Source organism: Bacillus sp. ISL-35 (assembly GCF_018613355.1).
Classification (GTDB): domain Bacteria; phylum Bacillota; class Bacilli; order Bacillales; family Cytobacillaceae; genus Mesobacillus.
In genome coordinates this window covers 422,982-480,652 of the sequence record NZ_JAGGQK010000001.1, presented here as the reverse complement: position 1 = coordinate 480,652, position 57,671 = coordinate 422,982, and the positions used below count along the sequence as shown (strand labels likewise).

54 protein-coding genes and 1 pseudogene (2 of these 55 cut by a window edge) are annotated in these 57,671 nt (G+C 43.6%); 7 read left to right on the top strand and 48 right to left on the bottom strand.

Annotated features, from left to right (window positions below; translation table 11 throughout):
* The 12 genes from kamA to J7E38_RS24410 all read right to left on the bottom strand — a co-directional run.
* A protein-coding gene (kamA, locus tag J7E38_RS02485; RefSeq protein WP_214708102.1) for a lysine 2,3-aminomutase crosses the window boundary here: on the bottom strand, positions 1–1,416 show its 5' portion. It extends 21 nt beyond the left edge of the window; only the first 1,416 of its 1,437 coding nucleotides appear in the window; its start codon is at positions 1,414–1,416; its stop codon lies off the left edge, out of view.
* Positions 1,417–1,586: 170 nt separating this feature from the next.
* Positions 1,587–2,978 carry a sigma 54-interacting transcriptional regulator gene (locus J7E38_RS02480; protein WP_214708103.1) on the bottom strand — a complete coding sequence of 464 codons (1,392 nt, stop codon included), beginning with the start codon at positions 2,976–2,978 and terminating at the stop codon, positions 1,587–1,589.
* Positions 2,979–3,024: 46 nt separating this feature from the next.
* Positions 3,025–3,891, bottom strand: coding sequence for a putative beta-lysine N-acetyltransferase (gene ablB, locus J7E38_RS02475; RefSeq protein ID WP_214708105.1), 867 nt, complete (start codon positions 3,889–3,891; stop codon positions 3,025–3,027).
* Between the two features lie 66 nt (positions 3,892–3,957).
* Positions 3,958–5,379: an aldehyde dehydrogenase family protein gene (locus J7E38_RS02470; RefSeq protein WP_214708107.1), complete on the bottom strand. Its 1,422-nt coding sequence runs from the start codon at positions 5,377–5,379 to the stop codon at positions 3,958–3,960.
* A 1-nt stretch (position 5,380) separates the two neighbouring features.
* Positions 5,381–6,718, bottom strand: a complete 1,338-nt coding sequence (gabT, locus tag J7E38_RS02465) for a 4-aminobutyrate--2-oxoglutarate transaminase (protein WP_215038088.1) — start codon at positions 6,716–6,718, stop codon at positions 5,381–5,383.
* Between the two features lie 135 nt (positions 6,719–6,853).
* Complete coding sequence (locus J7E38_RS02460) at positions 6,854–8,122, bottom strand: peptidase (RefSeq protein ID WP_214708109.1); 1,269 nt, start codon at positions 8,120–8,122, stop codon at positions 6,854–6,856.
* A 13-nt stretch (positions 8,123–8,135) separates the two neighbouring features.
* The gene (locus J7E38_RS02455; protein ID WP_214708111.1) at positions 8,136–8,801 is read right to left on the bottom strand and encodes a 3-oxoacid CoA-transferase subunit B; all 666 of its coding nucleotides are present in this window, start codon (positions 8,799–8,801) and stop codon (positions 8,136–8,138) included.
* On the bottom strand, positions 8,786–9,478 hold the full coding sequence (locus tag J7E38_RS02450) for a CoA transferase subunit A (RefSeq protein WP_214708113.1): 693 nt from the start codon (positions 9,476–9,478) through the stop codon (positions 8,786–8,788). The genes J7E38_RS02455 and J7E38_RS02450 overlap by 16 nt, the downstream gene beginning before the upstream one ends.
* Positions 9,479–10,840 carry an aspartate aminotransferase family protein gene (locus tag J7E38_RS02445; protein WP_214708116.1) on the bottom strand — a complete coding sequence of 454 codons (1,362 nt, stop codon included), beginning with the start codon at positions 10,838–10,840 and terminating at the stop codon, positions 9,479–9,481.
* A 971-nt stretch (positions 10,841–11,811) separates the two neighbouring features.
* The gene (locus J7E38_RS02440) at positions 11,812–12,792 is read right to left on the bottom strand and encodes a S66 family peptidase (RefSeq protein WP_214708118.1); all 981 of its coding nucleotides are present in this window, start codon (positions 12,790–12,792) and stop codon (positions 11,812–11,814) included.
* A gap of 110 nt (positions 12,793–12,902) precedes the next feature.
* The gene (locus J7E38_RS02435) at positions 12,903–14,369 is read right to left on the bottom strand and encodes an NAD(P)/FAD-dependent oxidoreductase (RefSeq protein WP_214708120.1); all 1,467 of its coding nucleotides are present in this window, start codon (positions 14,367–14,369) and stop codon (positions 12,903–12,905) included.
* Between the two features lie 200 nt (positions 14,370–14,569).
* Positions 14,570–14,674 carry a YjcZ family sporulation protein gene (locus tag J7E38_RS24410; protein WP_483297155.1) on the bottom strand — a complete coding sequence of 35 codons (105 nt, stop codon included), beginning with the start codon at positions 14,672–14,674 and terminating at the stop codon, positions 14,570–14,572.
* Between the two features lie 293 nt (positions 14,675–14,967).
* On the opposite strand from J7E38_RS24410, the gene J7E38_RS02425 reads away from it, so the two are divergent.
* Together J7E38_RS02425 and J7E38_RS02420 are read left to right on the top strand one after the other, a co-directional pair.
* The gene (locus J7E38_RS02425; protein ID WP_214708122.1) at positions 14,968–16,062 is read left to right on the top strand and encodes an SGNH/GDSL hydrolase family protein; all 1,095 of its coding nucleotides are present in this window, start codon (positions 14,968–14,970) and stop codon (positions 16,060–16,062) included.
* 140 nt (positions 16,063–16,202) lie between these two features.
* Positions 16,203–16,808: a DUF502 domain-containing protein gene (locus J7E38_RS02420; protein ID WP_214708124.1), complete on the top strand. Its 606-nt coding sequence runs from the start codon at positions 16,203–16,205 to the stop codon at positions 16,806–16,808.
* A 20-nt stretch (positions 16,809–16,828) separates the two neighbouring features.
* Here J7E38_RS02420 and J7E38_RS02415 read toward each other — a convergent pair whose 3' ends face one another.
* The 4 genes from J7E38_RS02415 to rsgA form a co-directional block, all read right to left on the bottom strand.
* Positions 16,829–17,329 carry a PTS sugar transporter subunit IIA gene (locus tag J7E38_RS02415; protein WP_214708234.1) on the bottom strand — a complete coding sequence of 167 codons (501 nt, stop codon included), beginning with the start codon at positions 17,327–17,329 and terminating at the stop codon, positions 16,829–16,831.
* A 32-nt stretch (positions 17,330–17,361) separates the two neighbouring features.
* Positions 17,362–17,796 (bottom strand): peptide-methionine (R)-S-oxide reductase MsrB, encoded by a 435-nt coding sequence (gene msrB / locus J7E38_RS02410; RefSeq protein WP_214708126.1) that lies wholly within the window; start codon positions 17,794–17,796, stop codon positions 17,362–17,364.
* Positions 17,793–18,332: a peptide-methionine (S)-S-oxide reductase MsrA gene (msrA, locus tag J7E38_RS02405; protein WP_214708128.1), complete on the bottom strand. Its 540-nt coding sequence runs from the start codon at positions 18,330–18,332 to the stop codon at positions 17,793–17,795. The genes msrB and msrA overlap by 4 nt, the downstream gene beginning before the upstream one ends.
* Before the next feature lie 134 nt (positions 18,333–18,466).
* Entirely contained in the window at positions 18,467–19,534 is a 1,068-nt protein-coding gene (rsgA, locus tag J7E38_RS02400; protein ID WP_214708130.1) for a ribosome small subunit-dependent GTPase A, read from the bottom strand.
* A 330-nt stretch (positions 19,535–19,864) separates the two neighbouring features.
* Here rsgA and J7E38_RS02395 point away from each other — a divergent pair, with 330 nt between their 5' ends.
* A complete protein-coding gene (locus J7E38_RS02395; protein ID WP_214708132.1) occupies positions 19,865–20,626 on the top strand; it encodes a DUF4397 domain-containing protein in 762 nt (253 codons plus the stop codon).
* A 92-nt stretch (positions 20,627–20,718) separates the two neighbouring features.
* Here J7E38_RS02395 and J7E38_RS02390 read toward each other — a convergent pair whose 3' ends face one another.
* The 10 genes from J7E38_RS02390 to ilvA form a co-directional block, all read right to left on the bottom strand.
* Positions 20,719–21,303: a YpmS family protein gene (locus tag J7E38_RS02390; RefSeq protein ID WP_214708134.1), complete on the bottom strand. Its 585-nt coding sequence runs from the start codon at positions 21,301–21,303 to the stop codon at positions 20,719–20,721.
* 27 nt (positions 21,304–21,330) lie between these two features.
* A complete protein-coding gene (locus J7E38_RS02385) occupies positions 21,331–22,137 on the bottom strand; it encodes an SGNH/GDSL hydrolase family protein (protein WP_214708136.1) in 807 nt (268 codons plus the stop codon).
* Between the two features lie 160 nt (positions 22,138–22,297).
* Positions 22,298–22,882, bottom strand: coding sequence for an SCO family protein (locus tag J7E38_RS02380; protein WP_215038086.1), 585 nt, complete (start codon positions 22,880–22,882; stop codon positions 22,298–22,300).
* 94 nt (positions 22,883–22,976) lie between these two features.
* Positions 22,977–23,951, bottom strand: coding sequence for a nucleoside hydrolase (locus J7E38_RS02375; RefSeq protein WP_214708138.1), 975 nt, complete (start codon positions 23,949–23,951; stop codon positions 22,977–22,979).
* A 73-nt stretch (positions 23,952–24,024) separates the two neighbouring features.
* A complete protein-coding gene (locus J7E38_RS02370) occupies positions 24,025–25,593 on the bottom strand; it encodes a sensor histidine kinase (protein ID WP_214708140.1) in 1,569 nt (522 codons plus the stop codon).
* 300 nt (positions 25,594–25,893) lie between these two features.
* A complete protein-coding gene (locus tag J7E38_RS02365) occupies positions 25,894–26,736 on the bottom strand; it encodes a DegV family protein (protein ID WP_214708142.1) in 843 nt (280 codons plus the stop codon).
* Between the two features lie 200 nt (positions 26,737–26,936).
* Positions 26,937–27,188: a DUF2535 family protein gene (locus J7E38_RS02360; protein WP_144479905.1), complete on the bottom strand. Its 252-nt coding sequence runs from the start codon at positions 27,186–27,188 to the stop codon at positions 26,937–26,939.
* Between the two features lie 289 nt (positions 27,189–27,477).
* The gene (gene tatC, locus J7E38_RS02355; protein ID WP_214708144.1) at positions 27,478–28,242 is read right to left on the bottom strand and encodes a twin-arginine translocase subunit TatC; all 765 of its coding nucleotides are present in this window, start codon (positions 28,240–28,242) and stop codon (positions 27,478–27,480) included.
* A gap of 104 nt (positions 28,243–28,346) precedes the next feature.
* On the bottom strand, positions 28,347–28,550 hold the full coding sequence (locus J7E38_RS02350) for a twin-arginine translocase TatA/TatE family subunit (protein ID WP_079509461.1): 204 nt from the start codon (positions 28,548–28,550) through the stop codon (positions 28,347–28,349).
* A gap of 172 nt (positions 28,551–28,722) precedes the next feature.
* A complete protein-coding gene (gene ilvA, locus J7E38_RS02345; protein WP_214708146.1) occupies positions 28,723–29,991 on the bottom strand; it encodes a threonine ammonia-lyase IlvA in 1,269 nt (422 codons plus the stop codon).
* A gap of 164 nt (positions 29,992–30,155) precedes the next feature.
* On the opposite strand from ilvA, the gene J7E38_RS02340 reads away from it, so the two are divergent.
* On the top strand, positions 30,156–30,377 hold the full coding sequence (locus tag J7E38_RS02340; RefSeq protein ID WP_214708148.1) for a hypothetical protein: 222 nt from the start codon (positions 30,156–30,158) through the stop codon (positions 30,375–30,377).
* Between the two features lie 90 nt (positions 30,378–30,467).
* Here the strand turns inward: J7E38_RS02340 and J7E38_RS02335 are convergent, their stop codons facing one another.
* From J7E38_RS02335 to J7E38_RS24250, 7 genes are all read right to left on the bottom strand, one after another.
* Entirely contained in the window at positions 30,468–31,199 is a 732-nt protein-coding gene (locus tag J7E38_RS02335; RefSeq protein ID WP_214708150.1) for a lysophospholipid acyltransferase family protein, read from the bottom strand.
* Between the two features lie 227 nt (positions 31,200–31,426).
* Positions 31,427–31,912: a dihydrofolate reductase gene (locus J7E38_RS02330; protein WP_214708152.1), complete on the bottom strand. Its 486-nt coding sequence runs from the start codon at positions 31,910–31,912 to the stop codon at positions 31,427–31,429.
* Entirely contained in the window at positions 31,909–32,703 is a 795-nt protein-coding gene (locus J7E38_RS02325) for a thymidylate synthase (RefSeq protein WP_214708154.1), read from the bottom strand. Before J7E38_RS02325 ends, J7E38_RS02330 begins: the two co-directional genes overlap by 4 nt.
* 144 nt (positions 32,704–32,847) lie before the next feature.
* A complete protein-coding gene (locus tag J7E38_RS02320; protein ID WP_214708156.1) occupies positions 32,848–33,549 on the bottom strand; it encodes an anthrax toxin lethal factor-related metalloendopeptidase in 702 nt (233 codons plus the stop codon).
* Positions 33,550–33,875: 326 nt separating this feature from the next.
* Positions 33,876–34,973, bottom strand: a complete 1,098-nt coding sequence (locus J7E38_RS02315) for a toxic anion resistance protein (protein WP_215038154.1) — start codon at positions 34,971–34,973, stop codon at positions 33,876–33,878.
* Positions 34,974–34,977: 4 nt separating this feature from the next.
* Positions 34,978–35,625, bottom strand: a complete 648-nt coding sequence (locus tag J7E38_RS24255; RefSeq protein ID WP_214708160.1) for a YceG family protein — start codon at positions 35,623–35,625, stop codon at positions 34,978–34,980.
* On the bottom strand, positions 35,549–36,547 hold the full coding sequence (locus tag J7E38_RS24250) for a YceG family protein (protein ID WP_353049931.1): 999 nt from the start codon (positions 36,545–36,547) through the stop codon (positions 35,549–35,551). The genes J7E38_RS24255 and J7E38_RS24250 overlap by 77 nt, the downstream gene beginning before the upstream one ends.
* A gap of 272 nt (positions 36,548–36,819) precedes the next feature.
* Here J7E38_RS24250 and J7E38_RS02305 point away from each other — a divergent pair, with 272 nt between their 5' ends.
* Positions 36,820–37,080: a hypothetical protein gene (locus J7E38_RS02305; RefSeq protein ID WP_214708164.1), complete on the top strand. Its 261-nt coding sequence runs from the start codon at positions 36,820–36,822 to the stop codon at positions 37,078–37,080.
* 110 nt (positions 37,081–37,190) lie between these two features.
* Here the strand turns inward: J7E38_RS02305 and J7E38_RS02300 are convergent, their stop codons facing one another.
* The 12 genes from J7E38_RS02300 to J7E38_RS02245 form a co-directional block, all read right to left on the bottom strand.
* Positions 37,191–37,979 (bottom strand): TerC family protein, encoded by a 789-nt coding sequence (locus tag J7E38_RS02300; RefSeq protein WP_214708166.1) that lies wholly within the window; start codon positions 37,977–37,979, stop codon positions 37,191–37,193.
* A 162-nt stretch (positions 37,980–38,141) separates the two neighbouring features.
* Positions 38,142–38,723 carry a YpjP family protein gene (locus tag J7E38_RS02295; protein WP_214708168.1) on the bottom strand — a complete coding sequence of 194 codons (582 nt, stop codon included), beginning with the start codon at positions 38,721–38,723 and terminating at the stop codon, positions 38,142–38,144.
* 358 nt (positions 38,724–39,081) lie between these two features.
* Complete coding sequence (locus J7E38_RS02290; RefSeq protein WP_214708170.1) at positions 39,082–39,888, bottom strand: class I SAM-dependent methyltransferase; 807 nt, start codon at positions 39,886–39,888, stop codon at positions 39,082–39,084.
* Between the two features lie 159 nt (positions 39,889–40,047).
* A complete protein-coding gene (locus tag J7E38_RS02285) occupies positions 40,048–40,482 on the bottom strand; it encodes a BrxA/BrxB family bacilliredoxin (RefSeq protein ID WP_214708172.1) in 435 nt (144 codons plus the stop codon).
* Positions 40,483–40,563: 81 nt separating this feature from the next.
* Positions 40,564–42,276, bottom strand: coding sequence for a dihydroxy-acid dehydratase (ilvD, locus tag J7E38_RS02280; RefSeq protein WP_214708174.1), 1,713 nt, complete (start codon positions 42,274–42,276; stop codon positions 40,564–40,566).
* A gap of 162 nt (positions 42,277–42,438) precedes the next feature.
* Positions 42,439–43,569 carry a conserved virulence factor C family protein gene (locus J7E38_RS02275; protein WP_214708175.1) on the bottom strand — a complete coding sequence of 377 codons (1,131 nt, stop codon included), beginning with the start codon at positions 43,567–43,569 and terminating at the stop codon, positions 42,439–42,441.
* A gap of 161 nt (positions 43,570–43,730) precedes the next feature.
* Positions 43,731–46,487, bottom strand: coding sequence for a tetratricopeptide repeat protein (locus J7E38_RS02270; protein WP_214708177.1), 2,757 nt, complete (start codon positions 46,485–46,487; stop codon positions 43,731–43,733).
* A gap of 150 nt (positions 46,488–46,637) precedes the next feature.
* Entirely contained in the window at positions 46,638–48,521 is a 1,884-nt protein-coding gene (locus J7E38_RS02265; protein ID WP_214708179.1) for an ABC-F family ATP-binding cassette domain-containing protein, read from the bottom strand.
* Positions 48,518–49,162: an HD domain-containing protein gene (locus J7E38_RS02260; protein WP_215038081.1), complete on the bottom strand. Its 645-nt coding sequence runs from the start codon at positions 49,160–49,162 to the stop codon at positions 48,518–48,520. The genes J7E38_RS02265 and J7E38_RS02260 overlap by 4 nt, the downstream gene beginning before the upstream one ends.
* Before the next feature lie 528 nt (positions 49,163–49,690).
* Positions 49,691–50,539: a DegV family protein gene (locus J7E38_RS02255; protein ID WP_214708181.1), complete on the bottom strand. Its 849-nt coding sequence runs from the start codon at positions 50,537–50,539 to the stop codon at positions 49,691–49,693.
* Positions 50,540–50,702: 163 nt separating this feature from the next.
* Positions 50,703–51,236, bottom strand: coding sequence for a hypothetical protein (locus J7E38_RS02250; RefSeq protein ID WP_214708183.1), 534 nt, complete (start codon positions 51,234–51,236; stop codon positions 50,703–50,705).
* 95 nt (positions 51,237–51,331) lie between these two features.
* Positions 51,332–53,020: a formate--tetrahydrofolate ligase gene (locus J7E38_RS02245; protein ID WP_214708185.1), complete on the bottom strand. Its 1,689-nt coding sequence runs from the start codon at positions 53,018–53,020 to the stop codon at positions 51,332–51,334.
* 181 nt (positions 53,021–53,201) lie between these two features.
* Here J7E38_RS02245 and metA point away from each other — a divergent pair, with 181 nt between their 5' ends.
* A complete protein-coding gene (gene metA / locus J7E38_RS02240) occupies positions 53,202–54,110 on the top strand; it encodes a homoserine O-acetyltransferase MetA (RefSeq protein WP_214708188.1) in 909 nt (302 codons plus the stop codon).
* A gap of 41 nt (positions 54,111–54,151) precedes the next feature.
* On the opposite strand, the pseudogene J7E38_RS02235 reads toward metA, so the two are convergent.
* Positions 54,152–54,787, bottom strand: a pseudogene (locus tag J7E38_RS02235) (class I SAM-dependent methyltransferase).
* A 165-nt stretch (positions 54,788–54,952) separates the two neighbouring features.
* Here J7E38_RS02235 and J7E38_RS02230 point away from each other — a divergent pair.
* Positions 54,953–55,171: a DUF3892 domain-containing protein gene (locus J7E38_RS02230; protein WP_214708192.1), complete on the top strand. Its 219-nt coding sequence runs from the start codon at positions 54,953–54,955 to the stop codon at positions 55,169–55,171.
* A gap of 39 nt (positions 55,172–55,210) precedes the next feature.
* Here J7E38_RS02230 and mntR read toward each other — a convergent pair whose 3' ends face one another.
* Both mntR and J7E38_RS02220 read right to left on the bottom strand, forming a co-directional pair.
* Complete coding sequence (gene mntR / locus J7E38_RS02225) at positions 55,211–55,633, bottom strand: transcriptional regulator MntR (RefSeq protein ID WP_214708194.1); 423 nt, start codon at positions 55,631–55,633, stop codon at positions 55,211–55,213.
* 70 nt (positions 55,634–55,703) lie between these two features.
* Positions 55,704–57,671 carry the 3' portion of a DNA topoisomerase III gene (locus tag J7E38_RS02220; protein WP_214708196.1) on the bottom strand. The gene runs 210 nt beyond the window's last position, so 1,968 of the gene's 2,178 nt are visible here — the last part of the coding sequence; the start codon falls outside the window, past its right edge; the stop codon is at positions 55,704–55,706.

The following is a 57,671-nucleotide window of genomic DNA, read 5'->3' as shown; positions in this document are numbered from 1 at the left end:
CGGGAACGTCTCCTGAGGATCAGGGGCGTGAGTTGTTTTATTCTGTTGTGCCATGAATTTCTTTTCTTTCAGTTCATCGCGCTTTTCCCGCTTATCCTTGAGTGATGCATGTGTTGGATCTTCCTCGTACTTTTCACGGCGGTCAATCCTGCCTAGTCCTTCCGGGATTAAGTTGAATTCACTGTCATTCATGATGGCTGCAATTCCGGTATTGGATTTTTTCTTTTCGTAATCAGGATAAACCTGTTTGAAGTATCCTTCCGCTCTGCCTGGCACATAATTTTCAGGTTCTGGATAAGAGGTGATGACACCTTCGAAATTCCTGAGCACGACTTTCTCAGGACTTTGCGAAATCAGGTAGTTTGGCTGCAAGGAGATTTTTCCTCCTCCACCAGGTGCGTCAACCACAAAGGTCGGAACAGCATAGCCGGATGTATGCCCTCTCAAGCCCTCGATGATTTCAAGGCCCTTCGTCACAGGGGCGCGGAAATGGCCAATGCCTTCTGACAGGTCGCACTGGTAGATATAGTAAGGGCGAACCCGGATTTTTACAAGGTCATGCATCAGCTTTTTCATGATGGCGACACTGTCATTAATGCCAGCAAGGATGACCGATTGATTTCCAACCGGGACACCTGCATTGGCAAGCATTTCACAGGCCCGCTTTGAATCCTCGGTAATTTCAATCGATGTATTGAAGTGTGTATTCAGCCAGATTGGATGGTATTTTTTGAGGATGTTACATAGATTCTCTGTAATCCGCTGCGGAAATACAACAGGTGCACGGGTACCGATACGGATGATTTCAACATGGTCAATTTCACGCAGGTTTTTCAAAATATACTCAAGGATGTTGTCATTGATCAGCAGCCCATCCCCTCCAGAAATCAGCACATCGCGTACTTCAGGAGTATTCTTGATATAGTTGATCGCCGCATCCAGCTGTTTTTTGGCAACCCCCATGCCGATTTGTCCGGAAAATCTGCGGCGGGTACAATAACGGCAGTACATAGAACATTGATTGGTAACAAGGAACAGCACCCTGTCAGGATATCGATGGGTCAAGCCTGGCACAGGCGAATCCTCATCTTCGTGCAATGGATCTTCAAGATCGTATTTTGTTTTGTGGATTTCCTTTGAGATTGGGACAGACTGCATCCTTACCGGGCAGCGAGGATCATCTGGATTCATTAATGAAGCATAATATGGTGTGATATTGAGCGGGATTGTTTTTGTAGAGATCCTGACACCCTCTTCTTCATCAGGGGTCAGATTGATGACCTTTTTCAAATCATCGAGTGTCCTGATTGTATTGGTAAGCTGCCAGAGCCAGTCATTCCACTGTTCTTCGGTCACATCTTTCCATAGTTCGATATCTTTCCAATGTCTTAATGGCTTATATAAAGTTTGTTTCATCCAATTTCCCCCTAGCTATTTTTATATCAATTTATAATGCAAGTTCTGTGCCAGAGTTAGCGGACTATTCTGAAATAAGTAAACTGCTTGCAGCAGGGGTTTTTGAAGAACAAGACACTTCTGGATAAAAAAAATAACCTGCTGAAATTTCGGCAGATTATGTTTCAAGGCTAGATATTCAATTTTTTTAATTTATATTGAAGTGTTTGTCTTGGAATATCGAGCAGGATGGCTGCCTGCTGGATATTTCCGCCGGAGGCTTCGAGCGCATCCCTGATCAACTGCACCTCAAGCTCCTTCAGGTTCTCTCTCAATACCAATGAAGGAGTACTGCTCACCGGCTCTGGGGCGATATTTTTCAGCATCATTGGAAGGTCATGAGCAGTTAGCTTTTCACCTTCACAGACATTCATCATGTACTCAATTGTATGCTTTAGCTCACGTACATTTCCAGGCCATTGATGGGTAAGAAAAATAGACTTCGCCTTTTCATCCAGCCCGGACACATGCTTCCTCAGCTCATGATTGTACTGGCTTATAAAAAGGTCGCTCAGATAAAGGATATCTTCCTTTCTCTGTCTCAAAGGAATCAATTCGAACGTCAGAACATTCAGTCGATAAAAGAGGTCGGTACGCAGCTGATTCTCTTCCATCGCTTTCCCCGGGTAGACATTCATCGCGGAGATCACCCTGACATTCACTGACGTCACATTCGTGCTTCCGACCCTTCTGACAGCGCCATCCTCCAGTACACGCAGCAATTTAGCCTGGAGGTCGAACGGCATCGAGTTAAGCTCATCAAGGAAAAGCGTCCCTCCGTTTGCCAGCTCGAAAAGACCTGGCCTGTCCACCGCTCCGGTATAACTTCCCTTAGAAGTCCCAAATAGTATACTTTCGAGCAGGTTTTCAGGTATGGCTGCACAATTCTGGACTATGAACGGACCAGCAGCCCGCTTTGAAGCATTATGGATAGATTGGACGAAGAGTTCTTTCCCGGTGCCGCTTTCCCCATAGACAAGAATGGGAGAATCGGATTTTGCGAGTTTTTCAGCCTTCTTTTTTACCATCATAAAATGCTTATTCGTTGTCAGCACATCACTGAATGTATAGCCGGCCTGCTGTTTTACAGCCTTGCCATTTCGGAGTCTCAAACCCTTTTGGATTTCGACAAGGCGTTCTGAAAGCTGCTTGATCCGCGAATAATCCTTGGCGATTTCAACAGCACCTATCAGTTCCCCCTGGACAAATATTGGCAGAGTCGTATTGACAGTTTCAATTTTCCTTCCGTGCAAGTTTACAAAGGATTGTGTTTCATTATAGATTGGCTTTTTCGTTTCGATCACTTTCAGTAAGGTGCTGGATTGATCATTCAGCGAAGGAAAAACACTCAAGAGCGGCTTCCCAACTACTTCTCTGATTTCCAATCCATCATGCCTGGCGGCGACTTGATTGTAGAATATCGTTATGCCTTCGGTGTTGACGACATGGATGGCTTCATCGATGCATTTCAGTATGGCGCTCAAGATTTCTTCGGTAACATTGGATACTGAATTCAATCCCATCACACTCCCATATTAAGTATATGACAGCGTGCCGAAAAACTGTCTTCTACTGCCCAAAATTTGGCGGTTTTGCCAAATCTTTTACCCAAACGTTCATATTCTCAATTTTATCATATATATATACATTGTTCACCAGCCTGCCGCGATAGGCATAGCCTAATTGATACAATGCCGCATTCATGCCAAATGATAATGACCTCGCGATGGAATAGGCGCAAAAGATGCCGTTCTCAATCAGTTCTGCCTCTAAATGAGCCAGGAGGACTTTCATCAAGCCATGCTTCCGATGCTCTTTTAATGTCGCACAATCAGTCATTTCCGCATTTTTATAAAAAAGATCGACCTCTGCGGAAGCTGCGCTAACAATCTGGCCATTATGAACAAATCCATAGTAAATCGTTCCTTCAGTCATCGTTTTGACAATATACTCCGGGTCATTCAGCGGGGTTGGATAGATTTGAAAAACTTCTTTGTATAACTTGGATAATCCGTGGGCATCCGATTTGTCCATTTTCTTCATCACATAATCGCCTGGAGGATTAATCTTCTGGGTAGGCTCCGCCAAACGATAGACACTTTTTATGATTCCATCCTCCTCGGTCCAGTGCGGCGTTGCTTTTCTTTCGTCACTTAAAAACTTTGAAAAGAATACACAATCAGAGCCAAGGAAAAAACCGTCAATGCTTGCTTCAAAACTGTACCCGTGTTCAAGGAGCTGTGTAAAATGTTCTCTTCTTCCTTTAATGATCAATTTATCAGCCTTTTCGCTCTCTGCCAGCTCTTCTGCGTGTTTCAAAGCATTCGATAAACTGCCCAAGTAATCTTCCACTCTCACTCGTTTATTTTGTTTATCAAGATAAACAGTCATCTTGCCATTCTTGTCTGATAAGACGAGTGTTTTCCCTAAATGCATTTTCTCTCCCCCATCCCCTTATTTTTCTGTCGAATGAAAAGCCTGGCTTTGGGCCAGGCTGACTGTTCAATCCAGTTTGAATGAAACAAGCTTTAGTTCAGTCATTTCTTCAACAGCATACTTGATTCCTTCTCTACCAGTCCCGCTTTGTTTGACACCGCCATATGGCATATGGTCGACCCGGAAAGTAGGGATATCATTGATCATCACGCCGCCGACGTGCAGATTCCTGGCTGCTCTGAAAGCTTTTTGAAGATCATTTGTATAGACACCTGCCTGAAGGCCGAACTGCGATTCATTGACCTGGTTGATTGCTTCATCAAAGTCCTGGAACGTGTTGATATGGACAACTGGTGCGAAGACTTCCTCACAGGAAATTTTATCAGTCGGTTTTGCATTTAGGAGCACAGTCGGCTTTAATACCTGCTGTTCGCTTTCTCCTCCCAGGACCAGTTCGGCTCCATTTCCCACCGCATCCTGAATCCAGGACTTGGCCCTTTGTACATCCCCCGCACTGATCATTGCAGCGACATCTGTTTCTTCTTCCAGAGGGTCCCCCACTTTAAGACGGCCTGCTTCTTCAACGAACTGCGAAACAAATTCCTCGGCAATAGTTTCATGGACATAAATGCGCTGAATCGAAATGCAAACCTGCCCCTGATTTGAGAAGGCACCCGTCACGATTCTTGGCATTACCTTGCTAAGGTTCGTTCCTTCATCGACAATCAGTGCCGAATTCGAACCCAGTTCAAGTGTTACCCTCTTTAAACCGGCATTTTCACGAATATAAGTACCGACCGCAGGGCTTCCGGTGAAGGTTACCTTTTTCACCCGGTCATCAGCAACCAGGACGTCGCCGACACTTTTCCCGCTGCCGGTTACCACATTCAGAGCGCCTGCCGGCAATCCTGCCTTATGAAAGTATGAGGCGATTTTATAGGCAGATAACGGTGTCTGGCTCGCTGGCTTAAGGACGACTGTATTTCCCGCTGCTATCGCAGGTCCGACCTTATGGGCGACAAGGTTCATTGGGAAATTGAATGGAGTAATCGCAGCGATGACGCCAAGCGGCTCCTTTACAGTATAAGCAATACGCCCCTCTCCGCCGGGCGCGGCATCCATCGGGATGGTTTCTCCCTGGATCCTTCTTGCTTCTTCCGCGGCGAATGTATAGGTCATGACGGTCCGGTCGACTTCTGCCCGGGCCGCTTTCAATGGTTTGGAGGATTCCTCGGCGATCAGCCTTGCACATTCTTCACGATCCTCCTGAATATAATCGGCCACCTTCCGAAGAATATCGGCACGTTTATGGGCATCCATTTCCGCCATGCCCCTCGCTGCTTCAGCTGCAGAGTCAATCGCTCTGGTCACGTCTTCTTTGGCCGCTTCTGCTACTTCGGCTATTTGTCCACCTGTATATGGATTTAACAGTGGACGGTAATATTCTGTTTCCACACTCTCTCCATTGATCCATAAATCCTGTTTCATCTTATCCCTCCTGCTGTTTGCAGCATTCATAAATCACTGATTCAAGGACATCAAACCCTTCCTCCATTTGTCGGTCTGTAATGACAAGCGGAGCTAGAAGCCTGATGACGTTTCCATAAAGACCTGCGCTCATTAAAATCAATCCGCGCTGATGAGCCTTCGCTAGCACCTCCTTAACGATTTGCCCATTCGGCACCCCATTTTCATCGAAAAATTCCATAGCGCACATGGCTCCTAAAGATCGAATATCCCCAATCTCAGGAAACTGTTTTGCCAGTTTTCCAAATCTCTCCTGAAATTTATCTCCAAACTGGTTTGCTCTTTCGAGAAGGTTTTGCTCATCTATCATTTTAACGACTTCTATCGCTGCAACACAACCGAGAGGACTTCCGCCATATGTTCCGCCAATCTCTCCAATGCCAGCTGAATCCATGATTTCAGCCCGTCCTGTAACCGCACTGATTGGAAGTCCGGCAGCAATCGATTTTGACATGGTCATCAAATCAGGTATCACGCCGTAATGCTCCATTGCGAACATCTTCCCTGTCCTGCCAAAACCAGTCTGGATCTCATCTGCAATAAAGAGGATTCCGTACTGTTCACATATTTTTTTCACACCCTGCACAAAGGTCTTTGATGGTATATTAAATCCACCCTCGCCCTGGATCGGTTCCATGATGATCGCGGCAATTTCCGTGCCTGGCACCTCGCTTTGGAAGAATGTTTCAAACTTCTTCAGAATATAAGCATCCAGTTCATCGGGGGACATGCTTTTCTCCTGGGAATAAACAGGATACGGCCATTTATAGGTTTCAGGTGCAAACGGACCGAACTGGTACTTGTACGGTTTCACCTTGCTTGTCAGTGACATTGCCATATATGTCCTTCCATGGAATGCACGTTCAAATGAAATGATCCCTTTTCTGCCGGAAAATTTCCTGGCGATTTTTATCGCGTTCTCCACTGCTTCCGCACCGCTGCTCAGGAAAAAAGTCTTTTTATCATGGTCGCCCGGGGTAATATTGTTCAGCATTTCCGCCAGTTCAATATAAGGTTCATACATCATCACATGGAAACATGGGTGAAGATAACGGTCAATCTGTTCATGGAGCGCATTCACAACCTCTGGCGGACAATGGCCAACATTGAGCGTGCCGATTGCACCTGCAAAGTCAATGAATGTGTTCCCGTCTACATCGGTCAATAGGGCACCTTCGCCCCTTTCGGCAAAAGATTTGATCGTATTGAATGGGCCAACAGGAATATTCTTCTCTTTTCTCTCGAGCAAGGCCTTTGCCTTGGGACCCGGAATGGCTGTTTTGATCTTTATATCTCCCACTTTTTGACTCCCCCTAATCGATAATGATGGCAGTTAGGTTAGACGCAGGTTCCGGACATATACCAGTCTGCTTTCATTTTTAATTTCCTAGTTTAAAAGCTTTAAAGCTTGCTTCACCAATGCAAGTAAAAGATGCTATTCACTTATTTCACACCATTCAAGCAAAGTCATGGCAATGATTTCGGCCGCTTCAAATACATCTTCCAGTTTGATATATTCGTTTGCCTGATGTGCTGTTTGCGTTACCCCAGGCCCAAAAACCACTACCGGTATCCCGCCAACTTTTGAAAGGATGCCGCCATCTGTCGCCCAAGGGGAGGCTTCAATTAATGGCTCCTGTTCTTTGACACCTTTATAGCTTTCAGATATGACTCGAATCAGTTCATGCTCCGGATCCAAATCGCCCGGCAGCCAGCTTGCGCCGAACCATTCAAGCACAGGGTTGTTTTCTTGAAGCCATGAGTCAGCATTGCTTACTTGTGATAGGGCTGCAGCCATTTCCCGTTTTGCTTCCTCCTGGGTTTCGTTCGGGGCAACCCCCATCCTGCCTTCAATGATCGCCAGGTCAGGAACCGAGGATGGCCAGTCGCCAGCCTGAATTTTTCCGATATTGATTGGAATTGGTATTGGAATACTATCAAAAAACGGATCTGTTATTCTCTCGTTCCTCTCCATTTCCAGTTTTCTCAATCGATCAATCACCAGCATCGCCTTTTCAATCGCATTGACTCCCTCATACCTTGTGCCGCCATGGGCACCTTTGCCTTTAACCGAAATCCTGAACCACATGGATCCCTGCTGCTTTGGAAATAGCTTCATGTTCGTTGGTTCGGGAATGATTGCGGCATCCCCCTTATAACCCCTTAGTACTGCAGCAAGCGACCCCGCACCGCCGCTTTCTTCTTCGATCACACTCTGGAAAATGACATCCCCTTTTAACTTAATCCCTGAATTCTTTATAGCTTCCATCGCCATCAGCAAGGAGGCAGTACCGCCCTTCATATCCGTTGAGCCCCGGCCGTAAAGCTTGCCGCTTTCAATATATCCGCTGAAAGGGTCGCGATCCCAGTCCTTCATGTCACCGGCGGGTACAACGTCGATATGGCCATTCAGGATCATCGACTTTCCCCCGCCAGTTCCTCTCATGATTCCTACCGCGTTAGGGTTGCCTTTGAAGTTGAGGCGATCAGAACAAAACGCCGGGTGGTCAGCCAGTCCGTCACCTCCGATTTCCCAGATATCCATTTCAAAGCCTAATTCGCGGCATTTTTCGATCACTACAGCCTGTGCTCCACTTTCTTCTCCCCTCGTACTTGGCTCCTGTACCATTTTTTGCAACAGACGTGTTCCCTTGATTCTATTTTCCTTGATATATTTCCGCACCTTTTCCTCAGCAGATTGCACGATATCAACCCCTTTAATAGTCAATAACCCGGAGATCCTCGGCGATGGAGAAATCGCAGGCTGTTTTAGAAGTAATCTCAGCAATGGTATATGGCGCAAAAAGCTCAGAGAGAATCATGGATCCTTCATTTATTTTAAAAACTGCCAGGTCGGTGATCACCATGTCGACACAGTTGGAGGCAGTCAATGGCAAGGAGCATGACTTCACCAATTTGGACACCCCGTTCTTATCGGTGTGGTTCATCAGCACAGCAACTTTCCTGGCCTTTTGCGCCAGCTCCATCGCCCCACCCATTCCCGGCACTTTTTTGCCCGGGACAATCCAGTTCGCAAGGTCCCCTTTTTGGCTGACCTGCAAAGAACCCAGTATTGTAAGGTCCACACGCCCTCGTCGGATCATTCCGAATGCTGCCGCACTGTCACAATAGGAAGAACCTGCAACGACCGTAACCGGGAACCCGCCAGCGTTGCATAAATTTTCATCTTCACATCCCTTTTCAGGGGATGAGCCCATTCCGACTATCCCATTTTCGGCATGGAACATCACCTGTGTTTCCCGTGGCAGGTGGTTAGGGACAAGAGAAGGGATTCCAATCCCCAGATTGACTACCATGCCGGAAGTAATCTCCTCGGCAGCCCGCTTCGCCATCCTATTCCTGACATCTATTCCCATGCCCATTTCCAATTCACCCCACAAGATGGAATCACCATATCCACGAACACACCTGGCGTCACTATTTCTTCTGGGTCCAGACTGCCAAGCGGAACAATTTCTTCAGCCTCGGCAATCGTGAATTTCCCCGCCATCGCCACGAGCGGATTCGTATTCCGGGCGCTTTTATCGAAAACCAGGTTCCCGTATGGATCGGCTTTCTTGGCATAGACGATGGCTACTTCTGCCGTCAGCGCAGTTTCAATCAAATATTCTTTTCCATTAAGAGTCATCTTTTGTTTGCCCTGTGAAACGAAATCATGATCGACCCCAACATCTGTCAAAATAGCGCCAAGCCCCATTCCACCGGCCCTTATGCGTTCCGTAAGCGTGCCCTGAGGCGAGAACTCGACCTCCATTTCGCCCCTGGTCATCAGGTCGCCTGCAACAGGATTCGATCCGATATGGGAGGCAATCACTTTCCTGGCCCTCCTGCGGCTGACAATTTTGCCGATGCCGATTTCCGGAAAACCTGTATCATTGCCGATCAACACAAGGTTTTTGATGTTCTTGTCCAGAATGCCCTCTATCAGGGCGGGAGGAGAACCAACTCCGCCAAACCCGCCAAACATCAAGGTCATTCCGTCATAGAAATATTCCATTGCCTGCTCAAGCGCAGCAATTTTCCCGAATGGATTTTCCATCTACTCTTCAACTCCATTTTCAAAAGGAAATCCCAGTGTTTTATATACTTCAAAGAATGTTGTTTTCAAAAGGGCAATCAGTTCGTCAATTTCATGCTTGGTGATTGTAAGCGGCGGCGCGATGATGACCGCATCCCCTGACAGTCCATCAAGGCCGGACCCAGCAGGATACAGCAATATTCCGTGGTCCCTGCCAGTTCTGACAACCAGCTCCGTCAGTTTTACGCTCTGATCGAACGGAATTTTCGCTGCAGGCAATTTGACAAACTCTAAACCAAGAAGCAACCCTTTTCCCCGTACATCACCAATAAAGGCGAATTGTGTTTTTAGGGAATCGAGCTTATTTTTCAGATAAACAGACTTCGATTCTACATCTTTTAAAATATGATTATTTTCTAGGTATTCCAAAACAGCCAAAGCAGCTGCACATGATTGAGGGTTTGCGCTTAGAGTGTGGCCGCTCATGATCACTTTGGAACCCACCAGGATTGGTTCCATCACATGGTCACTTACGACGGTCGCTGCTATTGGTGCATAACCGGCTCCCATCCCCTTGCCAAGGGCGACAATATCGGGAATGATATTCCAATGCTCCATTGCCAGCATTGGCCCTGTCCTGCCAAACCCTGTCATTACTTCATCCGCGATAAATAATATATTGTTGTCATCACAAATCTTTTTAATTGTTTCGTAGTAGCCTTCCGGTGGCGAAATCGCACCGCCGGCTGCGCCAATCACCGGTTCTGCAATAAATGCGGCGATATGGTCGGCTCCAATCCTTTTTATTGCCCCGTCCAGCTCCATGGCGCATAAATAACCGCATTCCGGAGCCGATTTTTGGTATGGACAGCGATAACAGTAGGGAGGTGAAATCGTCGGGAATTCCTCAAGCAATGGGACAAACCTCGCTCTTCTTCCGGGATGTCCTGACATCGAGAGCGCGCCAAGCGTGATACCATGGTAGCTGACCCACCTCGAAAGTATTTTGGTTTTTGACTTCATCCCTTTCTCCTGCCAGTACTGAATCGCAATTTTCAAGGCGGTTTCGGTCGCTTCTGACCCACTGTTTACAAAAAAACTCCAGTTCAGGTCACCAGGCAATAAATCAGAAAGCTTTTCAGCAAGCTTTTCTGCCGGCTCACTGGTGAATTGAGAGCGGTAGACAAATGAAACTCGTTTGGACTGTTCATGCATCGCCAGAATGATTTCAGGGACTCCGTGACCGATGTTTGCCGTTACAGCCCCGGATGCAGCATCGAGATACTTCTTTCCGTCTTTGTCAAAAAGGTAGACACCTTTACCATAGTCAATCTCCGGATAGTTCTCATCCAGGGCAGGTTTGATTAAATAGGACGGCCTCATAATTTCACTCCATTCACCGCAAATAAAATCAAATGGACATTCTGTAAATTGTATGAAAACAAAACGGGAATCTTTCTTATATATGAAAAAATTACGCCATACATCCCAAGGGAATGCTGTGAAGGGATTTTTGTGTTTATTAAAATTTGTTTTTTAAAGGAGGTTTGCGGAAGTACTGTTTGTACTTTGAGGGTAGTTATGACAGGTTTGGAGGTAGTTCATGGAAAGGTGGCGAACTTTTGTCTGCTTCAGACAGCTTTGGCGTTAATACATGAAAAGCTGTCCGAACTCGGGCTTACTTCGGACAGCTTTAGGGCTATTATTCGAAAACCTGTCTGAACACGGGCTTACTTCGGACAGGTTTAGGGCTATTACTCGAAAAGCTGTCCGAACTCGGGCTTACTTCGGACAGCTTTAGGGCTATTATACGAAAACCTGTCTGAACGCGGGCTTACTTCGGACAGGTTTAGTGCTATTACTCGAAAAGCTGTCCGAACTCGGGCTTACTTCGGACAGCTTAAGGCCTATCACACGAAAAGCTGTCCGAACTCGGAACTCCTTCGGACAACTTTGGGGCTACTACTCGAAAAGCTGTCCGAACTTGGGCTTACTTCGGACAGCTTTAGGGCTATTACTCGAAAAGCTGTCTGAACTCGGGGTTACTTCGGACAACTTTAGGGCTATTACTCGAAAAGCTGTCCGAACTCGGGCTTACTTCGGACAGCTTAAGGCCTATCACACGAAAAGCTGTCCGAACTTGGGCTTACTTCGGACAGCTTAAGGCCTATCACACGAAAAGCTGTCCGAACTCAGGGTTACTTCGGACAGCTTTAGGGCTATTACATGAAAAGCTGTCCGAACTCAGGGTTACTTCGGACTGCTTCTGCTTGTTCAACTAAAAACCTGTCCAAAGTGCTCCTATGCCCACCTAAAGAAAAAGACACCTCTATGAAAGGTGCCTCCATCACGATCTATTCGTCATGTTCAATAAAAATCTCCGTTTCGTCACTGGCTGCTTTTATGGTCGCGAATGACCCGATCGGCAGGGTGGCAAATGGCTGGACATGTCCGAAATTGACATTTGCGATGATTGGAATGTTCCTTAATTCTTCTTTGCTCATGATGATTTTTCTTAATGCCTCTTCTGTGATATTGGAGTTCTTTTGGAAACGGCCAATCAAAAGGGCTTTTATCGAGGCTGCATCTGGAAGGTGAAGAAGTGATTGGAGATCTCGGTCGAAACTCCTTGAATGGCTTTCTTCATCATCTTCAATGAACAGGATGCTGTCTTTCAGGGATGGCATGAATTCAGTACCCTGAAGCAGGTTCATTGTGCTAAGGTTGCCGCCAATCAACCTTCCCCTTGCTTCTCCTTCCTGGATGACCATATAGCCCTCGGTTTCGTGGAACGTCCGATTTTCCTGTTCCAGATACCAGGCGTCATCTGACCACGTTTCTGAAGGGGAAATTTCATAAGGCGCATCATTCGTAACTGCATCCAAAAACGAATTCAATGTGTATTCCAGTCCATGCTTCACGCCAAAGGTTGAAAAGTGCGGGCCTGAGTAGGTTACCAGCTCGGTTTTCTTATAGATTGCCAGCTGCAAAGCCGTAATATCGCTGTAGCCGCAAAAAACCTTCGGGTTGGCAGCGATCAAATCGAAATCTATGTATTTCAGCAGCTGGTTGGAATTGTATCCGCCTATGGCCGTTAAAATCCCTTTTACATTCGGGTCGGTAAATGCTTCATGAATGTCCTCAATCCGTTCCTCAATCGAAGAACTGAAAAACTCATCGTGAGCATCTGCATTCTTTCCAAATGTCACCTTGAAGCCAAGCTGCGTCAACCTCTCAACAGCCAGATCCAGTTGAGCTCCCTTCAAAATGATCATGCTTGTCGATGGTGCGATGATCCGGATTTCATCCCCAGTCACTAACTTTGGTGCAAACATATTCTCCCCGCCTCTTCAATGATATCTTCTATTCTATCAAAGAAAAGGCAGGGTGTAAGCATGTTAAAACGTGCGAAATAGAAACTAGTTTTTCAATTTACTCACAGGACCTATACAAGTGCAGGCTCAGCTTTTCGTCCTGTTTTTGACTTCTCGATAATGTCAGTCGCAATCCAGACTCCGCAGGCGCTTGCCTGTGCAAGTCCGCGAGTGATGCCACCACCGTCTCCGCCAACATACAGGCCGCTGATTTCAGTTTCAAACTTGTCATTCAGCTTCGGCCGTGCTGAATAGAACTTCGCTTCAACCCCATAGAAAAGCGTATGCTCTGAAGCAAGACCAGGCGTAACCTGGTTTAGCGCTTCCGTCATCTCCACCAGACTCTTAAGGGTGTTATATGGAAGGACCAGCCCTAAGTCTCCAGGGACTGCTTCCTTTAATGTCGGTTCAAGGAATCCCTCTTTGATTCTTTTTTCCGTTGACCTGCGACCCTTTAAAATATCTCCGTATTTTTGTACGATCAGCCCGCCGTTGGAAAGACTGTTCGCCAATCGGGATATTTCATGCGCGTATTCATTCGGTTTATCGAATGGATCAGAGAATGTATGGGACACGAGCAGTGCAAAATTCGTGTTGCCGCTTCCAAGTTTGGGATCTTTATAGGCATGGCCGTTTGCAAGCATGATTCCGGAATGATTCTCGACAACAACATGTCCGGATGGATTGCTGCAGAAGGTTCTCACGCTGGTCCCTACTGAGGTATTGAAGATGAACTTCCCTTCGTATAGGTGTTCATTTATTTCCTCCATGACGACATTGGATGTTTCGACACGGACTCCAATATCGACCTGGTTATTGATCATCTTAAGCCTTCTTTTTTTCAAAAGCTGTGTCAGCCATTTGGAGCCGTCACGGCCAGGCGCAACTACGACTTTATCAGCATAAATTTTCTCCCCGTTCCTGAGCTCAACACCTGTGACTTTATGGCCGTCAGGCGTTTTTTCAGTAATCAAATCCTCGATTTCCGTCTTGAACGCCATATCCACTTTGTCTTTTAAGTATTCAAATATATCCTTTAAAATCTCAAGATTCTGTTCCGTACCAAGGTGGCGAACCTGAGCTCTCAGCAGCTTCAAGCCAGCGGCATAACCTCTTCGTTCGATCTCACGGACCTTGTCTGTCATTGGATCGGTTATGCTTTCTGTTGCGCCATGTTTGAGGTTGATTTGGTCTACATATTTAATTAGTTCGACAACTTTTGAATCAGGAAGGTAATCCGTCATCCAGCCGCCGAATTCACTTGTTATATTGAATTTTCCATCCGAGTAGGCACCTGCCCCGCCGAAACCATTGGTGATCGAACACGCCGGCAGGCATCCTGCAAAATCCTTTTTTCCAGCTGGCGGTGGGCATTTTTCAATTTTCTTTTGTAAAATTGGGCAGTTCCTTCGGTAAATATCGTGTCCTTTATCCACTAACAGAACATTAGCTTCTGGCATCTTCAACGATAATTCATAGCAAGTGAAAATCCCTGCCGGACCTGCTCCAACGACAATCACATCATAGTTTGTTTTCATTCTGCATCCTCCGCCATATCAGTTTTTTGCTTAACCAATGGTAAATATAACAAATAACCATTATGCAGTCAACCTAAAACACGAACTATAAATAATATACTTAAAATAAACGTTCGTGTTAAACGATGGCGAATTAAGAGGCTGTCTGTTGGCAGACAGCCCCGCAAATTATTTTACAGGCGTTTTATGCTACTTTGTTTTTACCAGTTATAGCTGCAGCAAGCACCAATGATGATTAACAAGATAAACAGAACAACGATTAATGCAAAACCGCCGTATCCGTAACCACAGCCAGCACCGCCCACTCCTGCATAAGGGTAACCGCCGCCACAGAAAGTGCCATAAGTTGGTGCTGTTGCCATTGGTGCAGTTACAGGCATTGGGGCATTATCATATCCGTACATTAAAAACCACTCCTCGTTTGTTTTTGAATTGCTTTCCCTTTACGGTATGATATGGGTACTTGACCCGTTTGTGCATTAGCCTATTTTTTTTAATTTATCATTTTTCCCAGCCATGCCAACTTTTCACTTCATTCTTAGCGGGTAAAGGTTAAAATGGAATAATAGCAACTAACGTCCGGAGGGTACAGCCAAGTATGAAATCTAACGCTAAAAAAATTTTGACCCTATTTTTCCTTACAGCTGCAGTAATCTCTTTTTTAGCGATTCAATCAGAACATTACCTGTCCGATGATTTAAATGTTTATGAAAAAATCTCCGCCGGTTCATCGATCAATTACTTGATTATTGGCGACAGCATTGGACGGGGCGCTGGAGCAGAAAGCAAAGACCTAAGATGGTACAGCCAGTTCGAGGTGCTTCTTAAGGATTTCAGCGGATCCCGGGCACGCCGTAATAGCATTGTCCAAAGTGGAGCGACTGCTTTTGAAGGTTTATACAAACTGCAAAAAGCCCCAAAGTTCAGTGACGTCGATCTCATTTTCATTGTTTTTGGTGAAAATGACCGTAAATATATGGACGCTGAGCAATTCACTTTTTTCTATGAGAGACTGATCAGAAAAGCAAAAGAGCGATACCCGGGCTCTGAAGTGATCACGATCATCGAGAATCCTTTAAAGCAGGAGGAATTTGCTGAGGCGATTAAACGAGTTTCTGTCCATTATGGCGCTAAGCCATTGGACATGCGTATTCCTTTCAAGGAATCTGGCATGCTGACAGAACAGCTGACGACCGATATGGTGCACCCGAATGGGAAAGGATATCAACTGTATGCGTATTCCATACTGGAGCTGATCAAAGATCATATTCAAAAGGAAACGGATGTTGCCGGATATCCTAAACCCTTGACAAGAAATCAAGCAATCTCTCTGTCTGAAAAAAAACATTTCTCTGCCCGCAAAGGGTTCCGTAGGCAAAATGGGATAAATATCAGCAAACGTCCAGGGGATATACTGGAATATGAGTTTGAGGGATCCATCCTTGGAGTGACGGCAATACGAAGCCAGTACGGCGGAATGATGAAGGTTTATATTGACGGAAACTATGTTAGTACCCTTTCCACCTGGTGGCCGTTCTCACGGGAGCGAGTCATATATATAGCAAGCGGCCTTGATAACGGTCACCATACAGTTCGCTTTGAAACACTTAAAGAAGCATCCTTGCATAATAAAAGTGAACAAAAAATGGTCCAGATTTCCTCGATCATCGTCGCTGTCGATGAGGAAAAATAATATAGAAATTTCCCGAAGGAAAGTGTATGATACTTTCTATATGCCCACCTCTTAACCGCAGATTGGATCATGCTTGGAAAAGGGGTCCCTTGACATGGGAAGCTGTATTTAGGGCAGCAATAATTCCTGAAGGAGAGACCATGAAAAGTATATTCAAAAATTTTATTAACGGTATTCTCACCATTGTCCCAATCATACTCGTTATCTATGTGATTTATAAAACCTTCATGTTTTTGGACAGTTTGCTTGGAAATTTACTGAGGCCGTATTTTAAAGAAAGCTATATTCCAGGGATCGGCCTGCTGACAACATTGGTTCTGATTACCTTTCTCGGCTGGCTGTCGACCCGATTCATTACCGGCAGCATCATCAGGCTGGTTGACAGACTTCTGGAAAAAATTCCTCTAGTCAAAACGATTTACTCTGTTATCAAAGATACTGTCCATTCTTTTCTTGGGGATAAAAAGTCGTTTTCAAAAGTGGCTTTGGTTACGATCCCAGGAACCAATATGAAAAGCCTTGGTTTCATTACGTCTGAGAACCTTCAGGCATTTCATGAACCATTATCAGGACATGTTGCCGTTTATGTACCTCAAACTTTTCAAGTTGCCGGTTTTACGTTCCTGATTCCCAAAGAAGACATCGAAATTCTCGATGTCAAATCCGAGGATGCAATGAAGTTCATCCTTTCAGGAGGAATGACTTCCGCTAACGGGGAGAAACATGTGAAACAAAACAGCCGCTGACATAGATCAGCGGCTGTTTTCTATTCAAAGGTCACTTCAAGAATCGCAGTTGATCCTCTCTCAACATCGCTTTCAGTCAATTTTTCTAATGAGGACGCCTGGTCGGTGTTAGTGATGATAATTGGGGTTATGGTACTCTTCGCTTTCTCACTGATGATCCCCATATCAAAGGATACGAGTTTATCCCCTGCCTTTACCTGGTCACCTTGCTTCACATGTGTTTCAAAGCCTTCTCCATTTAGGGATACGGTTTCCAGGCCAATATGGATGAGAATCTCCGCTCCGTTCTTAGCCCTGATCCCTATAGCATGTTTTGTAGGGAAAACCTGGATGATCTCCCCATCTGCCGGTGCAACAGCTACTCCGTCTGCTGGTTCAATCGCCAAACCGTCACCCATCATTTTTTCAGAAAAAACAGGATCAGGAACTTCTTTCAGATCGACTGCCTTCCCGGTAATTGGTGCCATAAGCTTGATCGTTTTAATGGGTTCCTCCTTTTTTCCAAACAACTTTTTAAACATGCGTACCATTCCTTCCTGCGTATTAGTCATGTTTAATCCTGGAACAGTTTTAGAAACTCACCATAACCTTCTTCTTCCATCTTTTCTTTCGGAACAAACCTCAAGGCTGCTGAATTGATGCAATACCTCAGCCCATTTTCTCCCGGACCATCATCGAATACGTGGCCCAGATGGGAATCCGCACTTTTGCTCCGCACCTCGGTCCTGACCATGAAATGGCTCAGATCCTGTTTTTCGATAACTTCTTCCTCCTCGATTGGCTTTGTAAAGCTTGGCCAGCCGCAGCCCGCATCATATTTATCCCGCGAGCTGAATAATGGTTTTCCAGAGACGATATCTACATACATGCCCTCCCTAAGGTCATTCCAGTATTCATTCCGGAATGGCGGTTCTGTCCCATTGTTTTGTGTCACTTCATATTGCATCGGCGTCAGCCTTTTCTGTAAATCTTCTTGATTCTTTTTCATTTATTTTCCCCCCAATGTTCCCTGATAAAAGCTTCACGTCCTGAACCTTTATGATAAGCATTATATCGTTCGGGATTCTTTTTATAATAACCCTGATGATAGGTCTCGGCAGGATAGAAGGTTTTTGCCGGCAGGATTTTTGTCGCGATTGGCTTCGAGAACTGACCGCTCTCGCCAATCTTCCTTTTCGACTCTTCTGCAAGCTGCCTCTGTTCTTCATCATGGTAGAAGATCGCTGTCTGATATGATTGGCCCCTGTCATAAAACTGACCGCCAGGGTCGGTTGGATCGATTTGCTGCCAGTATAAATTCAGAATCTCCTCGTACGGAAATACCTCCGGATCAAATGTAATTTGTACGGCTTCATAATGGCCGGTCGTCTCACTGCAGACCTCTTCGTATGTAGGATTTCCCTTGGTTCCTCCTGTATAGCCGGAAACAACACTGTAGATTCCCGGCTGCTCATCAAACGGCTTCACCATACACCAGAAACAGCCTCCGGCAAAAGTCGCAAGCGCCCGATTTCCTTTATTCATGATTCCACCTCTTCCAATTTTTAAATAAACTCTACTCAAATACTTATTCCCTATTGTATAACTTTTAAAGCAAAAAACACATTCATAACGCTCAACAGTAAAAGCCCCTTCCGAAGAAGAGGCTTGGCTGATGGTCATTTGTATTTTGTTTTTTGGCGAATTTCTTTATTGATATTTTTCCAGTGCCTTTTTTCCTCAGCTTGTGCTTTCTTATCCATTTTCCGGTCAATATATGCCAGCTCTTTTTGCAGCTTTTTATAGCTGGCAAGCCTGTTTTCATCCAGGCGGCCTTCATCAATCGCCGAACGAACTGCACAACCGGGCTCGTTACCATGGGTACAATCACGGAATTTGCATTCTTCGGCGAACTGATCGACATCTGCAAAGCTTTCCCCGATGCCCTCCTCGACTGTCCATAGCTGAATCTCTCTCATTCCCGGTGTGTCAATGAGTACCGCGCCACCAGGCAGCAATACCATCTCCCGGTGTGTTGTTGTATGCTTGCCTTTATCATCGCTATCACGAATTTCCTGTACCAGCTGTTTTTCGTATCCCGTGAAATAATTGACCAGGCTTGATTTTCCGACCCCTGACGATCCGATTAAAGCGACCGTTTGTCCAGGGGTTAGATATCTTTTTAATTGCTCGATGCCGGTTCCCTCAAGGACACTTACTGGTATGACAGGAACCCCAATGGCCACTCCTGACACCAGTTCGATCTTCGCTTCCAGCTCATTTTCCAAATCCGCTTTGCTCAATATAATGACCGGATTCGAACCGCTCTCCCAGGCGAGCAAAAGATACCTTTCAATCCGCCTTAAATTCAAGTCATCATTAAGTGAATTTACAATGAACACCGTATCAATATTAGCTGCGACAATTTGCTCTTCGGTGACCTGGCCTGCAGCCTTTCTGGAGAACTTGCTTTTTCGCGGCAGGATTCCCCGGATGGTTCCCCACACTTCACCTGGTGAGGTTTTGACGGCAACCCAGTCACCAACCGCAGGCAAGTCGTCCCTGCCGTTCGCTTCATATGTCAATTTGCCTGAAAGGGTACAGAGATATTCTCCATCTTCGAGCCACACTCTGTAACTATGCTTGTGCTCCAACGCAACCCTGCCAGGCTTGTAACCTTGGAATTGAACCTCCTTAAAAAAGTTTTCTATTTCAGCAGTCATTCCGATACTTTCAAGTTTATTCATTCAATTTCTTCCTCCAACATGCTTATTTAATATAAAAAACCACAGGCATGCACAGTCCCATGGTTTCATAAGCATGTAGAAAAAAGACGAATAGTCGATTGTTCTGCTTAGGTTAGTGGGACGTGCAATAAGTAACGGCCATCTTAATAACATTTAACATTCTGCTCATTGCACTCCACCTGCCTCTCGTATAGTTATCTTCAGTATATGGAAAAATTTTCTCCTTGTAAACCCTTTTTAAAATTCCCATGTTCATTATGAACAGTTCCGCACCCATTATGCCCATTTTGCATATTTTACATTTGAGTATTCTATTTAGGAGTGAGGGGTATGTCCACCAGAAATCAGAATGAGTACCTGCATAAAGCTGCCATGTATGATTTATTGGCGAATTACTATAAATATATTGATCCGAATATGCATGTCATGTACTATCATAAACATTTGCGGAACCTGAACAAGGCTGTACAGTTGATGCGTTCTTATGGATCACCTGTAAGTACACCAACCACTTTGCCTTCAATGCTGCGCTTCTTGCACGCTTCGCCGGGACTTAAGGCTGTAGATATTTATTTAAATGGCAGCCGGGTACTACGTGACTTTGATTATAAAAACAATAGCAGCCATATGCAGCTGCAGCCTGGAAAATATCAGGTAGACATTTATCCTGCGGGAGATAGCGTTTCGACTGTCATTAGCAAAAAAATAACGGTCGAACCAGGAAGGATATACACTGCCGCAATCGCCGGACCTTCGAATAAACTCCAGTTACTGACATTTGAGGATCACCCGCAAACACCTGTCGGAGAAACGAAAGCAAGGTTCATCCATCTTTCACCAGACGCCCCGGCAGTAGACATAGCCGGAATGAATGGGGATATCATTTTCCCGAATGTATCCTATAAACAAGCTACCACATACCTGGCTCTGACCCCAATGACGATTACACTCGAAGCCAAAATTGCAGGAACTAAAAACACCGTATTGACGATCCCCGATGTCAAATTGCAGCCAAATAACGCCTATACGATTATTGCGATTGGGACCGCAAAGGGAGAGCCGCCGCTTGAAGTCCTTTTATTGCAGGGATGAATCCTGGCCGGGAGACCGGCCATTCTTATTTGCTTAAGAATCCAGCAATTTAGCAAAAATCATGCAAAAAGGCACTCTATAAGAGCGCCTTCCTAATCTGCCGGAACCAGCAGGGTAAATTTAATATTATTTTTCTTTAGATCAAATTCATTGACCCGTACTTTTATATCACTTTTCAGCTTAAGCCTTTGCATCGAGACGTATACTCTTTCTTCCTTAGGCTGGATTTCAACTGCTGCAGGTAAATGGTAGCTGTCCCGAACGAACTTTAGCACGGTTGAAACGGGAAGGTTCAATCTTCCAACTGAAATGGACCGTTGTTTCAGGATTAAATCTCCATTTTCCAAAGCACGAGGTTCGAAAGTCAGCTTCAATTCCAATTCCTGACTGAAGATTGGGATCGTCCCATATAATTCAACCTCATCTGTCAGTAAAACCTGATAGTCAAACTGGCTATTTTTCGCTTCTTCTTCTAAATAATGATTGATCACCCTGTTCAAGTCCCGTTTGTTCGTCGATACATGAAAGGCAACATCATCCATAGCCGCATTCCTGCTGCTTGGCTCTTCCTTCGATTTCTCTGCAGGCATCGAGATCAGAATCCAAAAGAGTAAAATCGAGGCTGCAATCAGACCCAATAAAATAAAAAAGCCTATCTTCCACTTGTTTTTCACCATCAGTCTTTGTAACTCCTCTGTCCAATTCTATTCATTCAGCGAATCGAGGACCTGTTCATCAAGCAGTCCATATATCCGATCGGCAATTAATTGGTAACCCCGGTCATTGGGGTGGAAATAATCTGTGTACAAAAGATTCTCTTCATTGTTCAAGAATATATCATGAATGTCGACAAAATAAGCATTCCCATCACGCTCTACTATCGAGTTGCTTTCACCATTCCACTTATCCACTATTTGATTCATTTCCTCAACATCGGAAAACCAAATGAAAAATGGATTATAAAGCCCCACTAACACAATAGGTGCATTTGGATTTAACTTGCGGATTGCCGTGAATATTTCCTGCAGCTGTTCAGCGAAGATTTTCTGTCCGATTTGGAACTGATCAAGTCTTAGATTGGAAAAATTCTCTTTAACAACCTTCATTAAATCATTCCCGCCGATGGTTAAAATGATCAAGTCGGCTTCCTCTACAGATGATTGTAAGTTTTTATTCTCCAGCCTATTCAACAGCTGGTCCGTTCTGTTGCCTCGAACTCCAAAATTCTCAAAATTAGCATTCCTGATTGATTTTTCGCTTTCAAGATCATCTGCAAGATATGGTATATAGCCACCGGAATTCGTACTGTCACCGACACCCTGTGTCAGAGAGTCCCCGGCAGCCACAATATGCAGCTCCCTTGGAAAAAAAGAATCCGGCAAGGCTTCCTTTATTTCCATCCCTGTTTTCTTTACGTTATTGAAATTCCCTTTTTGCAGGTTTTCAAACGGACTGCAAGCTCCTAAAAGTAAAATCATCAGGACATTAAGTAAGGTGAATTTTTTGAGCACTTTTTATCACCTACCTATGAAAAGTATAATAATTATAACATTTAATGCTGCCTCACGTGTTCCTTTGTTGAAGTATGTATGATGCTCTATCTTTTATTTTAATCTGTTCAAGCAGCCGGGCCTTAATCATGACAGCAAAAAAAAAGGCCACAAAAGCGGCCTATTGAAGTGTTTTAATATCTTCGATGATCTGTTCAAAAGGTACTTCTTTCAGACCAGTATAATACTTCCTCATTACTCCCTCTTGATCGATAAGATAGAAGTCAGTGCCATGAATGACTTGATCTCCTTCTTCAGGTTTCTTGACGAAGGCCTTGAAGCTTTTAAGCGCAAATTTTTCTATTTCTTCCTGGCTGTAACCAGTCAGGAATGACCAATTGCTGAAATCCACATTGAACTTCTGGCCATATTCTTTAAGGACTTCAGGCTTGTCGACAGTAGGATCAACACTGAATGACACAATTTCAACATTCTCGAGTTTTTCTTCCTTAATCATATCCTGAAGTTTTGCCATATTGGCAGTCATCGGCGGACAAACATCCGCACAGTTCGTGAAAACAAAATCTGCAACCCATACTTTCCCTTTTAAATCGTCTTTACTAAGCTGCTCACCAGCTTGATTCGTAAATGTGAAATCCTCAATCGGATAATTTACCCCATCCTTTAATTCGCCGTTTCCACAGGCAGCTGTGATAATGGCAACAGCAGCCATCATGATCAGCAAAAATCCCTTTTTCACGTTCATCACCTGCATTCCCTATAATGTCCATAACCAATTCTAGCAGACGAGTTTGAGAGAAGAAAGAAAAAGATATGAGGAAAGTGTGAAATGAATGATATCAATCTGTTCCATTATGGCTTTGGGAATTTTTCATCGTGATGAAAAAATCTTTGATGAATTCCGTATAATTGAAGTTAATTGCTACTTGATGGACAGGGAATTCAGCCTTGCTGACCGTATTCCTGAAATCTCCTATGCTCTGTCCAAATGCCTCGCCCCGATTCACGACAATCTTGACAGGAACTTTACGGTAAACGACCTTCTCCTCATTCAGCAATGCCCATAAAGTAAGAACATCGTGGAGAGGCGCACCTGTCAGCTCAGGATTCCGCTTCTTATAAAATTTATAGTAATAATCGAACATGGGCTTTACCAGGCTTCCAACTTTACTTCCGATTGATTGGTAATATGCATCCAGCTCATCAATAAGCGCGGGTGTCACAATCGCTCCGCTTGTGACATTAAGAGGTATGATCTTGACAGGTGTTTTTGCTTGTGTCAGGACTATATTTGCAGCGTAAGGATCACCATAGAAGTTCGCTTCTGCTACTGGTGAGACATTCCCCGGTTCATTGAAAGCACCACCCATGATATAAAAATCCTTTACTTTTTTCATGGTTCCAGGATAAAGGATGAATCCAGCAGCAAGAGATGATAGCCTGCCAACGTTGACAATGATGATCTCATTCGGATTTTTTTCGATGATTTCCTTGATGCCATGGAAGTTTTCAAGTGTGGAATCCACTTCAAAATCTGGTATGATAGGGCCAAGCCCTTCTACCCCATGTACATCTGGTACATATTCAGGCGGGTCTCCCGTTAATGGCAGTTCTGCGCCAGCAAAGGCAGGAACATCATGCCTTCCTGTCAGTTCCTGCAAATAAGCAGCATTCCGGAGCGCATCCTGTTTTGATACATTCCCGTAATCCGCCACTACGCCAACCAGATCAATTTCCTTGTTGAAAAAAGCATATAAAACAGCAATATTATCATCAATTCCAAAATCACTAAAGAACAGCATCTTTTTCGCCACAACCGAGCACCCCCTTGTAAAATTATATTGAAGGGGTTGAAAATAATGGCAAAAAAATAAAAAGCCCTGAATTTTACTCAGGACTTTCTGCTAATACCGGGACCATTATCTCAAAAGTGGTTCCTGAGCCTTTGATACTGGACACTTTAATTTGCCCTTTCATCCGTTCAACAATCTGGTAACACACCATCAATCCCATGCCAGTTCCCCGCTCCTTTAATGAATAAAAAGCGGTTCCCAGCCTTGAGAGCTCCTCTGATGTCATCCCAACTCCTGTATCCTTTATGATGAAGACTCCATAATCGCCTTTTTTTTCAACGGTCAAACTGAGCTTCCCTCCGCCTTCCATTGCTTCGATCCCATTTTTCAGGATATTGATCAACACCTGCTTTAATTCACTTTTGTTTCCCTTGATTTTCACTGGCTCCTTTATATCGGTATGCAGGGAAATATTCTTGGACATCATCGCATAAGAGCTCATTAGGTCCATTACCTGTTCAGCCAATTCTTTTCCTTCGATGGTTTCCAGCTTCCCAACATCAGGTTTTGCAAGGCTTAAATAATCATTGATGATGGTTTCCGCCCTGTTCAATTCTTCAATCATCAGTTTTAAATATGTATGCTCTTCCTCACTCATGTCCTTCGCAAGGAAAATTTGCAGGAATCCTTTTACTACGGTCATAGGGTTCCTGATTTCATGGGCAACAGAAGCAGCAAGCTGGCCGATGGCGTTCATCTTTTCAGCACGCTGAAGCTCTTGCTGCAGCTTAGTTCGTTCAAAAATATCCTCAATTGTGTTAATCGCTTCCTCCAGCAAAAGCGATTCATTTTCTTCGAGTGAAGACTGTCCCAGTTGCCTTGATGCAGCTGATACACTTTTGAACAGCTGAGAAAGCTGAGATGCCATCTCATTAAACTGTTCACTCAATATACTCAATTCAGACTGGTCGCGGACAGGCAACTGAACAGAAAAATTACCAGAACTGATTTCCTTTAACCCATAAAACAAGTCATCCACAGGTTTCATCACCTTTTTGAGGCCCCAATTCAAAATGATATAAACCGCTACTAAAATGGCGGACATCTGGACGATTAGCAGAAAAAGGATTTCCATCTGATTTTGCCTGATGATTGTTGCCTTGGCATCGATTCCCAGTATTGCGACTACTTCCCCGCTATTATCCATGATAGGGGCAAAGGATGACACCCATGATCCATACTGGTCCGAGAAAATATCTGTACTTGTTACCTTATTCTGATCCCGGCTGGCGCGAAAAGCACTTAGAAATTGATCACCTGCGTCGTAAAACATCTGGGATCCAAAGGAATAGTCTCGATAAATGTCAGAAGCGGCCAGGATATAAACTTTTTGGTTCTGATATTCTTCAGGCAGTATGATATACGCTCCAAGGAAAGAAGCACTTTTCTCCCCGACCATGGTCAGAAGTTTCTCAAGCCTCTCGCTTGATGGGTTTGTCTCTTTCCTGAGATGTTCTGCAGTTTTTATATCGTCCGGGTCAATAGTTGATGACCAAATTCCTGCAACTCCCTCAACCTTGTCAGTCATTTGATCTTTCAGCTGTTTTGATTGAAGGTAAAAACTTGTCCCCATGATCGAAACGACAACAATCGTTGTAATCATGTAAGAAAACATCCATACTTTATTGAATAATGAAAGGTTTTTTAGATTGAATTTCATATTTTCATGGTCACTATCCGTTCTATCAAGAGTGAATAGTTAAAACATTCGACATTCTTTCATGATTTCCTGTATGCTTCAACAACTTTACTGACCGAATTTGGAATAGGACTCTCAAATGGGGCTGTTGATTTAACAGAACCTTAATATAAAAACGGACTTTGTCGAGTTTGGTTATTTGCTAAAAATGCATAAAGGCCTGGGAATTTAAGATCCCAAGCCGTATCACAAACGATATGTAATTCATTCGAAGTAATACATGAAGCCAATTGCACCGGGGCCAGTATGGGTACTGACGATGGGCGTTGTGTCTTCAATGGTAAAATGATCATAGCCTGAGCTTTCAACGACAGCTTCCTTAATTCTTTCAGCGAGGCTTAACCCTTCGGCATGAACCAAACCTACCCCTTTTATCATTTTTCCTTCTGTATCTTCAGTAAATTGTTTTTTTAGATATTTAACGACTTGCGAATGACTCCTCGCTTTCGATACAGGAGTATATTCTCCACCTTCCAGTGAGGCAATCGGCTTTATGTTCAACAATGAGCCAATCATCGCTCTTCCTTTACCGATCCTTCCACCCTTGACCAGGTTTTCAAGTGTATCAACGACAACAAAAAGGCGAGTCTGTTTTCTTACTGTATCCAGTCTTGTCAAAATCTCATCTACTGACTTCCCTTCGGCTGCCATCAGTGCTGCCTCAAGCACCTGAAAAGCCAATCCTTTCGAAATGAACCGGGAGTCGACGACATTCACTTTCGCACTGGACATCTGGGCAGCGCTTTCTGCTGAGCGTACTGTACCGCTCATTCCGCCTGTCATATGGATCGAAATGACTTCATAGCCATCCGCAGCAAGCTCGTCATACAACTTCAGAAATTCGCCAGCAGGAGGCTGCGAACTTTTTGGCAGGTCAGCAGAAGCCTTCATTTTCTCCATGAATTCACCCGGAGTGATGTCCACCCGATCCAGATAATTTTCTCCATCAATTGAAATGGATAATGGAACAACAATGATTCCCCATTTCTTAATGGTCTCCTCATTCAGATCACAAGTGGAATCTGTTACTATTTTAATTTTAGCCACAATATCACATCCCTATCAAAAACACTATTACTATTATACCTATTCGTCATGACAAATTAAAATATTTACTTGTCCTCCTTTGTAGCTGCATTAATATTATATGTATTCATCCCGGGTGAACTCCCGCGAGCCACAAACAGGCTGAAATAACTGAAAAAAGAACAAAAGCGCCTACTAGGAGGCGCTTCAAAAATAAATCTTCAGGCGTTATTTTTCAATTCAGCAGATTTGAACAGCTGCTCATAATCCGGCCATTTCATCACTCTCTTTAAATACTCTTTGAACGAATAAAACTTTTTTGCGTTTCTTTCCTGATAGATTGCTGTAATAAAAGTTTGCAAACGGACTTGGATCATAAAATAAAAAGAACTCTCTTCTTCCAACACAGGAATTTCCACGACTTTAACCTTCTGTCCAACAACATTTTTGAACTCTAGGCTTTTGAATAACAAAATATCAATCCTCTTTTATACCCGTTTGTATATATTATACCCTAAATCAAGGTCGAAATGTGTCTGTTTGCGCTGAATACAAAAAAAATTAATCCTTTTCCATTCCGCTAAGCTTCAAGATTCACAACCTTAAAACCCGCCATTTTCTCGGCAAGCAGACAGGCCTTCACTACACTCAACAGAGACTATAAATCAACTTTCAGCTTTAACAGAGCCAAAAACAAAAAAAACGCATGGACACGCCCACACGTTTTTAAGACTTTTTTATTTGAATGCTTCTAGCTCAATGTTAAAAGGAGGATTCCTCATCATCCATATCTCCATATTGCTCCTGCCACTCTTTTTCCTTCTTAAGCTTCCGCCTGTATACCACTTTAGACAAGTTGATGCTGACCTCATACAATAACAGCAACGGAATCGTCACCAGGATATCTGACATGAAATCCGGAGGCGAAATAACTACTGAGATGACAACCAGTATGAAGTATGCATACTTCCTGACTTTTACCAAAACATAAGGGTTTATGACCCCGAGTGAGGTCAGGAACATCACGACGACCGGCAGCTCGAATAGGACTCCGAACGGGATTGTCATATTCATAATGAACTTGAAATACTTTTCTGCTGTAAAGTTTGTGACAAGCATGTCCCCGCTCAGTTCGACCAGGAAACTAAGGACTGTAGGGAAAATCACGAAATAGCCAAAAGCAAGACCAACGATGAATAAGATGAACAGCGCCGGTATGTACGAAAGGGAAAGTTTCCGTTCAATCGGTCTGAGAGCCGGTTTGACGAACAGCCATATTTGTATTGCCAGTACCGGTATCGTACCAGCAATAGCGATGATTGTAGCGAGCATGAAGTAAATCCAGATTATATCGCTTGGTCCCAGGACTATTAACTTCACATCCAAATCCCGTACAAAGAAATGGTATATGTCTTTGACAAAATAAAAACCTAAGCCAAAGAAAACAATGAAGGCCACAGCAGAAACAATCAGCCTGTTCCTCAGCTCATCAAGATGATCCACCAGATTTAATTCTTTATCTTCCATACCAATCCCCTGCCAATTCCATTTGTTGCATTTCCATTTCCATAATCAGGCAGCAAACTTCAGCCCCCGAAAGAAAAAGGGGTAAGACAAAAGCATCTTACACCCTATTTAGTGACTTTAGTAATTTCCTTTTTTTCATCTTCGAATTCTTCCATAACATCACTTGTCAATTCGCGAGTTGATTTCTTGAATTCACGAAGCGTCTGGCCAAATGCACGTCCAATCTCAGGAAGTTTCTTTGGTCCAAAGATAATGAGTGCTAAGACAAGGATTAAGATCAATCCAGGAACTCCGATGTTTGATAACATATCAACATCTCCTTTTTCATATTGTAAATCTACTATGATTATAGTACTTTTCATCCACAAAGTGGAGGAATGCTGCGAAAGTTCATAAGAAATTCACAAAGGACACAATGTTCCAACTAAATGTGACATTTTCTATTCTATAACATTTGTCCTCAATTATCTATTGTTAATGTTATACCAGTAAATTAAACAATTGATGTTCCTTATTCAATTCCATGAAGGCAAAGCCCTTTTTCTCCATGCTGGCAATGAGCCTATTGTATTCATGTTTATTCTTCAATTCAATACCGACAAGCGCCGGCCCGCTCTCTTTATTATTTTTCTTCGTATATTCAAACCTCGTAATGTCATCCCCTGGTCCAAGAACATCATCAAGGAATTCACGCAGCGCCCCAGCCCGTTGAGGAAAATTGACTATGAAATAATGAAGCAGGCCTTCATGGAGCAAAGATCTTTCCTTGATCTCCTGCATCCTGCCGATGTCATTATTGCCGCCGCTCACTACACAAACAACCGATTTGCCTTTGATTTCTTCCTTCAAAAGATCAAGGGCCGCAATTGGCAGGGCACCTGCCGGCTCCGTTACAATCGCATGTTCATTATATAGTTCCAGGATCGAAGTGCAGACCTTCCCTTCCGGAACCGCGACGAGCCCGTCAACATGCTCTTTGCAAATTTCATAGGTTTTGCTGCCCACACATTTCACAGCGGCACCGTCCACAAATGTATCAATATTGTCCAGGGGAAACGCACCATTCCTGTCAAAAGCTGCACTCATGGACGCTGCTCCGCTAGGCTCGACACCTATCAGTTTTGTCGCAGGGGAAACGCTTTTTATGTATGTGCTCAATCCAGCCATCAGGCCTCCACCGCCAATACTTGCGAGGACATAATCCACAGAATCCTGGCAGTCATTGAGGATCTCCACGGCAACGGTTCCCTGTCCGGCAATTACATTTTCATCATCGAATGGATGGATAAACTCTCTGCCTTCTTTCTCGGCACATTCCCGTGCCTCCCGGTATGAATCATCAAATGTGTCCCCAACCAGGACGATTTCAATAAATCCACGGCCGAACATTTCCACCTGGCTGATTTTTTGTCCCGGTGTGGTCGCAGGCATAAAGATCTTCCCATTCACACCAAGTTGTCTGCAGGCGTATGCCACACCCTGGGCGTGATTTCCGGCACTAGCACAGACTACTCCATTTTCCAATCCGTTTTCCCATAATAGCCTGACTGCATAATATGCTCCTCTAAGTTTAAAAGAACGTACATGCTGGAGGTCTTCTCTTTTCAGATAGATATCGGCTCCATATTTTTCCGATAATCGTTGATTCAATTGCAGCGGAGTATGGGCAACAATCTCTTTAAGATGCCTATAGGCAATAAGGATGTCTTCTACACTTACCCATTTTCCCTTTAATGTTTTTTGTTCCATCTCCTGTCACCCTCACTTTGCAAAATAATTAATTTGTTCATTATATCACAAAAAAAATATTTGTCGATTGAATTTTTAAAATATTTGAAATTCTAGGCTTTACATTGAATAAAATGAGAGTAAAATTACATATAATAACGAAAACATGCTGGAGGGAATTGAAAATGGAATTTTATTTGAACAGTTATGACGGGGCTTTGCCGGTAGAGGTTACCCTTGATGAAGACAACGGGCGTTATATGATCCGCAAAAGTGATACTAGCGGAGAGTTTTTCAACAGCCCTATTGAAATGGTAAAATGGATCCGCGATAATCTGAGGCCTGAGGATTTTTGCATTCCTTCAGAATTCACCAGGATGATGAATAGCCTTTCACAATTCGAATAACAAAATCCATCGTTCGTCCAGCCAGATTTCGAGATGAAAAACAAAGCCCTTGCGAAAAGCAGGGGCTTTTTGATGGAAATTGAATTCAGATCAGGAAGCAATTCTTTTTTCATCCCTTGAACGTATGATTTTATCTCGAACTTCATCAGCAATTGTGATTAAATCCTTATCCTTGTATTGCCAGCTATAAATTGGCTGACTGATGATGACATTTATTTTGGCTGGTTTGACAAGGCGGCCATTCTTTTCAAAGACATCAGCTGTACCCGTGATGGAAATTGGGACGATTGGGACACCAGAATCTTTGGCAAGACGGAAGCCCCCCGCTTTGAATCGCCCGATCGGACCACCCTTGCTTCTCGTTCCTTCCGGGAATATCACAAGTGAATGACCCTTCCTTAACAAATCCACCCCTGCTAAAATGGAATCTGCCGCTTTTTCGCGATTCTTCCTGTCAATAAATACACAATCAATCGCTTCCATCCAGGCAGACAAAATCGGGACTTTCTTGACTTCAATCTTGGAAATGAAGCCAAATGGTTTATCAATGGCGCCGATCAGGACCGGTATATCAAAATCACCTTCATGGTTGCTGGCGAACAAAACAGACCCTGCCGGAATATTGTTCAGCCCCTGCACCTCAATCTGGGATCCGGTCAGTGCCATGAACGTTTTTGACCAGTTTTTCGGCGTTTCATGGATTCTCCGCTTCTTCTGCTCAAACTCCATATCTTCCGGTAACCTTTTTATTCCTGACAGTTTTGGCAAGCTCCAGACAAGATAGCCACCCATATACAAAAAACACGCAATTAAACGAAGCATTGTTTCCTCCTAAGTACATTCTGTTGCCATTATAATGGATTTGTTTTATCAAGACTATATGATTATACAAATTAATAAGAAAAGTCTACTCACTTTTTTCCTTAACTCAAAGCGAATGGGTTTTCCCTTTATATTTTAATCTACGTACACTCTCCCTTTGACAGCTCTTCATAATTGTTCCTAAATGAAAAAAGCAATCCTTTTTGAGGACTGCTTCAATGTACGTGCTATTTGCGTTTAAAAATAAGGAATTCATAATCGTATGGATTCTTCTCATTCTTTGGACCGACTTCCCTTGTTTGGAGGTTCCACTTTTCTATGTCGAACACTGGGAAGAAGGTATCTCCTTCAAACTGATGATGGATCATTGTCAAATAAAGCCTGTCCGCTTCCGGCAAAATTTCCTTGAAAATCTCCGCACCGCCGATGACGAATACTTCTTCTTCCTTTTTATTTGCATAGTCCCTAAATTCTCCAATGGAGTTCATGACTGTGCAGCCCTCGGGCCTGTAGTTTTCATCCCGTGTTACCACAATATTTTCTCTTCCGGGTAGCGGCTTGCCTATCGATTCGAAGGTTTTTCTTCCCATCATGATCGGATGTCCCATCGTTACACGCTTGAAAAACTTTAAATCTTCGGGAAGCCTCCAGGGAAGCTGATTATGGTAACCAATTACTCTATTTTCGTCCATTGCCCAAATTAATGAAATCATACACTGACTGCCCCTTTAATATGAGGATGTGCTTCATAATTAACCAATTCGAAGTCTTCAAATTTAAAATCGAAGATCGATTTGACATCAGGATTCAGCTTCATTTTTGGCAATGGTTTAGGATCCCTTGTCAGCTGGAGTTTAACCTGTTCAACATGGTTAGAGTATATATGCGTATCACCAAAGGTATGCACGAAATCGCCAGGCTCTAGGTCGCAAACATGGGCAACCATCATTGTCAGGAGCGCATAGGAAGCGATATTAAATGGCACACCAAGGAATACATCCGCCGATCTTTGGTATAGCTGGCAAGAAAGCTTGCCATCGGCTACATAAAACTGGAACATACAGTGGCATGGCGGCAAGGCCATATTCTTAATTTCCGCTACATTCCATGCATTGACAATCATTCTTCTGGAATCAGGATTGGTTTTGATTGTATGGATCAATTCTGAAATCTGGTCAACGGTTTCCCCATCAGCACCGTCCCATGAGCGCCACTGATGTCCGTACACCGGCCCTAGTTCACCATTTTCATCTGCCCACTCATTCCAAATCCTTACACCGTTTTCCTGTAAGTACTTAACATTCGTATCACCATTCAAAAACCAAAGCAGTTCATGGATGATCGATTTTAGGTGAAGCTTTTTGGTCGTCAGCAGCGGAAATCCATCCTGGAGATTAAAACGCATCTGGTAGCCGAACGTACTGATTGTCCCTGTACCGGTACGGTCTTCCTTTTTTACACCTGTGTCCAAGACATGTTTACATAATTCTAGATATTGTTTCATGAATTTCCCTGCCCTTCAAAACCTACGATTTATTTCTATTCATTTTAGCAAGTATAACGGATGGAATAAAGGATATTCCTCTTTTTATCTTTGATGTTCCCTATCAGGATTCCTGCTTGTTTTTAACAGAATTCTTGAAAAATACTATTTCAGTCCTTCAATATAATGATAGGTTTGCGGAGCTGCTTCCTTCAACAAACGTGCAGGCATCCCGCCAATATAGTACATAGCAAAGCATTCGGCAAAATATTCCTCCGGATAATCCAGGAAATACGCCCTGCCGGGAAAAAGCAGGCGGCTCTCTTGTTTCCATATCGTCAGGAACCTTTCTTCCTCCCTGATTCCGTCATAGACATGCCGGTCGAGTGAATGTGCCAGCTCGTGCAATTCAAGATTGACCGACCCGTGCCCCTTTCCCTTCTCACTGCTTCCAATTTTAACAAGAACAACTCTGGATCCTCCAATTCCCGGAACCTGGTCCCATGTCCGTTTAGATGTGTAGCCCCGCGGAATGACCCCCTTTAAGTGACTGGCCGTAGGATTATCAGTGAGGTTGCCTTCAAATAATCGAACTTTAATATTTTGATTGATTGCTTTCTTGATCATGGATTCTGGCAAAAGGGTGAGACGCCCGATAATCTTCGCTGCTTCCACTTGATCGAAGTCATCCTCAGGAAGTACCACCAGGTTTCCTGCCAGACTGGCTTTTTCAGGAGCCAAAGATTCATACAGTAAAGATTGTTTAGGGTATTCAAAAAGAAAAATGCCATCCATATTGGCATTAGAGCTTCCTAGAAGTGTGAAGGAAAGAATGATAACCACGAATATTTGAAAAACTTTTCGCATGCATTATCCCCTTTCCCGAAGAGTTTTTTCTGGACGAAAAACAATAAATGTGGATAACGATAGAGTGAGGGATTTCTCATTAGTAATCTATTAAAATTATAACATATGTTCGCTTGCCTGCTGGCTGAGAAATTCAGGAAACATACTATTGCTGTGGATTTTCTCTATAAAAGGGAAGAGGTTATACTTATGTTTAAGTTTTGGTAGTTTGTCAGCGGATTAAAAAGTTTGAATGAGAGATTTTGTTAGCGGAAAAATCCATTATTTATCGTTAAAAAACAAAAAGACTCATCCGTGCAGAATGGATGAGTATGCCACTGGATTGATCAATGTGGTGGTCCTATTGTTTGTTGCAGTTTCACCAGACGCTCTTTGCTTTTTTCTCCCAACCGTTTATTTTCCTCTTCGAGCGACCTGGTTTCCTGCATACCTTTCATAATAATATGATAACATTCTTCAATCATCTCGATTGTAATGCTCGGCATATCCAAAACTGCGGGAACTTCCCTGCTTTGCCCATTGATGTTCTTGCTCTTCACGAAGACTATCCTGTTCGTCCTTTTGCCCAGCTCTTTCAAGGAATCGGCAAGCAACTTCTGTCTTTTCGCAGCGATGATCTGGATCAATCCATCCTTAAAAATAGGAATGGTGCTAACGAATGCCGAGTTCATCTTGGCAGCCAGCCTGTCGTTTCCGCTCTGCAGCATCTTTATTTGAGGTGCCGCTTGCAATGCAACCATTTTAGCCATTTCAAGGTCATGAATTCTTTGCTCAAGAGCTTCTACCGCATTGCTCCATGGGTCAACTTCCATTGAGACCATAAGATCACCATTCGTAACAGGTTGTTCCAGTCTCATCTCTTCGCTTGCTTTCCATTCATTGAGCCTCATTTCGGCAGCGACTATATATTTTTCAAGCGTCAAGTAATGTTGGTAATTTTGTTCAAGCAACTTCTCCAGCCTAGTCGACCTTTCTGCCATTTCTCTTTTGCATTTGACGATCTTCACATATATTTGATCTATTTCGTTGCCAATCAACTGATACTTACTCATTAATCTATCCATTACATTCCCAGTTTTCTTGAATAGTCTGCTAAACAATCCGACTGCTGTTTTTTCAAAATCCTTCCTGTCAAAGCGGTCCATAACTTTCCCCAGCTGGTTGAGTATGTGCCCATAATCCGCTTGGTTATCCTTCAAAATAAAATCAAGAAGCTGATCAGAGAAACGGGAAACCTCAACAGCAGGTTCCATTCCAAATTCAAGAATTTTGATAAGATCCTGCTCATCAATGCTCCTGGCCAGATGCTGGACCTCCTGTTCTTTTAACAACGCCTGCTTTAATTTTGACACCTTTGCATCGTTCCACTTCCCTGGGGAACGATCCGAATAAGGGCTTACATTTTGATCATTGATCGGAAACATCAACCTAATCACTCCTTAGACTTTTGAATAGTCCTTGAACAATGATTTTTTGCAAGACAGAAGGTTCCTTTAGTTCCTGTTCAAATACTACGTCCTCAAGCCAATGGGTAACAAAGACTCTCTTTTCAATGAATTTTTCAATATCGCTGTGGCCTGCAGGATTATAAATGATCAAATCTGTGCCTAACTGGTTCAATAACAGCAGCAGGGCTGCGTCTGGCCTGGTAATGGTTCCATTCAGCTCGTTATTGTAAATGATCACCTTCGGCACTTCCTGGGAAAAATCGAACTTCTGCAGCATTTTCAATATGCCTTCCGGTATCTGCATTGACTGTGTAAACAAATAGACCCTGATATCATCTACTTTCTCATTGTTTTGAGGCTTCAGCCCCGGATCGGCACAAATCCTCCTGATTGCTGATGCGATAGCTGTTTGTAGCCATTCGGGCATGTGATGGTATTTCCAATAGTGTGCGCCGGCCATCTTTTTCGGGTCAAGCAGTCCGTCTCTGTCGAGAGCCTTGTGATAATGAAACCGAAAATCACTATTGGCCCCTGTGGAAAATGGGAGCGTTTTAACGAGTAGTGCATTCTCCTGGAGAACAAGCCGATGAAAGCTTCCAATACTCTCTCCGCTTATTGCTGACCCCATTGATTTTAGCGAACAGCGCAGGAACCCTAACCGTTTTATCTTTCATCTCAAAATATGGCCTCACCATCGCCTTTTCCTCTGCTACCAGGAACAATTCTTCGTAAGTTGTTTTCAGAGTGATAACCGAAGGTACATAGTCTCTCAACTGCCATCTTTTATACAATAATCTTCCAGCATCCGTCAGAATGTTTTCGATTTCTTTTGAAGCCTGATACGCTACTGTAGCGCTGTTATTTCTATGTTCAGTCGGAAACCTTTCTGGATCTTGCTTTTCGGGATATTCATGCAAAAAGCAGCGGAATCCCTCCTGTGCAGCCATTTCAAGGGCGTCGTTTCCTGCCGGTGTGAATGATATGACATCACAGCCTATTTCCAGCAAAAGGAACAGTAAGTACTGGTGGCTTTTTGTGTAATTTCCATACCAAAGAAAAGCTGGCATCTTCTTTTCTGGATCTGCCTTTCCCAAATGTTGGCCAAGTTGGCCGAGGGTCCAGCCAAGGACATCGTCAAGGATATTAACGGAACTTTCGCCCGCCAGTCCCACGTCTTCATTTTTACTATATAGATTGAGCATTTCCATCAGTGCGAGTTTTACTTGGCGGTTGATGATGGGATGATCGGACTTCAGCAGCAAATCCTTTTCTTCGAGGATTAAGACAATGTCTTTTATTGAAACATTTCTTTTTTGGCAGGTGGAAACTGCTTTTTGTATTGTCAGCATACGGGCAGCTTCCAATCTGCTGACTACTATCTCCTCGCTTAGCAATATCAGGTCATGGGAGTGAACATAATCATATAACTGGTTATAATATTCATCTTCATCATGCGGAATACCTGTGAAACTGGCTGCAACCTGCCCTATATGTATGAAATTGCCATCTTTTTTAAAAGACGGCCGCTCATGTGCTGGAGTTTTTAACATAGACAACCAGTTCCCGTCTGTTAAAGGTAATGCATGCTTCACTATATGATACTCTGATGAATACATAGAATCACATCCCACTGAACAAAAAATCGTTACTAGTCGCTGCCAAGCTATCTGATTCCATTATAATGGAAAAACCAACTGCAAACCTCTACTACCTTTACGTGCAGGTTCTAAAAATGTTTCACGGATCAGGAATATGTCTGATTTTCACTTTCAAAGCCGTCCCTGCATATAGATAAATACTTCAATCTGGAAGGGTGACGCACATGCGCTTCTTATATAAGAGACAGCCTATTGGCGAGCTGGAAGAGGAATTATCCCAGGTCTGGCAGGCTATGTCTTCTGGCTGGCTGGTATTATTTGATCTGTTATTCTATTCGTTCATTCTCACCCTCCTGCTCATGCCACTAACATTCACGTTAACCAGGATAACCGGCACATTCATCATTATCTATTCTTCACTTGCCTGCTTATTCCTGTTGATTAGGAAGGCAGCGAAAGAAAAGGATGTAACTCAAATAAAGTGAGTTTGCTATATCTCTGTCCATCATGAACCTGATTACGGACACTTTTGCTTGCCGTTTGGATTTCTGTCCATCAAAAGAGGAACAGACATGCATCTGTTCCCTGACTCGTTTTATTGGACATTCTTTTGCTGCTCCGTTTCTGCAGCTTTTTTCTTGTTCGTGTAGTGAACTACAAAGGTTGCTATGAAGGTGATTAGCAGCAGAATAAAGAAATGTGCATGTTCGATATGAAGACCGAAAACACCGGCCAGCATTTTTGCAGATATGATAAAAATGAGGATATATGCTGTTGTCTCAAGTTCAGGGATCCGTTCAATCAATCTGATGAAGATTCCTGCAACTCCCCGCATCATCAGAACACCCAGCATCCCGCCAAGCAGCAATACCCAAACTTCCTCACTGATCCCCAGTGCTGCCAGGACGCTATCCACGGAAAAAGCAATATCCATCAATTCCACTGCGGCAACCGTGCCCCAGAATGTCCCGAACATTCGGATCAGAAGCCCACTTTTATTAATTTCAGGAATTTCTCCGTTTTCCGGGATCTCTCCTTTTTTCTTTTCCATAAAGTATTTAGTCGCCAGCCAGGCAAGATAGCCGGCGCCAAGAACCTTAACCCACCAGAATTCAATAAGGTATACACCGATTCCGATGGCAATGAACCTGAACGCATAGGCGCCCAGCAATCCATAGAACAACGCCCTTTTCCTCTGTTTTTCAGGCAAATGCTTTACCATTACAGCCAAGACTAAAGCATTATCAGCAGATAAAAGTCCTTCAAGGATGATGAGAGTCCCGATCAGCCCCCAGCTAACTGGATCCGTTAATACCTCGATCCACATATCCCAATTGAAAAATTGGGCATAAGTATCAACAAAACCTTGTATGATGTCCGCCATTCTAGATGTTCCTCCCATTTTTCAGCTCTAGGTCCATGTATAGAAAAACCCAGCATCAGCCGGGTCTTTACTAAAAACATATTTCGTTTTTCTTAATTTAAGTCCTATTTCAGCCAAAAAAATGAGAAGCATTTAATCACAGTGCCTGCGGGCAGATTTGATTCAACTTTTCCATTTTGGAGGAGTGTTTTTCGCCCAGAAGATTCTTCCCAGCTCATAATGAGTCTGGAACTCGTCATGATAGGTATGGTAATGGAAGTTAAACCAGTGACCATCCTTTGGCGGCTGGTCCCTTCTGACATGGAAGCGGATAATGTCCTTGCCATTGTCTCCAATTATATGAAAGATCTTTTCTGACTCGCCACCGCCAGGCATTTCGGTAATCTGCAGTGTATTGAGTTTTTCACCGGGATATTGCACAGCTACCATTTCAATTGCCTTTTCAATGTTCGGCAAGATTGTCTGCCTGAATTCATCCTCAATCACTGGGCCAATTTTTCCACCGAATTTCTCGAAGGACTGAAGTTCAGCTTCCCTCATCGCCCTGTCAATGAACCGGTTCCGCTCCACATCTTCATCAAAACTGTCATCAAGGGAATCAAGGTAAGCCGTTTCAGCGGCAGTCGATCTATCTGATCTTTCAGCTGTAGTTGTCAGGAACCCATTCACCTGGGCAGGAGAGACCATCCCAAAGGTAACAATCGATATCATGACAACTAACGATTTACGGAGCCATGCAGGCATTTGGATCACATCCTTATGTAAATAGGAAGAATTATTAACTGTTAAAATAAAAATCTATCAGCATTGTTAAAATATGATTTAATGCAGCCTGTCCTGGTAAAAATAATATCAGTACGTTGGTTTAATATCATTATAACTTGTTTATACGTATATGTGGGCGATGGGTTTCAGATTTTTCAAAAATGGTTATAAGGAAATATTAGAGGCTTGTTTATTGAGTTAAAAAGGGGGTCAAAAATATGGAGTGGATCACTATAGCTGTCAGTTTGTTTATGCTAGCTTATTTTGTTTATTTAGCCATTGCTGATTGAGCCGTGGAGTTTTTGTGGACGGACAGTAAAAATCCATTTATTGTCCGTCACTCAAGCCAAATAGGCCCTTCACATCCACCATCTTTTGCTATGATTCCAAAGTGGAACTTTGCTGATTTCCTGACGATTACTTTGAAACCGTACTCTTCAAATCTCCTGCTCCTGAAATGATCTTTGAGAATAATCCTCTTCCTGGCAACGCGCTTTGCCTGATCCATCAGTTCATCCGAAAGTCCCTCATAAACAGCAAAATTCGTTAAGCTCCTGATTCCATCCGACTCAAGGATCGACTCATCAAACATTGGATCAAAGTAAACACAATCGATGCTGTTGTCTTCCATTTCTTTTAAGATATCCAGTGAATAACCTTTAATTACATGAATCCTTTCCATCGCCCTGTTGATCAGTTCATTGCCAGAATCCCACATACGCAGGCCTCTCTTCACTAAATAGGAAAGCTCCTGCCTTGCCTCTATTCCAGTTACAGAACCTTTTTCACCGACGACAAAACTGGCCACGATACTATCCGAACCAAGACCAAGAGAACAATCAAGGAAGCTCATCCCCTCATGCAATTGTGCTGCGTCTATAAGAGGATCTCTTTCCCCGTTCATAAGTCTTTTAATGCGAAACATCGCTGAATTGGGATGAAAAAAGAAAGGCTCTGTCTCCCCGAACGGAAATAGCTCCAGTCTTTCCTTTCCAACTACCAGGCAGTCATCCTTTATCTGTTCCTGGAGCTTTGAAACCGATCTTTTCTTTCTTGGAATAAACTCCGTTTCAAACTCGGCCGCAATTGCTTTTGCCTGGGCAGTCATATGTTCATCCGTCCTGCCCGCTGTTGTCACAAACACAACAAACACCTCCTGGCTTAAAAAAAGAAAAAGGACGTCATTTGACATCCTTTCCCGATTGGCAAATCTGATTTCACATGGATTTTACCCCATCGTAAAAGATTACGATTGCAACTAAAAGCCGACCCGTGCATTTTGCGGGATATCCCGCAAATAATTTTAGCAGTTAGCTTCGAACGAAGCAGTTAAGTTCTCCATGATCGCTTCCATTGGCTGGCCTTCGATATCATGACGAGGAATGAAGTGAACCACTTCTTTTCCCTTCAACAATGCCATAGATGGTGAAGAAGGCTCAAGGTCTGTAAAATATTCACGCATTTTTGCAGTCGCTTCCTTATCCTGCCCTGCAAAAACCGTGACAAAATGATCGGGCTTCTTTTCGCTTCTTAAAATTGCCTGTGTTGCTGATGGACGGGCAAGACCTGCCGCACAGCCACATACAGAGTTAACAACGACCAAAGTGGTACCTTCCGCACTTTCCATGAAATCTTCTACTTCATCTGCAGTAAGCAATTCTTTGAAACCTGCGCGAGTCAGTTCTTCACGCATCGGCTTGACCATTTGCCTCATATATTCTTCATATGCCATTGACATAAATATTCCCTCCCAAACATTGGTTTGCAGTGTTAGCATACTATATTATTTGGGCCAAACGCAATAAAAGAACGCCACAGTCTAGGAATGAACGGGCTCCTGTACTTTTTCCCCTTCAAAAAGGTCCGTTACAGCTCCTTTGGAAGAACAGGAAACAAGTCGAGCATATTTAGCCAGAGTCCCTCTCGATGGCAGTGCCGGCGGTGTCCAGTTCTGTTTGCGGGCAGCAAGTTCTTCATCACTCAGCGCCACTGATAACACTTTTTGTTCACTATCAATCGTAATCATGTCTCCGTTTTGTATCAAGGCAATCGGGCCGCCAACCTGGGCTTCAGGAGCTATATGGCCAATGACAAGGCCGTGGCTTCCTCCAGAAAACCTTCCGTCTGTAAGCAAGGCCACACTTTCTCCCAGGCCCTTTCCAACAAGGATGGCTGATAATGACAGCATTTCAGGCATGCCCGGTCCGCCTTTTGGCCCCTCATAACGAATGACCAATACATCACCGGCAACGATTTCATCGGACATCACTGCCTTTGATGCTGATTCTTCATCGTCAAATACCTTTGCTGGACCTGTCATACTTTTCACTTTCAGGCCAGAAACCTTTGCTACTGCTCCGTCCGGGGCAAGATTCCCTTTGATGACCACTAGCGGCCCATTTTCTCTGAAAGGCTGATCAACCGGCCGGATTACTTTTTGGCCCGGATTCAAGTCCGGGAATTCCTGAAGGTTCTCTGCGATTGTTTTGCCAGTAACCGTTAGACAATCTCCATGAAGCATTCCTTCTTTTAAAAGCATCTTCATGACAGCTGGGACTCCTCCTGCTTCGAAAAGATCCTGCATGACGTATTGCCCGCTTGGTTTCAGGTCTGCCAGGTGAGGGACTTTTTCCTGAATCCTATTAAAATCTTCAAGGGTAAGGTCAACTTCAGCCGCATTGGCGATTGCCATCAAATGGAGCACCGCATTTGTGGACCCGCCAAGTGCCATTACCACGGTAATCGCGTTCTCAAAAGCTTCTTTTGTTAAAATCTGTCTTGGACGGATATCCTTTTCAAGCATCTGATAAACCACTTCCCCGGCCTTAAAGCAATCATCCCGCTTCTCATCCGTTTCAGCTGGATGGGATGAACTGCCCGGCAAGCTCATTCCGAGTGCTTCAATCGCGCTGGCCATCGTGTTGGCTGTATACATCCCTCCGCACGAACCCGAACCCGGACAAGCATGACACTCAATTTTGTGCAGCTGTCCATCGCCGATGGCGCCTTTATTATACTGGCCAACCCCTTCGAACGCAGATACTATATCAATATCCTTGACATCCAGTTTTCCAGGCTTGATTGTCCCTCCATATACAAAAACTGAGGGAAGATCCATCCTTGCGATCGCCATCATACAGCCTGGCATATTTTTATCACAGCCGCCAATTGCGACAAATCCATCAAGGCTTTCTCCCTGGACTACTGTTTCAATAGAATCAGCAATCAAGTCGCGGCTCGGCAGGGAATAGCGCATCCCTTCCGTTCCCATCGAGATACCGTCGGACACAGTGATTGTATTGAAAATCAGAGGAGCACCACCCGCTGCTCTCGCTCCCTCTTTCGCTTTAACAGCCAGCTTATCGATATGTATATTACACGGAGTAACCTCGCTCCAGGTACTTGCAATTCCGATCATCGGCTTTTTAAAATCCTCATCATTGAAGCCAACTGCACGAAGCATCGCTCTGTTTGGTGCCTTCCTGGCATCATCACTGAAAACATGACTTTTAATTCTTAAATCTTTTCCCATTGATTGTCCCTCCCGATTTTTTATTCATTACCTTACCTCTTTTCAAAACTAATTGCAATAATAATCTAAATATTTTAATTATTAAATATTTGTAAGCGGATTCATCGGGATAAAAAAAAAACACACAGGAAATATTGCATTTTCCTGTGTGTCTTTTATTGATTATTGTTTTCTTGATTCAGTCATCTGTTTCCATACTGACCCTTTTGCTTCTTCGCCATGTTCAATCCGGGCAATCGCCAATTTCACCTGCATGCTTACTTCAAATTCGGAATCATCTTCAGCTTGCTTTAATGCAGGCAATGCCCGCTCATCCCCAACTTCATACAGGAACATGGCGGCACGCCAGCGGACAAGCTTGCTTTGATCTTTGAGAGCCTTCATCATTGCGTCCATCGCTTCCGGGAATCCAAGGTCCGATAAGCAATCTCCCGCTGTCCTGCGAACTGTAACGGTTTTATCCTCCAAGGCCTTATACAATAAAGGCAGTGCATTTTTATCCTCAATCATTCCTACATACACTGTTGCCAGGCGGCGTATGGAGGCTTTCTCATCCTGTAACGCTTTTTCAAGTACAGGCAGGTCATCTATTGTCGGGTCATCCATCTGTTCAAGGAGCTGATATCTGATGCGCCAATCAGGATTGTCCAAATCAGCTTCCGTTAGCCTGATTTTCTTCTTTGCTGCTTGCAACTGGGCTTCCTGCGCTGGATTTTTCGCTAACTTGACCAGATCCTCCAGCCTCTCCGGAGGGTAAGCTGCCAAAAGCTCTTCGACAACCTCATTTCCAACCTGTTCAAATTCGCCATATCGGACTCCAAGTTCTTTCCACCTTCGGACCATTACCACGTTATCTTCCGGTGTCTGAACTTCTCCTACTTTTTTCACAAATAATTCTGGAAGTCCGTACCGCTTCTCTTCTGTTCCATCTGTTAGCTTCACCTGCATTGGTATCCCTTTATACACCTGGACGAGCACTTTGATTTCGCCAAAGTGTTCATTGATTGCAGGGGCACCATTTCCAGATTCCTCTGCATCTTCGCCGAACGCTTTCCGCACTTCAGGAAGAATGACCTTCCAGTCAAATTTGGCATTCCTTTCGACTGCAAGGAAGTCTGCCACATGGTAAACCCCTTTTACCCCTTCAATATCCAATATGTTTAAAACGACTTCCGGTGCCCCGGCCGCCGAGTCCTTTTTATAGTTATTGCTCTTGCCCATTGGAAGTTCTTCATCCAGATTGATTTTCATCGTATTCGGGCTTGGTGTTGGTTCAATTGATATAATTTTCACATTCCCACCCCTTTATATTTTTCAGGAATGAAGCCATTTTAACATAACAAGTGAACAATCGCATTTAGGAACCATTATAGTTATGGTCCAACCATAGAAAGCAGCTGTGTTAAACCAAAAGAATGAAAACCTCCGATAAGAATATTGCCTCGACTGTCCAGCTAGTTTTGGAGGATTTCTTTTAAGGTTTTATTTAGCTTTTCAATCTGGGAAAGAGCCGTTTTGGAATGTGGCGATTTTTTCAGGCTTGACATGAAACTGGTTATTGCATTTTGGTAACTTTCAACCGCCTGCTCATGGTCACCTGTTTCAATAAAGAAATCTCCCATCTCTGCAAAGATTTTCCCCCTGCTGTTAAACCCATAAATATAGTCAGGTGTATGGATAAGCACGTCATTACTTTTCTCTAATGCCGTTTGATACGCTTCCAATGCGAGTTTATAATTTTTTTGTTTTCTATGCATTCTCCCCAGTGTCCTGTATGCTGATGAAATTCTGTTCCTTGAACTCCCCTGTTTTTCGGTCAATTCCAAAACTTTATCAAAAGAACTGATAGCAAGATTAAATGACTCGGTCGCCTTATCGTACATCCCTAAGTCAATATATAAATCAAGTAGATCTACAGATGCATGTCCCAGCATTTCATGGACATCTATATAGTCCGGGACATTTTTTACGACTTTTTTATAAATCTTAATGGCTGTTGTGAAGTTTGCCAGCTTTTCTTCTGCACGGGTATCAACCGGTAAAGCTTCAGCCAGCCTTTTGTAAGCAAGTCCCTGATTGGCAATCACACGGAGATCCAATTCATTGTCATTATCCTTTAATGCCCGTTCATATGCTTTAATTGACTCATGAAAATGGGAAAAATCCTCGTTAACCAGTTGGGTCTCATCATGTTCAATCTCCCCCAGTTTTTCATGGATCTGTCCAATTACTGCATACAATGTTGAAGTGGCATGACCGGAGTCTATTAATTTGAGACATTTTTCAAGTGCCAATTCATAGGCTTGTTTGGCTTGATCGTATTGAGACAATAGTTTAAACAATTTTCCCATTCTGGTATAAATCAAAGAAATTTCTTCAGAATGGTCTGCTTCCTGGAATTTCTGTTCCAGAATCGCAGCTGCTTCCTTGTAGTTTCTTATTGCCAGTTCATATCGATTAGTATTTCTGTATAAATCAGCTAAATTATGCTTTATATCCGCTATCGACCTATAAATACCACATAGATCACCATTATTCTCATCTCGCAATTCTTCGTAATAACCAACCAGTGCTTGATTACTGTGATCAACAGCAGCTTCATATTGTCCTTTTAAAGTAAATAATTCGCCAAGCTTTTGATTTAATAATGCGGTCAACTTCCGGTTTAGTGATCGGCCTTCCAAAAGACTGGTAAACTCCTGAATGATACAGGACCATTCGCCTTCATGAATAAGCAAGGTTGTATGCTTTCTGATCCATCCAAACAGTTCTTCATCTTCAAGAATATATTTACCATGATATAAACCCTCTGCAAAGGCAAAGCTCAGTCGGACATCATCAATTTCCCTGTTCAACATGCTGGTGTAATATTGGAACAAAAATGAGTGCACTCTTTCGAATAAAGATTGGGACTCACTCTGGACTTGATCACATAGTCCTTCTTTCATCAGTTTATGCATCGACCAATAACCCCGTTGCTCTGATTCACTGATAAACGAAAAATCGCAAAGCTGCTGATACGCCGTTGTTGGATAAAATGTATTGAATTCATTAACTAATTGGCAGAATAGTTCTTCAGTCCAATATCTAGGAATAGACAGCACCTTTAATGTTTCTTTCTCAGACCTGTCCAAATATTTTAAGAACCGCTGCAGTACCTCATCAGGCCTTCTGGAAAAATCATTTACATGGGGAATACTATTTCTAGAAACCAATTGATATGTATCTACCATCAAATCCAGATAATACGGCAAACCTTCACTTCCCTGAATGATTTTTTCTTGAATGCCTTCATCTGTAATGCCGCAGGAATTCAAAAAACTTTTACAATCTGTCGGAGAGAGTTCACCCATCAAATGTTGTTCCACAACGCACTCCCATTCAGGGTTCAACTTATCCCAAGTGATTTTCTCCCTTCCACAAATCACATTCAAAACTGGAACGTCCTCAAATTGGAGAATAAACTCCCTTATCCATTCATCTTTATCTCCGATAGACCCAATAGTTCGCTCGGATTCCCACAATGCTTCATAAGTATCATAGAAAAATATCACGTTTTTCCCAGTCCGCTTTATCCAGTCAATCAAGTCACTCGCCCAATAGACCAATAGCATCTCTTCGATGTCCTTTGGATGCATGTCCTTTAAATCGGTTAAAATGTCTTTCCCGGTTCTCGTCCACCATTGAAGGATTTCCTTGTATTGGGCAAACCCATCTATGAGCTTAATCGTCTTTGGGATCCATTGAACAACAGGTATATTTTCCAATTGAGTGATTAGTTCCCCAACAAAGTTCCCTTCCTCTAAAAAAGGAATTGTTTTTCGGTCTGCCTTTAATGATTGTTGCGGTCTCATCCTTCTCCAATACACAGCATATGCCAGATCAAAGGTAGTAAACTTGATCCCATTTTCATTTGCCAGCTGTTGCCTAAACCAAATGAGTGCTTCTGAGGGTTCCCGATGCTTCACTTCCCTGAAATCAATTGAGATTTTAATTGAATTCCCATCTATAGAATCTGTAAGACCCATTAATTCTTTCAGTAATCTTGTTTTCCCTATGCCGCCTACCCCGTAAAATACCAATACTTTGTATTCCTGGTGACTCAAAGATTTCATTGCCTTCCTAAACGATAGCTTTGGCTCTTCTCTATCTGTAAATTGCCGCGAAGCCGTTTCTTTCATTTGCCTGAGTGAACGCTTTGGTTTTATCATATTTCCCCCAACAAAATTTTACTTTTTCGTTAAGAATTCTACAAATGGGCCTTTTCTCCTCTTTAAGAAGTATATATTTTCTAAAAGCGATCTTATTTGCTCTTTATATCGGGATTTAGACTTAAAAAAATAAGACCTGGTATCCAGGCCTTATTCGTCAGCGAGCTCAGATAAATAGCTCCACCTTTCTATCAAGTACTCTAGCTGTTCATTCAACTCTTCCTCTTCCTTCATCAAAGCCTGGCCTTTTTCGAAATCACTTCCGATATTGGCCATTTCAGCCTGCACTTCTTCAAGGCGGGCTTCAGCACCTGATATCTTATCGTCGATTTCTGCCCATTCTTTTTGCTCTTTGAAGCTCAATTTCTTTTTCTTCGTTTTTTCAGGCTGCTCAACCTTTTCTTTCTTCGGCTGGGAAGAAGAAACTGAATCAGGTTTCGGCCGTTTTTCCAGGTAATCGGTATAATTGCCGTAATAAAGATCAGTACGGCCATCGCCTTCCAATACAAGCAGCAGGTCGACAACCTTATCAAGGAAATAGCGGTCATGGGATACAGTAATCACAACACCTGGGAACTCCTCCAGATAATCCTCCAATACGGTTAAAGTCTGTGTATCCAGATCATTGGTTGGCTCATCGAGCAGGAGCACATTCGGTTCTTCCATCAACAGCTTCAACAGGTAGAGCCTGCGCTTTTCTCCTCCTGAAAGCTTTTTGATCGAAGTTCCATGTGCATATGGAGGAAACAGGAATCGCTCAAGCATTTGTGCAGCCGAAATGGTTTTTCCATCGGTTGTATGGACAATTTCAGCTGTTTCCTTCAGGTACTCGATCACCCGTTTATTCTCATCCATGTCTTCATTTTCCTGTGTATAATAGGCAATGTTAACAGTCTGGCCAGTGATGATCTCGCCAGAATCAAGTTCTATTCTTCCCGACAGGATATTCAGTAAAGTGGATTTCCCTGTTCCATTACGGCCGATGATTCCCAGCCTGTCACCAGGCTTCACGAGAAGATTGAAATCATCGAGAATAACTTTGTTCTCATATTTTTTTGTTGCATCCTTCAATTCAAGTACTTGTTTGCCCAGTCTGCTGCCACTTAGAGAGATGTCCAGTTTTTCAGCAGATTTAACATTTGACACTTCTTCATCCAGTTTATCAAAACGCTGGATTCTCGCCTTCTGCTTCGTTGTCCTGGCCTTTGCGCCCCTCCGGATCCATTCAAGTTCCTGTCTGAACAGGTTCTTCTTCTTCTCGAGTGTGGCAGCTTCGTTTTCCTCGCGGATTGCCTTTGCTTCCAGGAAACTGGCATAGTTGCCTTTATAGCTGAATAGGTTTCCCCCGTCCAATTCAAATATCCTGTTCGTCACTCTGTCCAGAAAGTACCGGTCATGGGTAACGAGTAAAAGTGATCCGGAATAGCGTGAAAGATAATCTTCCAGCCATTTGACTGTTTCATAGTCAAGATGGTTGGTAGGCTCATCCAGGATGAGCAAATCAGGAGATTCAATCAGCACTTGTGCAAGTGCGACACGTTTTTTCTGACCGCCGGATAGCTCACCCATTGTTCGTGTGAAGTCTGAAATCCCAAGCTGCATCAGAATCGACTTTGCCGCCGTATTGGCATCCCAGCCATCAGAGCTGTCCATTCTCCGCTGCAACTCGTAAAACCTTTCCTGAACTCCTGCATCATCAGGTTTTTGGCCTAACTCAGAAAGAATCATTTCATAATCCCGCATCAGCTTCAGGATAGGAGCCTCTCCGCTGAATACCTGATCAAGGACGGTTTTCTCCGGTTCCATTTCAGGCTGCTGGGACAAAAACGATATTTTATAATCTTTTGCAAATATCAACTCTCCAGAGTCCGGCTGGTCAATTCCCGCTACGATTCTCAGCAGAGAAGATTTTCCGGTGCCGTTCACTCCGATCAAACCGACCCGTTCACGTTCGCCGATCGTAAATGTAATGCCATTGAAGAGGTCTTTTTCTCCGTATGTTTTTGTCACGTTTTCAATCGTGATCATTTTCATGCCTGACCATTCCATTCACTGTAAAATTGTTCAAGGAAAGCCTCCATAAAACGGTGCCTTTCCTCAGCTAGTTGCTTCGCATGCTCGGTATTCATTTTATCTTTCAGCTTCAAAAGCTTTTCGTAGAAGTGATTCACCGAAGAAGTGCTGCCACTCCGATATTCTTCAAGCGTCATTTCTCCTCTGACACCCAGGCTGGGTTCGTAAATTGGATGGCCTTTCTTGCCTCCAAAAGCAAAAGTCCTCGCAATCCCGATCGCACCAAGGGCATCAAGTCGGTCTGCATCCTGGACGATCTCCGCCTCGATACTGTCGAGTTCAATCGCCCTTCCTCCTTTAAAAGATACCGTTTCAATACAGCTTTTAATCTTTGAAGCAGTTGCACCTTCTAATTCTATGCTTTGCAAAAACGAATCAAGCTTCGCCCATCCGGCTGCTTCCGATTCATTCAATTTATCATCCGGTATATCATGAAGCAAGGCTGCCATTTCGATTATGAACCAGTCACCCTGCTTTTCCTTGCCCCAAATCAGCTGTGCATTCTTCCTCACCCGGTCAATATGATGCCAATCATGACCGGAAGAATCACCGCCCAGCTCGTTTTTCACAAATTTCTCTGTGATAGTTATCAACTCTTTCAAATCCAGCACCTACTTTCCTACCGAACTCATTTTACCATATAAATCGGCTGGTAATGGGAGGATTGACATACTGAAGTTTCATATACTTTTAAGGATATAGTGGAAGCCCTTCTATCGGACACTTTTTCACTCTCCACGCCTCCGTTTGTCAGTTAGAGCTCTTCTATCGGACACTTTTCCACCCTTCACCCTTCCGTTTATCCGTTAGAGCTCTTCTATCGGACACTTTTTCACCCTTCACGTTTCTGTTTGTCCGATAGAGCCCTTCTATCGGACACTTTTTCACCCTTCACGTTTCTGTTTGTCCGATAGAGCCCTTCTATCGGACACTTTTTCACCCTTCACCCTTCCGTTTGTCCGATAAAACCCTTCTATCGGACACTTTTCCACCCCCCACGCTTCCGTTTGTCCGATAGAGCCCTTCTATCGGACACTTTTTCACCTTTCACGCTTCTTTCTGCCCTATAGAGTCTTCCAACATGGGAGCAATGAAATGGATGAGCAAAAAAATAAGTGCCAAATCGGCACTTATACTTTTGCGTTATTCCAGCTGATTCCGATGGTATGTTCACCTGCATGGACGCCGATGACTGCTCCAATCGGGCAGCTGAGGAATGTAATATCCGGGAATATTCTCTCGAGCTGGATTTGCCATTCATCTGCAGCTTCTTTGTGAAGTCCATAGAGGATGTAAACTTCCTCCACTCCGTATTTCTCATGAGAAGTCTTCAAATATTCGAATATTTTGTCGCGGGCCTTCTTGTCGCTTCTCACTTTTTCCTTCGTATTCAATGCGCCATCTTCAATGCTGATGATTGGTTTTATGCTGAGCATGCTTCCGAGATAAAATTGCACTCCAGACATTCTCCCGCTGCGATGAAGCTGCTCCAGGCTCCCAATCATCACATAGGTTTCATTTGAATCACGGATGATTTCAAGTTTTTCCTTAATCTCCTCAACAGTCTTACCTTGCTCTGCCAGGGAAATTCCTTTCTTCAACAGTGATGTCAGCGGATATGTGAGAATTTTCGAGTCAAACGTGATGACCGGTATGTTTACAGCTTGTGCCGCCTGTACGCTTGATGCGACGGTTCCGCTCAATTTTGAGGAAATCAGAACCGAGAAAACGAGGTCATACTCTTTTTCAAGTTTTTCATATAACTCCATAAAAACACCCACAGGCGGCTGTGAAGTTTTAGGTGGAGTCTTCACCGCTTTTAACTTTTCATATAATTCTTCTGCAGTTAAATCCTTGCCATCCAGGTATTCAACATCATCCAAAACAATGGTCATCGGCACCTGGTAAACATCTGGATGGTTCTTCAATTCCTCATCCAGATATGCTGTACTGTCAGTTACCCAAGCTATTTTCTTCAAACAATCTCCCCCATTTTAAACCTGTTTTCTCCCGGACAGCTATACATGTCCAAAGTTTATATTAAACATAGAGAACTTTTTGCAAATTAATGTTTAAAAACTTTCCGATAATAGATTATTCTGAAAACAACACAGAAATTCCTGCCTATAAAAGCAGGAATTATTATTCATCCAATAATTTTTTTAGTTTATTCACTGAGTCAACCATATAGTCAATCATTTCTGTTAAATCATCAATCTGCTCCTCATAAACGAGGCGGTTAAATGATACTCTGGCAAAGTTTCTGATCCTTTGACTTTCTGCGAGCGGAAAAACCTGTACGGATTGGACAATTTCCCTGTCCTTTCCCCAGATATCTTCCAGACCTTCCTGTATGGAGCGATAAACCTGAACTTCATTTCTATGCAGCATTGTAAAAGAAATACCGACTATGCATCCTGCAAGGTGATTAGCGCTGCGGCTTCCTAATAATTCAGCTGAAAGATTTTCCAAACCAGCCTCTAAAGTCATGATCGCTGCAATTTCTTTATCATTGTATCCACTTACAGTAAAGGAAATTTCATATTTTCGCGACAGCTTGGCTGTATTGATCCAGTCATTCCGATCCACAACCTTGATTTCCCCACTCAAATCCCTGTCATATATTTCGCCTTCTATTACCACTTTTATGTTTTCAAATGCTGTCGGGTCGAACAAAATCGTTCACTCCCTTTCAAATTATAAATCCGATATAGTAAGGAACCAGCCTCCCATATGGAAGGCTGGCACTTTAGATTTCGAGACTATTATGATTAAAATAGACCAACTGCATTCCCGTCTTCATCAACGTCCATATTCAGCGCAGCCGGCATTTTAGGAAGTCCTGGCATCGTCATGACTTCACCTGTCAGAGCGACAATGAATCCTGCTCCAACCGAAGGCTTCAATTCTCTGACTGTGATGGTAAAGCCTGACGGCCGCCCAAGTTTCTGCGGATCATCTGACAATGAGTATTGCGTTTTCGCCATACAGACTGGCAGCACACCCCAGCCGAATCCTTCAAAATCCAAGAGCTGTTTCTTAGCCTTTGTTGAGAACTCGACTCCATCTGCACCATAAACCTGAGTCGCAATCTTCTTGATTTTATCCTCTAGTGAATCGGAAAGGTCATATAAATGGGCAAATGTATTTTCACTTTTTTCAATCACATCGAGCAATGTCTCAGCAAGCTCAATTCCACCAGCACCGCCCTTTTCCCAAACCTCTGTCAGCGCAACTGGTATGCCTGCATTCTCACACATTTCTTTCAGTGTATTCGTTTCGAGCTCTGTATCGGTAATGAAACGATTGATTGCAACAACATACGGCAAGCCGAAGCTGGCAATCGTCTCAACATGCTTTTTCAAGTTTGTGAAACCGTCCTTTAAGGCCTGGACATCCTCGTTCACCAACTCGGTTTTCTTCATGCCCCCGTGCATTTTCAGCGCACGGATGGTAGCCACGATGACAACTGCTGATGGGTCGATTCCAGCTGTTCTTGCTTTGATGTTCAGGAACTTTTCTGCCCCAAGGTCTGCCCCGAATCCAGCTTCTGTCACAACAAAATCAGCCAGCTTGGATGCTGATTCAGTCGCGATGACACTATTGCAGCCATGAGCAATATTGGCAAAAGGACCTCCATGGATCAATGCAGGAGTATGTTCAATCGTTTGGACAAGATTTGGCTTTACGGCTTCTTTCAGTAAAAGCGTGAGTGCGCCTTCTACCCCAAGATCACCGACAGTAACAGGCTGCTTGTCAAAGTTATAGGCAACCACCATATTGGATAGGCGCCTCTTTAAGTCCTTCAGGTCGCTTGCAAGGCATAAAACTGCCATGATTTCTGATGCAACAGTGATATCGAACCCATCTTCCCGCGGTACACCCTGAAGCGGCCCGCCAAGCCCGATGATAACCTTCCTTAATGCACGGTCATTCAAATCAAGTGCCCGCTTCCAGACAATTCTGCGCTGGTCAATATTCAGCTTATTTCCCTGCTGAAGATGATTATCGATCAATGCAGCCAGCGCGTTATTGGCTGTGGTTATGGCGTGCAGGTCGCCAGTGAAGTGAAGATTGATGTCTTCCATCGGAAGCACCTGTGCGTAGCCTCCCCCTGTTGCACCGCCCTTGATCCCCATCGTCGGTCCGAGTGACGGTTCACGCATGGCTATCATCGTCTTTTGTCCCAGCTTATTTAAAGCATCGGCGAGTCCGACGGTCACAGTCGATTTCCCTTCCCCAGCAGGAGTCGGATTAATCGCAGTGACAAGTACGACCTTGCCGCTTTCCTTTGTTTTCAATTTCGCCAAAGCTTCTGATGACAGCTTTGCTTTATACTTTCCGAACATCTCAATATCATCGGCATCAAGTCCTATGCTCGCTGCGATATCAACGATCGGCTTCATTTGGCTTTCACGGGCAATTTCAATATCTGACTTAACTTGAACATTCGTTTCCATTCCCAATCCCCCCAGATATTATCTATGTGCTTACCATCTTATATTCTACCATCAGAAAATTACTATCAGGTAAAAAATATTTATTTGTCATAAAATTTCCTCTTTAGCCAATTGCTCCATAAAAGAATTCAGACTATAATAAAAATTACTGACTTTAGTTTGCTAAAAGGGAGGTTATATTATGCCAATCAAAATACCGCTGCATTTGCCAGCGAAAGAAATATTGGAAAAAGAAAATATTTTCATCATGGATGACACCCGCGCCTCAAGGCAGGATATCCGCCCATTGAATATTTTGATCCTGAACCTTATGCCTGAGAAAGAAAAAACAGAGAGACAGCTGCTTCGATTGCTCGGAAACACTCCGCTCCAGGTCAACATCACTTTTTTGAAAACAGCTACATATGACTCCAAAACCACATCCAGGTATCATCTAGAGGAGTTTTATCAAACCTTCAGCCAGGTAAAAGAAAAGAGATATGATGGGATGATCATTACTGGGGCGCCTATCGAACTTATGGAATTCGAGGAAGTGGAATATTGGAATGAGCTGAGGGAAATCCTTGATTGGACAAAGGAAAACGTGACATCGACTTTGCATATCTGCTGGGGAGCGCAGGCTGCCATCTATCATCACTATGGCATTGGCAAATACGTCCTTCCGCAAAAATGCTCAGGAATCTTCAATCATGCAGTCCTGGATGAAACGGAAAAATTGTTAAGAGGGTTTGACGATGAATTTCCTGCACCGCATTCACGGAACACCGAAATACCTATCAATGAACTGGAAGAGCATCCAGACTTAAAGATCCTTGCGGTTTCTGATGAAGCAGGACCATTGATCATTTCAAGCATGGATGGGGCCAGAATCATGATCACCGGCCATCTTGAATATGAAGCTACTACTCTGGCAGAGGAATATGCACGAGACAGAGGCAGGGGAATTGATATCCAGGTTCCTGAGCATTACTTTCCAAATGACAATCCTGAAAAGAAACCGGCCAATCGGTGGAGGTCTCACGCACATTTGTTCTTTTCAAACTGGCTCAATTATTATGTGTACCAGGAGACTCCATTTGAATGGAATTGAAAAAACAGGCACCGACAAATCTCGGTGCCTTTCTTCGTGCTCTAAACTGGTTTTGGAACCTGGAACATGAAAACCCACATAAACGAAAGTGATTGCTGAAGCTCCAACGGCAGTGATCCCAGGGAAATCTGTTCAGCCGCCTTTTTATAGACGCCGTATTCCCCAACCTTTTTCCAGCCAATCTCCACGGCCAGTTTTTCCAGCTCCCATGGCATAATTGTATTGCAGAACACTTCTTCCCCATATAGTCTCCGGAAACTGTTCCTTCTCGGAGCAGCTGTGGGTCCAAGAATGGCAATGCAAGCAAATCCATCAGGCTTTAATACCCTGGAAACTTCTTTCAAAGATTCATATGGACTTTCCGTCCACTCAATCGAATTGATCGCCATCACTGCTTCAAAGGCGTTATTCTGGATTCCGCAATCAGTTAAATTCCCCTTAACAAAATCACAATCAATAGAATACTGCCTGGCTTTCTCAAGCATCTCCTCGGAAACATCCATTCCGGTGACCACATAACCCGCTTCCGACAGCTTCCTTGTGCCGACACCATCTCCACATCCTAAGTCTCAAATCGCCGCACCTGGTAAGACAAATTTCTCGATGAAGGGAACGATATCTTTTCGGCTTCCGTCCTCCCACATCCCCTTGCTTCTTGAATTCCATGATGTTGCCATACTGTCCCACAGTTTTTCCGATTCCTTCTTCCAATCTGATGTATTCAAAAGCTCACCCGCCTAATTTTTCTAATAATAGTAAATTCGTCAAGAAATGCAGAATTCCTGTTACGTTTATTTTTCGGGTAAAAGTGCAAGACTAGGTGGATGAAAGGAGAGATTAGATTGGAACAAGAACAGTTAGTTGCGGTACATAAAAACAATGCTGGTGAAATCATCAGCTTCCAGACCTCGAGCGGGAGGATCATCTCTTATCGTAAAGCCTTGTTGGAAGCGTCTGCAGGGAATATTTCAGGAGTGAACATCAATGATGAAACCGATGGGATTTCCTCGTTAATTTCAGCAGACGGTGCTGATTTTCAAACGTATCCAGATATATACTGACCTCAAAAAACACCTGACAGCAACTGCCAGGTGTTTGTTTTATTGGTCATCGTTTTGTTTCTGGATCGCCCTTAATTCCTGGACCCGTGTTTTGTCTTCTTCAAAAAACTGGACAAGGTCACCGATCCTGTCGATTGCATCCCAGCTTAAATGATGTTCAATTCCCTCGACATCATTATAGATGTTCTCTTCCTTCACTCCGATTACTTGCAATAATTGTTCAAGCAATTCATGTCGGTACACCAGCCTTTTGCCGGTTTTGTATCCTTTAGGAGTCAGGACAAGCCCGCGATATTTTTCATAAACCAGGAATTGGTCTTTATCAAGTTTTTGGACCATTTTTGTCACTGAGGAGGGATGGACCGATAATGCCTCTGCGATATCCACTACCCGGGCATAACCTTTTTGTTCTATTAAAATAAAAATTTGTTCGATATAATCTTCCATACTAGGTGTTGGCATCCCATGACCTCCAATGCTTATACAATAGCCATATTAAAGTTTACTATAGAAGGACAAGGGTGACAAGGCGCTACCCACCTTGATTGACGGGCTGTGGAGCCAGATCAAATTTCAGTTTGTTTTCGGTCGCATCCCAGTACAGCTTTGCGTTGAAAGTTCGATCCTTGCTCTGGAAGCCTTCGATTACATCTGTGCTTCCTTCTGCCAGCAGCTTCTTTATATTTTTTTGCGTCACTGTCTTGCCTAAGATCTGTTTGGATAGGGTAAAATTGCATTTTGTTTTTTGGTAGTTGGAGCAACCATAGAATGTACCCTTGTCCACAACCATGCCATCGCATTTTTTACATTTTCCCAGATTCGTGCCGCGCCTTGCCTTCCCGCCTTTTTTTCCGGGCACAAAGGCATTGGTGAGTTCCTCTGAAAATGTCCAGCCTGCTGACCCTTCGGTCGTTTCCGAAACCAGGTGCTTGATCATTTTTGAGGTTTGCTCGATAAACTGCTTGGGAGATGCTTCCCCCTCGCCTATCTGGTGCAGCCGCTGTTCCCATTTTGCTGTCATTTCCGGTGAAGCAAGGACTTGTCCGCCAACTGCCGCCACGAGTATTTTAGCTTTTGCTGTGGCATAAACAAGATTCTTGCGGACATCGATATAGGCCCGGTCCTTCAGCATCGTAATGATTCCTGCTCTCGTAGCTTCGGTTCCAAGTCCTTCTGCCTTCATCAGCACTTTCTCCAGCTGCTTGTCTTCAATATGCTTGCCGGCCGTTTTCATTAAGGTGATTAACTGTCCTTCAGTCAGTCTCTTTGGAGGCTGGGTTTTGCTTTCTTTTACTTCTGTTTTTACGACAGTTCCGGTTTCACCCTGTTGAACAGCAGGCAGCTCCGGTTCTTTGTCTGCATCTTTTTGAGGAAGCACCTTCTTCCAGCCTTCATCAAGCTGGACTTTCCCCTTCGAAATAAACTCAGCCCTGCCATCCACGACCGTCTTGATGGTCGTATACTCCGCAACATAAGGTCCATAGTGAGCGGCGATCAGCGTCCTTACGAGCAAATCATATAGTTTAAGCTCATCACCCGAAAGCCTGCCCAAATTTGGTACTTGTTCGGTAGGGATGATCGCGTAGTGGTCCGTCACTTTTTTCTCATTTACATATCGTTTGTTGTTTTTAATGGATTCCACCGGCAGCGGAAATAACGGTCCATACTCTGGAATAGCCTTGAGTTTATTCAGGATAGTTGGAAAGCCTTCCGCTTCGCCGGGAGTCACATACCTGGAATCCGAACGAGGATATGAGACGATTCCCCTCTGATAGAGCCCTTGTAAAATGTCCAGCGTCTTTTTCGGCGACATCTTAAAGCGCCGGTTTGCTTCAGCCTGAATCGCTGAGAGATTGTATAATAATGGAGGCAGGAATTCTTTTTTCTCGGAAATGACTTCTGCTGCTTCCGCCGCTTTGCCGCTGCAGAATGAAGCAATTTTTTCAGCCATTTCCTTTGATTTGATCCTTGAGTCACCATCTTTTTCCCATTTGCCAGTGTATTTTTTGCCATTGATATCGAATTTCCCGATTACTTCCCAGAATGGTTCTGAGACAAAGTTCTCGATTTCCAGTTCCCGTTTTACAATGAGAGCAAGCGTTGGTGTCTGGACTCTTCCAACGGAAAATACATCTGAATACCCCTTCTTCTGCAATAAGAGAGTGTACAGTCTGGATGCATTCATGCCGACAACCCAGTCAGCACAAGCACGAGTATAGGCTTCAAAATACAAATTCTTTGTATCTGATTCACTCAGCAGTTTCTGAAAACCTTCTTTGATCGCTTTTGGGGTTAGGGAAGAAATCCACAGCCGTTTCATCGGTTTCGTGCAATTTGCGAGACGAAGGATATTCCGGATGATCAGCTCCCCTTCCCGCCCGGCATCGCCTGCATGGATGATTTCAGTTACCTGGGGGTCCGAAGCCAATCTTTTTATAATATTGAATTGCTTTGCTTTCGATTTTACGACTTCATACTGGAATTGCTCCGGAATGATCGG

What these genes read in the sequence shown, in the direction of transcription:
- J7E38_RS02380 (WP_215038086.1), bottom strand. Translation starts at nt 22,882, where the DNA reads ATGAACGTGAAAAAGGGATTTTTGCTGATCATGATGGCTGCTGTTGCC.
- J7E38_RS02370 (WP_214708140.1), bottom strand. Translation starts at nt 25,593, where the DNA reads ATGATTACAACGATTGTTGTCGTTTCGATCATGGGGACAAGTTTTTAC.
- metA (WP_214708188.1), top strand. Translation starts at nt 53,202, where the DNA reads ATGCCAATCAAAATACCGCTGCATTTGCCAGCGAAAGAAATATTGGAA.
- J7E38_RS02285 (WP_214708172.1), bottom strand. Translation starts at nt 40,482, where the DNA reads ATGTCAATGGCATATGAAGAATATATGAGGCAAATGGTCAAGCCGATG.
- J7E38_RS02480 (WP_214708103.1), bottom strand. Translation starts at nt 2,978, where the DNA reads ATGGGATTGAATTCAGTATCCAATGTTACCGAAGAAATCTTGAGCGCC.
- J7E38_RS02435 (WP_214708120.1), bottom strand. Translation starts at nt 14,369, where the DNA reads ATGAAAACAAACTATGATGTGATTGTCGTTGGAGCAGGTCCGGCAGGG.
- J7E38_RS24255 (WP_214708160.1), bottom strand. Translation starts at nt 35,625, where the DNA reads ATGGGGTCAGCAATAAGCGGAGAGAGTATTGGAAGCTTTCATCGGCTT.
- mntR (WP_214708194.1), bottom strand. Translation starts at nt 55,633, where the DNA reads ATGCCAACACCTAGTATGGAAGATTATATCGAACAAATTTTTATTTTA.
- J7E38_RS02245 (WP_214708185.1), bottom strand. Translation starts at nt 53,020, where the DNA reads ATGGAAACGAATGTTCAAGTTAAGTCAGATATTGAAATTGCCCGTGAA.
- J7E38_RS02415 (WP_214708234.1), bottom strand. Translation starts at nt 17,329, where the DNA reads ATGTTTAAAAAGTTGTTTGGAAAAAAGGAGGAACCCATTAAAACGATC.
- ilvD (WP_214708174.1), bottom strand. Translation starts at nt 42,276, where the DNA reads ATGGGAAAAGATTTAAGAATTAAAAGTCATGTTTTCAGTGATGATGCC.
- J7E38_RS02390 (WP_214708134.1), bottom strand. Translation starts at nt 21,303, where the DNA reads ATGGTGAAAAACAAGTGGAAGATAGGCTTTTTTATTTTATTGGGTCTG.
- J7E38_RS02305 (WP_214708164.1), top strand. Translation starts at nt 36,820, where the DNA reads ATGCGCTTCTTATATAAGAGACAGCCTATTGGCGAGCTGGAAGAGGAA.
- J7E38_RS02455 (WP_214708111.1), bottom strand. Translation starts at nt 8,801, where the DNA reads ATGGGCATGGGAATAGATGTCAGGAATAGGATGGCGAAGCGGGCTGCC.
- J7E38_RS02425 (WP_214708122.1), top strand. Translation starts at nt 14,968, where the DNA reads ATGAAATCTAACGCTAAAAAAATTTTGACCCTATTTTTCCTTACAGCT.
- J7E38_RS02320 (WP_214708156.1), bottom strand. Translation starts at nt 33,549, where the DNA reads ATGCGAAAAGTTTTTCAAATATTCGTGGTTATCATTCTTTCCTTCACA.
- msrA (WP_214708128.1), bottom strand. Translation starts at nt 18,332, where the DNA reads ATGAATAAAGGAAATCGGGCGCTTGCGACTTTTGCCGGAGGCTGTTTC.
- J7E38_RS02340 (WP_214708148.1), top strand. Translation starts at nt 30,156, where the DNA reads ATGGAATTTTATTTGAACAGTTATGACGGGGCTTTGCCGGTAGAGGTT.
- J7E38_RS02440 (WP_214708118.1), bottom strand. Translation starts at nt 12,792, where the DNA reads ATGTTTGCACCAAAGTTAGTGACTGGGGATGAAATCCGGATCATCGCA.
- J7E38_RS02445 (WP_214708116.1), bottom strand. Translation starts at nt 10,840, where the DNA reads ATGAGGCCGTCCTATTTAATCAAACCTGCCCTGGATGAGAACTATCCG.
- tatC (WP_214708144.1), bottom strand. Translation starts at nt 28,242, where the DNA reads ATGGAAGATAAAGAATTAAATCTGGTGGATCATCTTGATGAGCTGAGG.
- J7E38_RS02335 (WP_214708150.1), bottom strand. Translation starts at nt 31,199, where the DNA reads ATGCTTCGTTTAATTGCGTGTTTTTTGTATATGGGTGGCTATCTTGTC.
- J7E38_RS24250 (WP_353049931.1), bottom strand. Translation starts at nt 36,547, where the DNA reads ATGTTAAAAACTCCAGCACATGAGCGGCCGTCTTTTAAAAAAGATGGC.
- J7E38_RS02395 (WP_214708132.1), top strand. Translation starts at nt 19,865, where the DNA reads ATGTCCACCAGAAATCAGAATGAGTACCTGCATAAAGCTGCCATGTAT.
- J7E38_RS02315 (WP_215038154.1), bottom strand. Translation starts at nt 34,973, where the DNA reads ATGTTTCCGATCAATGATCAAAATGTAAGCCCTTATTCGGATCGTTCC.
- J7E38_RS02265 (WP_214708179.1), bottom strand. Translation starts at nt 48,521, where the DNA reads ATGAAAATGATCACGATTGAAAACGTGACAAAAACATACGGAGAAAAA.
- rsgA (WP_214708130.1), bottom strand. Translation starts at nt 19,534, where the DNA reads ATGAATAAACTTGAAAGTATCGGAATGACTGCTGAAATAGAAAACTTT.
- J7E38_RS02350 (WP_079509461.1), bottom strand. Translation starts at nt 28,550, where the DNA reads ATGTTATCAAACATCGGAGTTCCTGGATTGATCTTAATCCTTGTCTTA.
- J7E38_RS02450 (WP_214708113.1), bottom strand. Translation starts at nt 9,478, where the DNA reads ATGGAAAATCCATTCGGGAAAATTGCTGCGCTTGAGCAGGCAATGGAA.
- ilvA (WP_214708146.1), bottom strand. Translation starts at nt 29,991, where the DNA reads ATGGAACAAAAAACATTAAAGGGAAAATGGGTAAGTGTAGAAGACATC.
- J7E38_RS02300 (WP_214708166.1), bottom strand. Translation starts at nt 37,979, where the DNA reads ATGGCGGACATCATACAAGGTTTTGTTGATACTTATGCCCAATTTTTC.
- J7E38_RS02325 (WP_214708154.1), bottom strand. Translation starts at nt 32,703, where the DNA reads ATGAAACAATATCTAGAATTATGTAAACATGTCTTGGACACAGGTGTA.
- J7E38_RS02270 (WP_214708177.1), bottom strand. Translation starts at nt 46,487, where the DNA reads ATGATAAAACCAAAGCGTTCACTCAGGCAAATGAAAGAAACGGCTTCG.
- J7E38_RS02295 (WP_214708168.1), bottom strand. Translation starts at nt 38,723, where the DNA reads ATGCCTGCATGGCTCCGTAAATCGTTAGTTGTCATGATATCGATTGTT.
- msrB (WP_214708126.1), bottom strand. Translation starts at nt 17,796, where the DNA reads ATGAAAAAGAATCAAGAAGATTTACAGAAAAGGCTGACGCCGATGCAA.
- ablB (WP_214708105.1), bottom strand. Translation starts at nt 3,891, where the DNA reads ATGCATTTAGGGAAAACACTCGTCTTATCAGACAAGAATGGCAAGATG.
- J7E38_RS02420 (WP_214708124.1), top strand. Translation starts at nt 16,203, where the DNA reads ATGAAAAGTATATTCAAAAATTTTATTAACGGTATTCTCACCATTGTC.
- J7E38_RS02330 (WP_214708152.1), bottom strand. Translation starts at nt 31,912, where the DNA reads ATGATTTCATTAATTTGGGCAATGGACGAAAATAGAGTAATTGGTTAC.
- J7E38_RS02470 (WP_214708107.1), bottom strand. Translation starts at nt 5,379, where the DNA reads ATGAAACAGGATTTATGGATCAATGGAGAGAGTGTGGAAACAGAATAT.